The 56,747-nt window shown below is 65.6% G+C and carries 43 protein-coding genes and 1 pseudogene (1 of these 44 running past the window's edge); 26 read left to right on the forward strand and 18 right to left on the reverse strand.

The window, feature by feature from the left end; translation table 11 throughout:
* The 4 genes from ACV22W_RS06325 to ACV22W_RS06340 all read left to right on the forward strand — a co-directional run.
* Positions 1 to 582, forward strand: partial view of a sigma-54-dependent transcriptional regulator gene (locus ACV22W_RS06325; RefSeq protein ID WP_448018386.1) — the 3' portion only. It extends 804 nt beyond the left edge of the window; the window shows 582 of its 1,386 coding nt (coding positions 805-1,386); its start codon lies beyond the left edge, outside the window; the stop codon is at positions 580 to 582.
* Between the two features lie 333 nt (positions 583 to 915).
* Entirely contained in the window at positions 916 to 1,521 is a 606-nt protein-coding gene (locus ACV22W_RS06330) for a hypothetical protein (protein WP_448018387.1), read from the forward strand.
* Positions 1,522 to 1,561: 40 nt separating this feature from the next.
* Positions 1,562 to 2,107 (forward strand): hypothetical protein, encoded by a 546-nt coding sequence (locus ACV22W_RS06335; protein WP_448018388.1) that lies wholly within the window; start codon positions 1,562 to 1,564, stop codon positions 2,105 to 2,107.
* A 13-nt stretch (positions 2,108 to 2,120) separates the two neighbouring features.
* Positions 2,121 to 3,386: an MFS transporter gene (locus ACV22W_RS06340; protein WP_448018389.1), complete on the forward strand. Its 1,266-nt coding sequence runs from the start codon at positions 2,121 to 2,123 to the stop codon at positions 3,384 to 3,386.
* A 421-nt stretch (positions 3,387 to 3,807) separates the two neighbouring features.
* On the opposite strand, the gene ACV22W_RS06345 is transcribed toward ACV22W_RS06340, so the two are convergent.
* The 11 genes from ACV22W_RS06345 to ACV22W_RS06395 form a co-directional block, all read right to left on the reverse strand.
* Positions 3,808 to 4,665 (reverse strand): alpha/beta fold hydrolase, encoded by an 858-nt coding sequence (locus tag ACV22W_RS06345; RefSeq protein WP_448018390.1) that lies wholly within the window; start codon positions 4,663 to 4,665, stop codon positions 3,808 to 3,810.
* A gap of 54 nt (positions 4,666 to 4,719) precedes the next feature.
* A complete protein-coding gene (locus ACV22W_RS06350; RefSeq protein WP_448018391.1) occupies positions 4,720 to 5,742 on the reverse strand; it encodes a MerR family transcriptional regulator in 1,023 nt (340 codons plus the stop codon).
* A 266-nt stretch (positions 5,743 to 6,008) separates the two neighbouring features.
* On the reverse strand, positions 6,009 to 6,299 hold the full coding sequence (locus tag ACV22W_RS06355) for a hypothetical protein (protein WP_448018392.1): 291 nt from the start codon (positions 6,297 to 6,299) through the stop codon (positions 6,009 to 6,011).
* Positions 6,300 to 6,431: 132 nt separating this feature from the next.
* Complete coding sequence (locus ACV22W_RS06360) at positions 6,432 to 8,537, reverse strand: TonB-dependent siderophore receptor (RefSeq protein ID WP_448018393.1); 2,106 nt, start codon at positions 8,535 to 8,537, stop codon at positions 6,432 to 6,434.
* A gap of 364 nt (positions 8,538 to 8,901) precedes the next feature.
* Positions 8,902 to 10,860, reverse strand: coding sequence for a phosphatase PAP2 family protein (locus ACV22W_RS06365; RefSeq protein WP_448018394.1), 1,959 nt, complete (start codon positions 10,858 to 10,860; stop codon positions 8,902 to 8,904).
* 215 nt (positions 10,861 to 11,075) lie between these two features.
* Positions 11,076 to 12,596 carry a diguanylate cyclase gene (locus tag ACV22W_RS06370; protein ID WP_448018395.1) on the reverse strand — a complete coding sequence of 507 codons (1,521 nt, stop codon included), beginning with the start codon at positions 12,594 to 12,596 and terminating at the stop codon, positions 11,076 to 11,078.
* Between the two features lie 190 nt (positions 12,597 to 12,786).
* On the reverse strand, positions 12,787 to 14,259 hold the full coding sequence (locus tag ACV22W_RS06375; protein WP_448018396.1) for an NAD-dependent succinate-semialdehyde dehydrogenase: 1,473 nt from the start codon (positions 14,257 to 14,259) through the stop codon (positions 12,787 to 12,789).
* 106 nt (positions 14,260 to 14,365) lie between these two features.
* Positions 14,366 to 14,857, reverse strand: a complete 492-nt coding sequence (locus ACV22W_RS06380; RefSeq protein WP_448018397.1) for an Lrp/AsnC family transcriptional regulator — start codon at positions 14,855 to 14,857, stop codon at positions 14,366 to 14,368.
* A gap of 84 nt (positions 14,858 to 14,941) precedes the next feature.
* Complete coding sequence (locus ACV22W_RS06385; RefSeq protein ID WP_448018398.1) at positions 14,942 to 16,342, reverse strand: aminotransferase class III-fold pyridoxal phosphate-dependent enzyme; 1,401 nt, start codon at positions 16,340 to 16,342, stop codon at positions 14,942 to 14,944.
* Positions 16,343 to 16,502: 160 nt separating this feature from the next.
* The gene (locus ACV22W_RS06390; RefSeq protein ID WP_448018399.1) at positions 16,503 to 17,429 is read right to left on the reverse strand and encodes a 2-hydroxyacid dehydrogenase; all 927 of its coding nucleotides are present in this window, start codon (positions 17,427 to 17,429) and stop codon (positions 16,503 to 16,505) included.
* Positions 17,430 to 17,441: 12 nt separating this feature from the next.
* Positions 17,442 to 18,302, reverse strand: a complete 861-nt coding sequence (locus tag ACV22W_RS06395) for a GNAT family N-acetyltransferase (RefSeq protein ID WP_448018400.1) — start codon at positions 18,300 to 18,302, stop codon at positions 17,442 to 17,444.
* Between the two features lie 420 nt (positions 18,303 to 18,722).
* Between ACV22W_RS06395 and ACV22W_RS06400 the strand changes: the two genes are divergently transcribed.
* From ACV22W_RS06400 to ACV22W_RS06460, 13 genes are all read left to right on the forward strand, one after another.
* Positions 18,723 to 19,391: a haloacid dehalogenase type II gene (locus ACV22W_RS06400; RefSeq protein WP_448018401.1), complete on the forward strand. Its 669-nt coding sequence runs from the start codon at positions 18,723 to 18,725 to the stop codon at positions 19,389 to 19,391.
* Positions 19,392 to 19,595: 204 nt separating this feature from the next.
* Entirely contained in the window at positions 19,596 to 21,134 is a 1,539-nt protein-coding gene (locus ACV22W_RS06405) for a methyl-accepting chemotaxis protein (RefSeq protein ID WP_448018402.1), read from the forward strand.
* A 693-nt stretch (positions 21,135 to 21,827) separates the two neighbouring features.
* Positions 21,828 to 23,411 (forward strand): ABC transporter substrate-binding protein, encoded by a 1,584-nt coding sequence (locus ACV22W_RS06410; RefSeq protein WP_448018403.1) that lies wholly within the window; start codon positions 21,828 to 21,830, stop codon positions 23,409 to 23,411.
* A gap of 79 nt (positions 23,412 to 23,490) precedes the next feature.
* Entirely contained in the window at positions 23,491 to 24,444 is a 954-nt protein-coding gene (locus tag ACV22W_RS06415; RefSeq protein ID WP_448018404.1) for an ABC transporter permease, read from the forward strand.
* 30 nt (positions 24,445 to 24,474) lie between these two features.
* Positions 24,475 to 25,434: an ABC transporter permease gene (locus tag ACV22W_RS06420; protein WP_059536200.1), complete on the forward strand. Its 960-nt coding sequence runs from the start codon at positions 24,475 to 24,477 to the stop codon at positions 25,432 to 25,434.
* Positions 25,434 to 27,305, forward strand: coding sequence for an ABC transporter ATP-binding protein (locus tag ACV22W_RS06425; protein ID WP_448018405.1), 1,872 nt, complete (start codon positions 25,434 to 25,436; stop codon positions 27,303 to 27,305). The genes ACV22W_RS06420 and ACV22W_RS06425 overlap by 1 nt, the downstream gene beginning before the upstream one ends.
* A 167-nt stretch (positions 27,306 to 27,472) precedes the next feature.
* Positions 27,473 to 28,750, forward strand: a complete 1,278-nt coding sequence (locus ACV22W_RS06430; RefSeq protein WP_448018406.1) for an NAD(P)/FAD-dependent oxidoreductase — start codon at positions 27,473 to 27,475, stop codon at positions 28,748 to 28,750.
* Between the two features lie 25 nt (positions 28,751 to 28,775).
* Positions 28,776 to 28,922 (forward strand): hypothetical protein, encoded by a 147-nt coding sequence (locus ACV22W_RS06435; protein ID WP_448018407.1) that lies wholly within the window; start codon positions 28,776 to 28,778, stop codon positions 28,920 to 28,922.
* Positions 28,923 to 28,933: 11 nt separating this feature from the next.
* Complete coding sequence (locus ACV22W_RS06440) at positions 28,934 to 29,389, forward strand: helix-turn-helix domain-containing protein (RefSeq protein ID WP_448018408.1); 456 nt, start codon at positions 28,934 to 28,936, stop codon at positions 29,387 to 29,389.
* Positions 29,390 to 29,479: 90 nt separating this feature from the next.
* Positions 29,480 to 30,214, forward strand: a complete 735-nt coding sequence (locus ACV22W_RS06445) for a cupin domain-containing protein (protein WP_448018409.1) — start codon at positions 29,480 to 29,482, stop codon at positions 30,212 to 30,214.
* A 2-nt stretch (positions 30,215 to 30,216) separates the two neighbouring features.
* Entirely contained in the window at positions 30,217 to 31,542 is a 1,326-nt protein-coding gene (locus ACV22W_RS06450) for an NAD(P)/FAD-dependent oxidoreductase (RefSeq protein ID WP_448018410.1), read from the forward strand.
* Positions 31,543 to 31,603: 61 nt separating this feature from the next.
* Positions 31,604 to 33,073, forward strand: a complete 1,470-nt coding sequence (locus tag ACV22W_RS06455; RefSeq protein ID WP_448018411.1) for an aldehyde dehydrogenase family protein — start codon at positions 31,604 to 31,606, stop codon at positions 33,071 to 33,073.
* Between the two features lie 50 nt (positions 33,074 to 33,123).
* Positions 33,124 to 34,311, forward strand: a complete 1,188-nt coding sequence (locus ACV22W_RS06460; protein WP_448018412.1) for a M20 aminoacylase family protein — start codon at positions 33,124 to 33,126, stop codon at positions 34,309 to 34,311.
* A 76-nt stretch (positions 34,312 to 34,387) separates the two neighbouring features.
* Here ACV22W_RS06460 and ACV22W_RS06465 read toward each other — a convergent pair whose 3' ends face one another.
* Positions 34,388 to 36,601, reverse strand: coding sequence for a LamG-like jellyroll fold domain-containing protein (locus tag ACV22W_RS06465; RefSeq protein ID WP_448018413.1), 2,214 nt, complete (start codon positions 36,599 to 36,601; stop codon positions 34,388 to 34,390).
* Between the two features lie 459 nt (positions 36,602 to 37,060).
* Between ACV22W_RS06465 and ACV22W_RS06470 the strand changes: the two genes are divergently transcribed.
* Positions 37,061 to 39,250 carry a TonB-dependent siderophore receptor gene (locus ACV22W_RS06470; protein WP_448018414.1) on the forward strand — a complete coding sequence of 730 codons (2,190 nt, stop codon included), beginning with the start codon at positions 37,061 to 37,063 and terminating at the stop codon, positions 39,248 to 39,250.
* 48 nt (positions 39,251 to 39,298) lie between these two features.
* Here ACV22W_RS06470 and ACV22W_RS06475 read toward each other — a convergent pair whose 3' ends face one another.
* Positions 39,299 to 40,417 (reverse strand): helix-turn-helix transcriptional regulator, encoded by a 1,119-nt coding sequence (locus ACV22W_RS06475; RefSeq protein WP_448018415.1) that lies wholly within the window; start codon positions 40,415 to 40,417, stop codon positions 39,299 to 39,301.
* A 233-nt stretch (positions 40,418 to 40,650) separates the two neighbouring features.
* On the opposite strand from ACV22W_RS06475, the gene ACV22W_RS06480 reads away from it, so the two are divergent.
* The 3 genes from ACV22W_RS06480 to ACV22W_RS06490 all read left to right on the forward strand — a co-directional run bounded on the left by ACV22W_RS06480 (position 40,651) and on the right by ACV22W_RS06490 (position 46,813).
* Positions 40,651 to 42,732 carry a hypothetical protein gene (locus ACV22W_RS06480; RefSeq protein ID WP_448018416.1) on the forward strand — a complete coding sequence of 694 codons (2,082 nt, stop codon included), beginning with the start codon at positions 40,651 to 40,653 and terminating at the stop codon, positions 42,730 to 42,732.
* Positions 42,733 to 43,422: 690 nt separating this feature from the next.
* Entirely contained in the window at positions 43,423 to 45,540 is a 2,118-nt protein-coding gene (locus ACV22W_RS06485; RefSeq protein ID WP_448018417.1) for a hypothetical protein, read from the forward strand.
* A 34-nt stretch (positions 45,541 to 45,574) separates the two neighbouring features.
* Complete coding sequence (locus ACV22W_RS06490; protein WP_448018418.1) at positions 45,575 to 46,813, forward strand: S53 family peptidase; 1,239 nt, start codon at positions 45,575 to 45,577, stop codon at positions 46,811 to 46,813.
* A 102-nt stretch (positions 46,814 to 46,915) separates the two neighbouring features.
* On the opposite strand, the gene ACV22W_RS06495 is transcribed toward ACV22W_RS06490, so the two are convergent.
* The 3 genes from ACV22W_RS06495 to ACV22W_RS06505 all read right to left on the reverse strand — a co-directional run bounded on the left by ACV22W_RS06495 (position 46,916) and on the right by ACV22W_RS06505 (position 48,116).
* On the reverse strand, positions 46,916 to 47,068 hold the full coding sequence (locus ACV22W_RS06495) for a hypothetical protein (RefSeq protein ID WP_448018419.1): 153 nt from the start codon (positions 47,066 to 47,068) through the stop codon (positions 46,916 to 46,918).
* A gap of 685 nt (positions 47,069 to 47,753) precedes the next feature.
* Complete coding sequence (locus ACV22W_RS06500; RefSeq protein WP_081053095.1) at positions 47,754 to 47,900, reverse strand: DUF3096 domain-containing protein; 147 nt, start codon at positions 47,898 to 47,900, stop codon at positions 47,754 to 47,756.
* Positions 47,901 to 47,957: 57 nt separating this feature from the next.
* On the reverse strand, positions 47,958 to 48,116 hold the full coding sequence (locus tag ACV22W_RS06505) for a hypothetical protein (protein WP_448018420.1): 159 nt from the start codon (positions 48,114 to 48,116) through the stop codon (positions 47,958 to 47,960).
* 11 nt (positions 48,117 to 48,127) lie between these two features.
* Here ACV22W_RS06505 and ACV22W_RS06510 point away from each other — a divergent pair, with 11 nt between their 5' ends.
* Entirely contained in the window at positions 48,128 to 48,301 is a 174-nt protein-coding gene (locus tag ACV22W_RS06510; RefSeq protein WP_448018421.1) for a CsbD family protein, read from the forward strand.
* A 474-nt stretch (positions 48,302 to 48,775) separates the two neighbouring features.
* On the opposite strand, the gene ACV22W_RS06515 is transcribed toward ACV22W_RS06510, so the two are convergent.
* Positions 48,776 to 50,431: a hypothetical protein gene (locus ACV22W_RS06515; RefSeq protein ID WP_448018422.1), complete on the reverse strand. Its 1,656-nt coding sequence runs from the start codon at positions 50,429 to 50,431 to the stop codon at positions 48,776 to 48,778.
* A gap of 1,063 nt (positions 50,432 to 51,494) precedes the next feature.
* Here ACV22W_RS06515 and ACV22W_RS06520 point away from each other — a divergent pair.
* From ACV22W_RS06520 to ACV22W_RS06535, 4 genes are all read left to right on the forward strand, one after another.
* Positions 51,495 to 52,148 (forward strand): common pilus major fimbrillin subunit EcpA, encoded by a 654-nt coding sequence (locus ACV22W_RS06520; RefSeq protein ID WP_448018423.1) that lies wholly within the window; start codon positions 51,495 to 51,497, stop codon positions 52,146 to 52,148.
* A 112-nt stretch (positions 52,149 to 52,260) separates the two neighbouring features.
* The gene (locus ACV22W_RS06525; RefSeq protein ID WP_448018424.1) at positions 52,261 to 52,968 is read left to right on the forward strand and encodes an EcpB family pilus assembly chaperone; all 708 of its coding nucleotides are present in this window, start codon (positions 52,261 to 52,263) and stop codon (positions 52,966 to 52,968) included.
* Between the two features lie 52 nt (positions 52,969 to 53,020).
* Complete coding sequence (locus tag ACV22W_RS06530; RefSeq protein ID WP_448018425.1) at positions 53,021 to 55,696, forward strand: TcfC E-set like domain-containing protein; 2,676 nt, start codon at positions 53,021 to 53,023, stop codon at positions 55,694 to 55,696.
* 178 nt (positions 55,697 to 55,874) lie between these two features.
* On the forward strand, positions 55,875 to 56,510 hold the full coding sequence (locus ACV22W_RS06535) for a hypothetical protein (protein ID WP_448018441.1): 636 nt from the start codon (positions 55,875 to 55,877) through the stop codon (positions 56,508 to 56,510).
* Positions 56,511 to 56,567: 57 nt separating this feature from the next.
* On the opposite strand, the pseudogene ACV22W_RS06540 reads toward ACV22W_RS06535, so the two are convergent.
* Positions 56,568 to 56,747, reverse strand: a pseudogene (locus ACV22W_RS06540) (IS3 family transposase); the annotation flags it as partial.

Genomic DNA, 56,747 nt, shown 5'->3' on the forward strand with positions numbered 1-56,747 from the left:
ACGCCGCTCGGTGCGGATCGTCCGACGGCCATCGACATTCGCGTGGTGGCCGCGACGCACCGCGATCTCGGTGCGGCCGTCGCGAACGGGACGTTTCGCGAAGACCTGTTCTATCGCCTGAACGTGATTCCGTTGCACCTGCCGCCACTCGCGGACCGCGTGGCCGACATCCTTCCGCTGGCCGCTCATTTTCTGGCGTGTGCGGCCGGCGCGCGTCCGTTGCATCTGACGAACGATGCCCAGCGGGCATTGCTCGATCATCGCTGGCCCGGCAACGTGCGGGAACTGCGCAACGTGATGGAGCGGGCCGCCGCGCTGGCGCCCGGGCCGGCTGTCGCCGCGGCCGATCTCGGGCTCGGCGTCGTGCCGACGCACCATTCCGGCGGCGACGCGCTCGCGCTGCCGGCCGGCCTGCTCGACATGCCGTTGCCCGAGGCGCTGGCGGCGCTCGAGCGCGCCGCGATCCTGCGCGCGCTCGAGCGTGCGAACGGCAATCGCGCGGAGGCGGCGCGGCAGCTCGGCATCGGTCGTCAGTCGCTCTATTCGCGCATCGCGCATCTGGGTATCGAGCGCGACGACTAGCCGCGCCGCTGCAACTGTCGGGATTCCCGACAACGGCAGGCGAAAGGTGTCGGGAATTCCGACACCTTTCGCGCGGTGCGTCGTCCGATGCCCCGCCAGGCGGGCGCGCGCATGCTGGCACGCGGGTTGCAGATATCGGTGCATCGCAACCCTTCGCTGGAGCCCGTCATGATGTCGTTCCCTTCCGCCGCCCGATCGCGGCCGTCGCGCCGCGCGGTCATCCGACGCACCTTGCGCGGCCTCTGCGCCGTCGCATTCATCGCCGCGGCGACGGCGAGCGGGGCCCAGATGCCGCCACCGCCGCCCGCCGCCGTGCCGCCCGGAGTCGATGCCGTGCCGCCTCCGCGCCATTTGCCTGCCGGTCCCGGCAACGGCTTCGCCCCGGATGCGAATGCGCTCGTGTCCGGCCCGCTTTCGCGCCTGACGATCAACCCTGAAGGTGCGGTCGACGGCTTCGAGCTGACCGACGGGACGTTCGTCCGCCTGCCACCGCATCTCGGCACGCAATGGAACGCGTTCGCGCGGCAGGGCGAACGGGTGACGGTGGCCGGCGAACGTCGCTACGGCGACGAGATTCATGCGCACGTCGTGCGCAACGATCGCACCGGCGCATTGCTGTCCGACCCGCCGCCGGCGCTTGCCGCGCCGGTGCCGCCCATGTTGCGCGGCGTCAACCTCGCCAGGCTCAGCGTGTCCGGCGTCGTGCGACACGTCACGCGCGCGCCGCGCGGCGAGCCGGACGGCGTGATGCTCGACAACGGCGCAATCGTCAAGTTGACCGTGCCGGCCGCCCAGCAGTTCGGCCGGCTGCTCGTGCCCGGCGTGCGGGTTGCCGCGGTCGGGTACGGCACGCGCAACGCCTACGGCGAAGCGCTGCAGGCAACGGCGTTCGGCTCGCCGGACCAGGTCGTGGAGCTCTATGACGCCGTCGCGCGTTGATCTCGCAACGACTTTTCGCTATCCCGCAAGGAGCCCCGTCATGCACTGGATCGATCCCGCCTGCCTGCCCGAAACGCGTGGCCGCGTCACGCAGTTCCTGCTCAATCCGCGCGGAGAAATCGACGGCCTGATCCTGAACGGCGACCTGCAGGTTCACGTGCCGCCGCATCTCGGCCGCGACCTGGTCCGCCATGTCGAGGTAGGCGACCGCATCAGCGTGCGTGGTGTCAAATTGCGCGGCGTCACGATGATCGCGGCCGTGCAACTGACCGGACGTCACGGCGTCGACATCGTCGACGACGGGCCCGTGCACGGTGCGCCGAAGCCGCCGCATGGCGGCCGCAAGCTGATGGAGATGAGCGGCGAAGTCGCGTTCGCGCTGCACGGCCCGAAAGGCGAGCTGAACGGCGCGTTGCTGACGAGCGGTGTCACGTTGCGGCTGCCGCCGCATGCGGCAGCCGAACTGAGCGACTATCTGCGGCCCGGTGCCCATGTCATGGTGTGGGGGCATGGGGTCGTCACTCGATACGGCGCCGTGCTCGAGGTGAACGAGATCGGCGAACTTGTCGATGCGGACGACGAATGACCGCACGTCGACCATGAGACCGGCGCGCGCGCTCGAGGCGCTCAATTTCTTCCTGGCCGACGTGCAGGCCGGCATCGGCCCGTTCGTCGGCGTGATCCTGCTGTCGCGCGGCTGGAGCGCCGACGCGATCGGCTCGGTCATGACGCTGGCCGGGCTCGCCGCGATGGCCTCGACGCCGCCGGCCGGCGCGCTCGTCGATGCGCTGCGCGCGAAGCGCGCGCTGATCATTGTGGCCATCGCCGTGACGACGCTGGCCTCGCTGGCGTTGATGTTCGCCGACGGCTATCCGGCGGTGGCGGCGTCGCAGATACTGGCCGCCGTCGGCGGCGCGGCGCTGGCGCCGGCGGTCGCGGGCGTGACGCTCGGCATCGCGCGCCGGCAGGACTTCGACCGGCAATTCGGCCGCAATCAGATGGCGAACCATGCGGGCAACGTGGTGGGTGCGGCGCTCGCCGGATGGCTCGGCTGGCATGCTGGATTCGACGCGGTGTTCGCGCTCGTCGCCGTGTTCACGATCCTCGCGATCGCGAGTACGTTGGCGATTCCCGGGCGAGCCATCGACCACGCGTGCGCACGCGGTCTCGACACGGAGAATGCCGTGCCTCGAACGTCGGCCGCGCATGAAGAGGCGTTCGACGGAACACTGGCACCGCACGTCGGCGGCTTGCGCACGCTGGCCTCGAACCGGCCGCTGGTCCTGCTCGGCGCGTCGCTCGCGCTGTTCCATCTCGGCAACGCGGCGATGCTGCCGCTCTACGGGATGGGCGTGGTCGCCACGCATCGCAGCAACGCGAGCATGTTCACCGCGCAAACCATCGTCATCGCGCAGCTCGTGATGATCGCGGCGGCGTGGCTCGCGCCTCGGCTGATTCGTGCACACGGTTATTGGCGAGTGCTGCTGATTTCCTATCTCGCGTTGCCCGTGCGCGGTGCGCTTGCCGCCGTGCTGATGAGCGAGGCGGGCGTCTGGCCGGTGCAAGTGCTGGACGGCATCGGCGCAGGCCTGCAAAGCGTGGTGGTGCCTGCGCTCGTCGTGCGCCTGCTGCACGGTTCCGGCCGCGTGAACGTCGGGCAGGGCGCCGTCGCGACCGCGCAGGGTATCGGCGCGGCGCTTAGTCCCGTGCTCGGCGGCGTGCTCGTGCAGCACTTCGGTTATCCGACTGCGTTCTGCGTGCTGGGGGCCGTGTCGACGGGCGCGCTCGCGCTCTGGCTCGGCCATGCGCGAGCGCTGAGCGGCGTGTGCGGCAAGCAGGTCGAGCTGACGGTTGCATCGTCGTGAAAGCTCATTCCGTCTCCATGGCTGTCCCCGGTCTCTCGACGAACTCCATTTCATTCGTGATACGAAGTAATTGCATATGACGGCCTGTCGCCGCGTGTACGGTTCCCCGTCAGGACGATTTCATTCTTGCCCGCGAACAGCAATGGCACCGCCAGATCGAGGTGCAGTACCCCTGCCACGCGAGAGCGAATATTCGTTTCCTGAATTTTTGGTGGCTGAAAATGTCAGGATGGCGAGTGAGATGCAGCAGCGGAAAATTAGCGACATTGTTTCGACGAAACGGAAAGTTTGAGAGGCCGTTTCAGGAATCATATGAAGGGATAACGGATATTTGCGGATACGCCTGTCCACGAGGCAGTGGCATAGCCTCGCGGATATCACTGGATCGATCATGCGCAGGCGTATACGTCGGACGAGAAAATCAAGCTCGTGGGTCGAGCCAGTTCCGAACGAGTCGCGCAACCTGCTTCCGGCGCTCGATCATCACCATATGCCCTTCGCCGGGCAGCGCATGGTGGGTCACCGACGGCACCCACGCGGAAGTTTCGAGCGCGGCCTCGGCGAAAATCGGGTCGTCGGCGCCACCGACGATCAACGTATCTGCACGGATCCGCCGCGGCCACGGCGAATCGTCACGTGCGTCGTCCCGCAATGCGCGCAGGGTGCGGACAATGACGTGCCGCTCGTTGACCGACGACGCGACGTGGCGGCGTCGACTGAGCAACGCCGCGCGCAGGAGCATGTTGCGCCAGCTTGCGCGGAAGCATCCGGACATCGTTTCGAGCAGACGGACGAAATCGGAGCGGGTCGTATGAGCGATTTGCTGCTCGATGAGCCGGCAGCCGTCCGGGGAAAGGCGATGCGCACTCGAAACCAGCCCGAGTCGTGAGACGCGTTCCGGGTGGGCGGCCGCGAGGCGCGCCGCCACGACGCCGCCGAATGAGATGCCGATGAGCGTCGTGCACCGCCAATGCGTGGCGATGCCACGCGCGATATGCTCGACGATGTCGGTGATTCGGTATTGCATGCCGGGCTTGTCAGGATACCCGAGCAATACGAATGGTGTGTCGGGCGGCAAAATGCCGGCAACGCGGAGCAGGTCGCGCCGCAGCCGACGCGAGGTCGTCTTCGAGACGAATGCTTGTCCGCCGTTCAGTACGATGACCGCTGGCGGTTCGCGACCCACCTGTGCGGCCAGGATGCCGCCGTCGAGTTGCATCGTTCGAACGGGACGTGTACCGAGCCGGAACAGGTTCGATTCGTCCGGTGTGAGGTTCATGCGCCATCTCCTGATGAAAAGGTGCGAGCATGAACCCTGACGTCCACGTGAGGGTCAAGCGCCAGACTCATCGTTGTCGTCGTATGCGACGGCGGCTTCCTGACGTCGAAGCCATGTGAGTACGTCGGGGCTCATTGGATGGCCCGCTTGCAGAATCGGCTCGTCAAGCAGTGCCCGTAGCAGCTTGCCGCGTAACGCGACGTCGCCGTGCGTCGTTCGCTCGAGCAGCGAGTGCCAACGGCTCGCGAGCGCGGCGGAATCTCCATTGTCGGCCCCACAAGCGATTGCCAGTCTGACGTCCGCGCCGAGTGTGACCCACTCCGCCGACAGCGTCTTGTCGAGGCGCTGGATGTCGTCTTCCGTCAGATGGCGCCGCCAGGCCGCCACCTGCAGGCGGGCCGCCTGTTCGATGTAGTCGATCAGTGTACGGTCGAGCCCCGTATGGTCGGGGGCCGGCGCCGTTTCGTCATGCAGCTGCCGCCAGCGCCGCGTGATGGCGATGTCGCCCTCCATCCATTGCATCGCGATGGCGAGCCAGCGATACGCGAGCTTCTGCGCTTCGCCGGAGGCGGGCGGGACATGCCGATCCATTGCGTCGCGCACATCCGCAAACAATGTCGACAGGGCCGCTTCCATGTCCTTCCAGCGCGCGAGAATCTTCGCGATTTCGGCCGTGTTGAAATGCGCGCGATATCGCTCGAGCAACGCGAGTGTTTCCGGCCAGTCCGCATCAAGCCAGGTCATGCCGGAATCGGAGGCGGCTTGCAGCACTCCGAGCCGCTCGTTCAGCGTGTTCAATCTTGCGAGTTCAGCGTCGATTGCAAGCCGGCTCTCGGCAATCACTTCCGCCAAGGCGATCTGCCGGTTACGCAGCATCCGTGCGATCGCGTCCAGTGTCAGCCCCAGACCACGCAGTGCCTGGATCGTCTTGATCGTCGACACACTGGCTTCGTCGTACAGCCGGTAGCCCGAGGTGGAGCGGCCGATCGGCTTCAGCAGGCCTGTTTGATCGTAGTAGTGCAATGCGCGGACGGTGATGCCGCAACGCCGGGCGAGCATGCCAACCGTTAATGGCATATAAGACTCCGTCGACAATACGAAACATGGCGGATATCCGTCGTACACGACGGCGAGGATGGATTATCCCATCGGACAATCGGCCGTCAAATTCCTGCAAGGGGTGCCATCGTCAGCGACCGGCCTCGCAGTATTCGGCACCCTGCATCGACAACCGCGAGAAGCCCCTTGCCACCCTGAAACAGAAAACGCCCGATGCGGCGAATCGGGCGTTCTGGTTTCTGGCGACTGTCAGGCTATTCCAGGGCTGGGCAACGGACTATTGGTCAAAGGCCACGCTTCAAGCGCCCGGCATAATCGCTGGCTGCTTCATCTAGTGAACGGCTGGTGTTCGCTGTCGCGATCAGTTCCTCCACGAACCATGGAAGGACGAGCGTCGTTTCCGCGCTCGACAAACTGACTTTCACGCGCTGCGAAATGGAATCCGGTCGAGGCGGCGTCACTGGCAGGGCGCCATTGGATTGTGGTGTGTCAGCAGCAATGGCGTGCGCGTTCGAAAGCTGTGCGCATATCAAAAGAGCAAATGCCATGGTTGCATGTCGGATGGGTTTCTTCATTTTTCACCATTCGTTGCGAAAATATGAATCGGAAAAGCAGGGCAACAATGCTAACGAATGAGTTGCGCGAAGAGTGTGGGAAATTTGTCAATATCTGTGCGAAAGCGCATGCCAACGGGATACCGAATCAGGCTAGAACGCGTAGGCGAGCGACGCAAACAGGCTGCGCGGTGCGCCCGGCGTGACCCACAGGCTGTTGTAGGAGCTGACGTAGGTGGTGCGATTGAACAGGTTGTTCAGCACGACCGACGCACGCAGGTGCTTGTTGACCTGCACGTAGCCGTTGAGTTGTACGGTCGCGTAGGCCGGCAGTTCGAAACCGTCCTGTGTGTTCGCGGTGTTGCCGGCCCTGCGCCCGACATAGATCACACCCGCGCCGGCCCCGGCCTTGTCCGCGAACGGGACCGCGGTTTCGTACATGAGCAGTGCGCTGCCGCTCAGGCATGGAATGTCGACGAGGCGCGCGCCGGGTGTCAGCACGGCGTCGCGCGTGACCTGCGCATCGACATAAGCAAGGTTGACGAGGCCGCGCACGCCATGGCCCAGGTCGCCGTTCCATTCGAATTCGACGCCACGGCTGCGCACTTCGCCGGCCGCGCGCGAGAAGCCCGCATTGGCCGGGTCGGCGGTCAGCACGTTGCGCTTGTTGACGTGAAACGCCGCGACGGTCGCGAGCCAGCGTGCGCCGGCCCATTTCGCGCCGACCTCAGAGCCATGCCCCTTCTCCGGATCGAACGCGCGGCCGTTGACGTCGGCGCCGTTGTTCGGCCGGAACGAATACGCGGTGTTCGCATACACGGAAAACGCTGGGCTCATCTCATACACGATGCCGATGCGCGGACTCAATGCAGTCTGCAACTGGCTGCTCGTCGTGCCCTTCAGGCGATTCTCGATCGACTGGTGAAAGCGATCCCAGCGCAGTCCCGCGAGGATTTTCCAGTGCGGCCCGAACGCGAGCGTGTCCTGCGCATAGAGCCCCTGACCGTCGTCGCGCTCGAGCAGATTGGTCGCGGTGCGCGGCACGGGTGCCGGCTGACCGTAGACGGGGTCGAAGATGTCGATTGCATACGGCGCGGCGGCAGTCGGCGTCGAGCGCGCGACGAACTGGTCGTAGTTGAAGCGGTACGCATCGACGCCCACCACGAGCGTGTGGCCGATGCCGCCGGTGCGGAACGCGCCGGTCGTCTCGACGCGGCCTTGCAGATCGTTCGAATGAAACGCGACTTGACGGTAGCGGCGCCACAGCGTGCGGCCGTCGGGCTGCAGCGCGAACGCCTCGGACGATCGTCCGGACAAGTCGGTGGTGCGCTGCGCGAAACCGGCGTTGATCGACCAGCTGGCATCGATGCGATGCTCGAGCGTGAACTGGTGGCCCGCGTTGCGCACGTCGTAGTCGCCGTCGCGGGGCTCGCCGAGAAAGCGCGAAGCCGGAATCGCGCCGAGCTGCCCGCCCACCGCGACCACGCCGCGATCGAGCGGTGCGCGCTGTCGTGCACTCTCGAATTCGTAGTGGAGCGTCGTGTCCGCGTCGATGTCCCACGTGAACGACGGCGCGAACAGGTAGCGTTTGCTCGACACCGTATCGCGGAAGCTGCCGTTGTTCTCGTTCATCGCGACGAAGCGGTACGCGAGCGACTTCGTGACGGGCCCGGTTGAATCAAGCGTCTCGCGCAACGCGCCGTAGCTGCCGGCCGACACGCCGACGGTGTTCGAGCGCGTGAACTGCGGCTGCCTGGTCGTATAGCTGATGAGCCCGCCCGGATCGCCGCGGCCGTATAGCGCAGACGCGGGCCCCTTGAGCACTTCCATGCGCTCGAGGTTGACCGTGTCGCGCGGGACGCTGATCCCGCGGTTCCACGAGAAGCCGTTGACGAGGTAGTCGGTGCCGGACGTGTTGCCGTCTCCGGCGAAGCCGCGCACCGCGTAGTTGTCCCACAGGCCGCCGAAGTTGTTCTGCCGCGAGACACCCGCGACCCAGTCGTACAGGTCCTCGCCGCGTGTCGCGGCGACGGTTTGCACGAGTTTCGCATCGACGCTGCTGACCGCAAACGGAATCTCCATCACGTCTGCCTCGCTGCGCGTCGCGCTCGTCGATTCGCGCGTGCGAAACGGCGCGCTCGCGCGCTGCCCCGAGATCTCGATGGTGGGCAGCGTTGCTTCCTGCGCGTCGGCGGTGCTCAGGCCGGCCGCGCCGACGACGATGGCCATTGGTGCGGCCGCCCAGTTCTTCCTGCTCATTCCCCGTCCCTTGATGTGGATTGCATTCGGGCACGGTGGATGGGCCTTGCGCCGACGGCTATGTTCCAGACAGTACATTCGCGCCGAAATTTAATGCAAATGAGAGGCATTTGCAATCTCAATTTCATGCGCTCGGGGATGATGTGATGCGGGCTGCAAGCGGCGCGTCACGCGGGACGCGTCACGGAAGGTGGGATGTGAGCAGGCGCCGGCGTCAGGTCGTGGCGTGGCGGCCGGCGAACGACTCGACGACGAAACGGGCGCGCCCCCGATTCGTCGCCCGCGTGTCCATCGGGCGGGCGGCGGCGCCACGCGCCTTCAACTGCCTGAAGCCGCCCGCAGGCGGCGCCGTGGCAAGGGGCGGTTACGCCGCCGACAACCTGACCGACACGCCCGTCGCCGTATAAAGCGGCGTCGCCTTGAACCCGTCGACCGTCACCGCCGAGAACTTCGCGGAAGCCGCTGCGCCGTCGATCAGCGCGATGGTGTCGCCGGCCTTGGGCGCATAACCGTTTACGAACTTTACGTGCAGCGTGCCGCCCGCGACGGTGAGCGGGCCGCCGACGCGCAGGCGGCCGCCCCCGTTGCCGTCGATGTCGAGTTCGAGCGTCGTGTTGTCGAGCTGCGTATAGCGCGTCGCGATGACCACCGGCGCGCTGGCGGCAATCCTCACGCTGCCGCCCGAGCCGACATACACGTCGCCATTGCCGAACGCGCTCGCCGATGCCGCGGCGAGCATGCCGCCGCTCACCTGCGTGCCGCCCGCATAGCTGTTGTTGCCCGCCAGCGTCAGCGTGCCGCTGCCTTGCAGCGTCAGCTTGCCCGCGCCGGCGATGTCGTTGCGCCACAGGTCGGCGGTATTGAACCCGCCCCGCGAAGCGTCCATCGACACGATCACGTTGCCGTTGAACGCACCGTAACCGTCGGCCGCGCTGAACAGGTTGAGGCGGCCCCAGCCTTCGGCATCGTCCATGACCGGATAGCCGGACGGCAGTTCGGTGGTCTTCAGCACGACGCGGCGCTGGTCCGCGCTCAGATAGGGGAAGCGCGTCTGCAGCAGGATCTCCGCGCCCTTCGGCACGACGGGCGGCGCGTCGGTCGACTCGATCGCGCCGAAGCCGAACGTCAGGCGGCGCGCGAAAGCCGCCTTGTTCGTCGCGTAATCGGCGAAGCGGTCGGTGGCCGTCGTGCCCGAGTGCGCGAAGGCGGCGAACGTCATGTCGGTCGTCCCCGTGAGCTGCTGCAGCGCCTGGTGGGCCTGACCGTACGCCGCCTGCGCATCGCTCGCATACGCGGTCAGGTTCGCGGTGCTGACGGCCAGCGCGAGCATGCGGCCGCCGATCACGTCGAGCGGCGAGTGCATGCCGGCGAGGATCCGGTTCTCGCCCAGTTCGAGGCCGCGTCCGACCATCTCCTGGAAGCGCTCCGGAACGAGCCACGCCATCGTCATCGCATCGCGCATCGCCTCGGCCTCATGGCCGCTGATGAAGCCGCCGTCGGTCGCGGGCGTCGTGCTTTCCGCCGGCACGAGCGAGGGCGCGACGACGACGCTCGCGCTCCAGCGATACGGCCGCGCGTACTTGTAGAAACGCTTCGACGGTTCGGTCGACGCGTTGTTGCCCATTTCGTTGAGCAGATCGACGACCTTGCCGAAGCTCGCGTTCGTGCTGCTGCCGACACCGACGTTGTTGCCGGAATCGTTGTACAGCACCGTCGTCGCATCGGCGGGCACGCTGGTGATGCTGGTCGTCTGCTGCGCCGCCGCGCGCCACGCGCCGGTGAGCGGACCCATGCCGTCGGTCACGCTGTAGCCTTTGCCGCGCCGGTCGTCGAAGTACGCGGCGTCGGCCTGTTGCTGCGTGCGTGCGGTCGTCGCGCTGACCACGTATTGAACGTTGGCGGCCAGGACCGTGTCATTCAGGATCGTGCCGCACGGCGAGCCGCTGCCGGGCAGGCCCGAGCAGGTCGATGGCGAGATCGCCGGGAACGCGCCGTTGGCCGGCGCGCTCACGCCGGCGTCGACGAGCATCGTCGCCGGCTGCCACAGGTCGAGGAAGCGGCTCACCACGCGCACGGCCGCGTTGGTCGACAGCGTGGCATAGCGCGCGTCGCCGCGCTGGTTGGTCGCGATGTTGTCGACGAAGGCCGGCACGCTCGGCACGGGCGCGCTGTCGACGAAGCCGGGGTCGGCCGGCGGTGCCGGCATGGCCGCGCTGGTCGTGGTGGTCGATGCGACATCGTCGCCGCCGCCGCACGCGGCGAGAACGATCGCACTCGACAATGCTGCGACGTGCAGCGGAAAACGGCTTCGTGACGCAAACATGCAAGGCTCCATCGTGAGTGTCGAAGATGGCGGATTGTCATGGGCGATCGTGACGCAGCCGTTACGGATTTGTTTCGGGTCGCGGTCGATTCGCCCGAATTCTCACTATTTGGTGAATTCGTGATGCTGAACGTATCGGCGGGGGCGATCGGGCCGTCGGCGATGTCCGGTCCGGCCAGCGCGTGCGTTCGAAAAGACGATCGGATCCTGCGCGCTCACGCCGGTTGGGCGACCCATTCCGCGTCGGCGCGGCACACGCGGTTTCTGCCCTGACGCTTCGCCGCATAGAGGGCGAGGTCGGCCTGATGCGACAACGCGTGCACGGACCGCGGATGCGCACGGTGCCCGGTCGCGCAGCCGATGCTGACCGTGAAAGGCGGAATCGTCGCGTCGAACCCGTCGAGCCGGTTGTGCTCCACGGCGCGGCGAATCGCTTCGGCGACTTTCGCGGCGCCGCTTTCATCCGTATCGGGTAACACGACGACGAATTCCTCGCCGCCGTAGCGCGCGGCAAGATCGCCGCGCCGCCGCGTATGCGTGCGAATGCACTCGGCGAGAAAGCGCAGCGCGGTGTCGCCTTGAGCATGACCGAAGCGGTCGTTGTATTGCTTGAAGTGATCGGCGTCGATGAACAGCACCGACAGGCTGCCGTCGCTGCCGCGCTGCAGCCGTTCCCATTCGTCGGCGAGTGCGGCATCGAGCGCGCGACGGTTGTGCAGGCCCGTGAGCGGATCGGTGCGCGTCAGGTCGGTGAGCAGCGTCTGCTTGCGCAGGTTGTCCCGCAGCGCGAACGCGAGCAGCCACACCACCGCGCAGAACAGCGCACCGATGACGGACGCGGACACGCCGACCGTCCACATCAAATGCGTGGTGCCGGCCAGCACGTCGTGCTCGGCCGGTGCGACGACCGCGATCAACGGCGTGCCGGGCACCCGCTGGAACGTATAAAGCCGCACGACGCCGTCGATGCTCGAGCGCGCCGCATAGAAGCCCGATTCGCGGCTCACCATGCGTTCGAACGACTTCGAGCGGCGCAGGCGGACCATCTGGTGATCGCTCAACGGCGGGTTTCTCGCGAGGATCGTGCCGTCGGCGCGCAGGATCGCGCTGACGCCGTGCGGCCCGACGTTCAGGCGGGACAGAAGCCGATCGAAGTACGCGAGGTCGATGGCGACCACCGCGATTCCGTCGAACGTATGATCCGCCCGCTCGATGCGCCGCGACAGCGCGATCGACTCCGTGTTGCCGCGCGAACGCGCGCGATACGCCTCGGACACGTAGAGGCCGACGTTGTCCGCATCGCGATGGACCTTGAAGTAGTCGCGATCGCTGAAATCCCAGTTGTGGGTCGAGCTGCAACAGCCGTCGATCAAACGCCCGAAGCGGTCCGTCACGCCCATGCCGGTCACGTATTGCGCGGCCGTGCGCTCGAACAGCACGTCATGACGCAGCCCGGCGTCCATGCGCGCGACGGCGGGATTGCCGAGATCGGTGGCGAGCGCGACGAGCGCGTTGTTGGACGTCTCGACGGTGCGCGCGATCTCGCTGACCAGGACGGCCGCGACGTTGCGCGACGTCTCGTGCGCATGGCCGACGACCTCGCTACGTGCGGCCCACAGCGTCGCCGCGCTGATGCCGAGCGCGGCGAGCGACATCAGCGTGCCCAGCACGCCGACGATCAGGTGGTGGCGGCCGGCCCAGTCGGCAACTTTCTCGATCGGAATGGATGCAGGCATTGCTTGCGCTCGTGCGGGAAGCCGGCTGCGACCGCAGCGGCGCTGGTCAAATCCGGGTTAACGGCAGGGATGCCCGGAAATCGAGGCCGGCATGCGACGCAATGACTGCACGGGTGCCGCAAACGTGTGCGTCCGGGGTGCGCCGCGCAACGAGCACGCGACAGCGGCGAATCCCGGCGGTCGCGCAGGCTCAGTCGAGCCCGCCCTGGCACAGGTACTTGATCGACAGGTAGTCGTCGAGGCCGTAGCGCGAACCTTCGCGGCCATAGCCCGATTCCTTCACGCCGCCGAACGGCGCTGCTTCGCTCGCGAGCGCACCTTCGTTGATACCGACGATGCCGGTTTCGAGCCGCGCCGACACGCGCGCGATTCGGCGCACGTCCTGCGTGTAGAAATACGCGGCGAGCCCGAACGGCGTGTCGTTCGCGGCCGCGACGGCTTCGTCCTCGGTGTCGAACCGGAACAGCGCAGCGACGGGGCCGAAGGTTTCCTCGCAGGTCAGCTGCATGTCGGCGGTGGCGTCGGCGAGCACCGTCGGCGCGTAATAGTTCGGGCCGAGCTCGCGCAGGCGCTCGCCGCCGGCGATCACGCGCGCACCGCGCTCGATGGCATCGCCGACGTGGCGCGCGATCTTGTCGACTGCGCGCGCGTTGATCATCGGCCCGATCTGCGCGGCCGGGTCGGTCGCGGGCGCGACCTTCAGCGCGGCAACGCGCGCGGCGAGCTTCGCGGCGAACGCATCGTAGACGCCGGCCTGGACGTACACGCGATTCGGCGACACGCAGGTCTGGCCGCCGTTGCGGAATTTGGCGGCCATCAGCCCGTCGATCGCGGCGTCGAGTTCCGCATCGTCGAACACGATGAACGGCGCGTTGCCGCCCAGTTCGAGCGACAGCTTCTTCAGCGTCGCCGCTGATTCGCGCGCGAGCAGCTTGCCGACAGGCGTCGATCCGGTGAAGGTGATCTTGCGCACGCGGCCGTCGGCGAGCCAGTCGGCCACCGCGTCGATGCCGCGTTCGCGCGATGCGGCGATCAGGTTCAGCACGCCGGGCGGCACGCCGGCCTCCTGCGCGAGGAAGGCCAGCGCGAGTGCGGTGAGCGGCGTGTCCTCGGCCGGCTTCGCGACGACCGTGCAACCGGCGGCGAGTGCCGGGGCGATCTTGCGCGCGATCATCGCGAGCGGGAAGTTCCACGGCGTGATCGCGGCGACGATGCCGATCGGCTCCTTGACCGCGCTCAGCCGCTTGCCGCGCTGCTGCTGCGGAATCAGGTCGCCGTAGGTGCGCGTCGCTTCCTCGGCGAACCACAGCACGTACGACGCGCCGTATGCGACTTCGCCGCGCGCTTCGGCGAGTGGCTTGCCCTGTTCGCGCGACATCAGCTTCGCGAGATCGTCGGTGTGCGCGACGATCGCCGCATGCCATGCGCGCAGGATCGCAGCCCGTTCGCGAGCCGGCGTCGCGCGCCATGCGGGCAGCGCGCGTGCGGCCGCATCGGTCGCGGCGCGTGCGTCGGCCGCGCCGCTGTCGGGTGCGTGGGCAACGGTCTCGAGCGTCGCCGGATCGGCGACGTCGAAGCGGCGGCCGTCGAGCGCGTCGCGCCAGGCGCCGTCGATCAGGTTGGCGGTGCGAACGAGTTCGGTTCGGGACAGGGTAAGCGGCATGACAGGTCCTTGGATGGAGCGATTCGGTGACGACGGCTGCGGCGCGTGCGCGACTTCCCCGCGCGGACGGCGGGCCGCCGCGTTCGCGGATGCCGCACGCTGCCCGTCAGTGACGTTCGCCGAACAGCGATTCGAGCGGGTAGTGCCGTTTGACGAACGGCGACTTGATGATCACGTAACTGAAATACTTCTCGATGCCGATGTTCTGCTCGAGCAGCCCTTCGACGATCGTCTGGTAATGGCTCACGCTGCGCGTGATGAACTTCAGCAGATAGTCGTAGCCGCCGCTCGCGAGGTGGCACTCGACGATCTCGTCGACGTTGCGGATCGCCGCGACGAAACGGTCGAAGTCCTCGCGGCGGTGATCGGCCAGCGTGACCTCGGTAAACACGACCTGCACGTCGCCGAGTTTCTCGAGCTGGATGTGCGCGCCGTAGCCGCCGATATAGCCGGCCTTCTCGAGCCGCTTCACGCGGATCAGGCAAGGACTGGGCGACAGCCCGACCGCATCGGCCAGTTCGACGTTGGTTATGCGGCCGCGCTTTTGCAACTGGGAGAGGATGCGCAGGTCGATGCGATCCAGCTTGCTGTCCGTCATGTTCGCGTGAGAGGGAAAAATGGAATGTCCGGTTACTTTAGAGTCGAACGATTGCCGCCACAAGCCCGGCTTTCCCTTGACCGGTCAAGCCGGCTGCGCGTGCGCGGCGTCGAGCGCGCGCTGCACGCCCGCATCGGCCAGCACGTCGTCCAGCGTCTTGCGCACGCGCTCGAACATCAGGTCGAATTCGCCCGCAGTGAAGCTCAGCGCCGGCGCGAAACCGAGCACGCCGTCGCCGAATGCGCGAAACACCACGCCGTTCGCATACGCGGCGGCGGCGATCCTGTCGGGCACGTTCAGCGCAGGGTCGAAGCGCGTCTTGCGCGTTTTGTCGGCCACCAGTTCGAGGGCGCCGAGCAGGCCGGCCGAACGAGCGTCGCCGACGAGCGGATGCGCGCGCAGCGCATCGAGCCCCGCGGCGAAACGCGGCGCCATCGCACAGCCGTTCGCGAGCAGCCCGCCCTCGTGATAGAGCTTCAGCACTTCGAGGCCGATCGCCGCGCTGACCGGATGTGCGGAATACGTATGGCCGTGGCCGACCGCGGGCGAATCGGCGCGGTTGCCCGCGATCCCTTCGTAGATTTCATCGGACATCAGCACGGCACCCATCGGTGCATAGCCGGCGGTCAGCCCCTTTGCGACGGTCATCAGGTCCGGGTCGACCTGCTCGGTCTCGCACGCGAACAGCGGGCCCGTGCGGCCGAAACCGGTGATCACCTCGTCGGCGACGAACAGGATGCCGAGGCGCCGACATGCGTCGCGCATCGCCTTCAGCCAGCCGGCCGGTGGGACGATCACGCCGCCGGAGCCCTGCACGGGCTCGCAGAAGAATGCCGCGACGTTGTCCGCGCCGAGTTCGGCGACTTTCGCTTCGAGCGCGACGACCGACGCGGCGATCAGCGCCTGCGGATCGTCGCCGAGCGGATGGCGATACGGGTAGGGTGACGGGATGTGATGCTGGTCCGCGCGCGGCAGGTCGAAGTGACGATGGAACGCGGGCAGCGCGGTGAGTCCGGCGCCGATCGACGACGAGCCGTGATAGCCGCGTTCGAGCGCGATCATGTGCTTTTTCGTCGGGCGACCGGTCGCGTTGAAATAGTGCGTGATGAAACGCACCGCGGAGTCGACCGCATCCGAGCCGCCGAGCGTGAAGTACACGCGATTCAGCGAGGGCGGCGCGAGGGCTGCAAGCCGTTCTGCCAGCTCGATCGCGGGTTGCGAGCCGAAATGGAAATAACCGGTGGCGTAGGGCAGCTTCGCCATCTGCTCGGCGGCGGCCTTCACGATGCTGTCGCGGCCGTAGCCGACGTTCACGCACCACAGGCCCGAGAACGCATCGAGCAGCGTGTGGCCGTCGGCGTCGCGCAGGAACACGCCTTCGGCGGATTCGAGCACGGTGACGCCGCGCGCCTCGTGCGCACGATAGTTGACGACAGGGTGGATCAGGTGTTGACGATCGGCTTCGATCAGCGCGGCTTGGTTCATGGCAGTGCGGGACTCTCGTCGGGTGTCAGCGTGAGGTCATGCTACCGGGCGAGAAATCCGTACGCGCTTTCAATTTGCGGCCTGAAAAGTACGAAAGCGGTGTTTGCACGGGGCGCTTCGGCATTTTCTGCTGCGCGCCCCGCCGGGCCGGGCGCGCGCGTCAGTAGCCGCGTGCGCGGTCGACGACGCCGATCATCGGTTGCCCCGCGCGATGGCGTGCGAGGTTCGCGAGCACGGCGTCGACCGCGGTGTCCGGCCGCGTCGCGCTGGCGATGTGCGGCGTGATGCGAATGCGCGGATGCGTCCAGAACGGGTGACCGGCCGGCAACGGCTCCGGGTCGGTCACGTCGAGGATCGCGCTGTCGAGGCGGCCACCGTCGAGGGCGGCGAGCAGCGCGGTCGAATCGAGCTGCGGGCCGCGCCCGACCTGCACGAGCGATGCGCCCGCCGGCAGCGCGTCGAACACGCGCGTGCCGAGCAGGCCGCGCGTGTCGTCGGTGAGCGGCAGCAGGCAGATCAGGATGTCGGTGCGGGCGAGGAACGCGTCGAGCGCCGCGTCGCCCGCATGGCACTCGATGCCGTCGAGCGCGCGCGGCGTGCGACTCCAGCCGGCGCACGGGAAACCGAAGCGCCGCAGCGTGTCGAGCACGGCCTGCCCGAGCGTGCCGAGCCCGAGCACGCCGACCCGGCGCGATGCGGCCGCGCGCACCGGCTTCTCGCGCCACACGTGCGCGCGCTGCTGCGCCGCATAGTCGAACAGGTCGCGATGGATCGTCAGCACGGCCTGCGTCACGTATTCGACCATCCCTCCGACGATGCCCGGCTCGATCATCCGCACGACCGGGATGTGCGCGGGCACGCGCGACAGGTCGAACTGATCGATGCCGGCGCCGACCGAAAACACGATCTCCAGATTCGGCAGCAGCGCGGTCGGGTCGTCGGGCGGCTGCCACGCGGCGAGATAGCGCACGGCTTCAGGATCGCCGACGTCCGGCCAGATCCGGAACGCGAGATCGGGTGCCTGCTGCGCGAAGCGCTGCGCCCATTGCGCGCCGCGCACGGGGTCGGCCTTGTAGAGGAAACTCATCGCGCGCGCCGCTCAGCCGAGCGCTTGATTGACGATCGCGAACGCGCGCAGTGCCGGATCGCGGGCCGGCGCCGCGCCGCGCGCCATCGCGACGACGGTATCGACGCGCGGCAGGCCGAGCCCCTGCAGCCAGTCCGACAGGCCGCTATCGCCCGGCACGTCGAGGCGCACGAACATGCCTTCGTGCAGCGCGAGCCAGTGGCTGATCAGTGCCTGCGCGCGCAGCGCGTCCGGTGCGACCACCGGGCCGATCACGTGCCCGCGGCCGAAACGGCGGAACAGCGCGAAGCCGAGCAGTTCGCCGTCGCGGTCGAGTGCGATGCCGTTGGCGACGCCGAGCAGCGCATCGATCACTGCGTCGCGCGGGTAGCCGGCCGCGCGCGATGCGAGCGCGGCGAGACGCGGGCCGTCGTTGGTGCCGAGCGGGCGCAGGCGCTCGCCCGGCGGCAGCGAGATCAGCGGCGGCTGGAACGCGGCGCCCTGGTGCTGGTCGATCGTGCCGATCGCCTCGAAGCCGAACTTCACGTAGAGCGGTTCGCCGGACGGTGTCGCGTGCAGGAAGATCGTGCGCGCGCCGAGGCTGTCGACGACGCGCGTGAGCAGTTCGCGGCCGATGCCGCGGCTTTGGCGCTCGGGCGACACGATCACCATGCCGAGCGATGCGTGCGACTCGCCGAAGCGCCAGCCGAGCGCGGTGCCGACGATGCCGGCTTCGTCTTCTGCGACGAAGCCGCTGCCGAGCTGGAATGCGAAGCGCCAGTCGTCGAGCCGGTGCGGCCACTTGACTGCCTCCGACAGCCGGTGCGCGGCGGGCAGGTCGGTTTCGGCGAACGGGCGATAGGTAAGCGTGCTGGAAGAATTGAGGTCGGCCACGCCGGACTCCGGATGGGTAGGAATGACATATCGACTCTGCCAGCGCCACCACGGCGCGGATAGGACGATTCGCCTGTTTTCCGGCGTCGGCGGGCGGTCGTGCGAGATCGACGCAATCCGGCTCGATCGGCCCGGGCGAACGCGCGCTGCATGCCGAAGCGACCCGTCATTGCGACAGCTTCTGCTGTGGGAATGCCGCTACGATGAAAACGTGGCCGCGCATGACGGGTCGTGAAGTTTACCGGCCGGTGCCGCGTACGATCACGCCGCAGATCGTGCTGCCCGCAGCCTGCAACACGCGGCGAATCTGCGTTTCGAGCCGCGTCGAACGATGCGCGACGGATTTTTTGTCCTGATTCAATCTCGTTGAACCCAGCCCGTCCCCGGCCCTGCCGGGGCTTCACACCGACAGGACGTCACATGATCCAATTTGAACCGAAGTACATCACGTTCGACTGCTACGGCACGCTGACCCGCTTCCGGATGGCCGACATGGCGCGCGAGGTCTACGCGGACCGGCTGTCGCCGGTCGCGCTCGAGGAATTCGTGCGCGCGTTCGCCGCGTATCGGCTCGACGAAGTGCTCGGTGCGTGGAAACCGTACCGCGAGGTCGTCGTCAATGCGATCCGGCGCACCTGCGCGCGGATCGGCGTGAAGTTCGACGAGGCGGAGGCCGAGCGCTTCTATCTGGCGGTGCCGACGTGGGGCCCGCATCCGGACGTGCCGGCCGGGCTTTCGCGGCTTGCCACGAAGTACAAGCTGGTGATCCTGTCGAACGCGTCGGACGACCAGATCATGAGCAACGTCGACAAGCTCGGCGCGCCGTTCCATGCGGTGTTCACCGCGCAGCAGGCGCAGTCGTACAAGCCGCGGATGCAGGGCTTCGAATACATGTTCGACAAGCTCGGCTGCAAGCCGGAGGATGTGCTGCACGTGTCGTCGAGCCTGCGCTACGACCTGATGACGGCCGAGGATCTCGGCATCCGGCACAAGGCATTCGTCAATCGCGGCCATGAGCCGGGCACGCCGTTCTACAACTACTACGAGGTGTCGGACATCGGCCATCTCGCGACGCAGCTCGGGCTGTAAGCGACGCCGCGCCGGCGTGGGGCGAGGTGCCCCGCGCGCGGCCGTGCCCGTCGCGATCGACGGGGGGGGGGGCGCGCCGGTCGTTCCGCTTTACGCGTGCGATCACCGCACGAATCGAGGGTAATTACCGATACGGAGCCATTCAAGGCAGGGCCAACCGGGCCGATATATGTACCGAACGGTTAATATCGCGAGGCCCTCCGCATGAAGTTGTCCACGAAACTGCTGATGCTCGTCGCCGCGGCGCTGCTCGGCGTTGCATTGCTTGCCGCGATGTCGCTGCACACGCTGCGCGACGCGCTGGTCGACAGCCGTCGTGAAGAGATCGTCATTCTTCTGACCAAAGCCGAGCATCTGGTCGACGCGTATCGCGCGATGCAGGCGAACGGCACGCTCACGCGGGAACAGGCCCAGCAGCAGGCCAAGGCCGCGTTGTCCGCGCTCAATGCGAACTCGAAAAGCTACTACTGGGTGACGACGTCCGACGGCGTCAACCTCGTGCATCCGAACGCGAAGTTCATCGGCACCCGCGCCAAGGGCAACCGCACGACCGGCGGCATGACCGACAGCGAGGCGTACCGCGCCGGAATGGCCCAGGCGCATTTCGCGCTCGTCGACGTGCTGATCAAGCGCAGCCCGGACGCGGACGTGGAGCCGAAACTCCAGGGCGTGGTCGCCATTCCGGAGTGGGACTGGTGGATCGGCACGGGATTCTTCTACGACGATATCAACGCCGCGTTTACGCGGCTTGCGCAGCTGCTCGGCGCCATCACGCTCGTCATTGCCGCGGCGCTCGCAGCGATCGCGTGGGGCGTGTTGCGCAGCGTGCGGCGGACGCTGGGCGGCGAGCCCGCGCACGCGACCGAGATCGCGGCCCGCATCGCCGCCGGCGAACTGGGCGTGCAGTTCGATACGGCGCACGCCGCGCCGGGCAGCCTGATCGTCGCGCTCGCCGACATGAAGGCGCGACTGACCGAGACCATCGCCGAAATCCAGACCACGACCCACTCGATTGCCGTCGGCACCGGCGAGATCGCGCAAGGCAATCTGGACTTGTCGCAGCGCACGGAGGAACAGGCCGCGTCGCTGCAGCAAACGGCCGCGAGCATGGAGCAGATCACGTCGACGGTCAAACAGAACGCCGACAATGCACGTCAGGCGAATGCGCTCGTGACCCACGCGAAGGAGGCGACCGAACTCGGCGGCGCGGCCGTGCGCGAAGTCGTCGAAACGATGCGGCAGATTTCGGACGGATCGGTGCGGATCGCCGACATTACCGTCGTGATCGAAAGCATCGCGTTCCAGACGAACATTCTCGCGCTCAACGCCGCGGTCGAGGCCGCGCGGGCCGGCGAGGAAGGGCGCGGGTTCGCGGTCGTGGCCTCGGAGGTGCGCTCGCTCGCGCAGCGCAGCGCGGCGGCCGCGAAGGACATCAAGGGATTGATCGAGGCGTCGGTCGAGCGGGTCGGCAGCGGCAGCCGGCTCGTCGAGACGGCGGGTGCGCGGATGACGGAGATCGTCCGGTCGATCGACCGGGTGGCCGACATCATGGGCGAGATCTCGGCGGCATCCGCCGAGCAAAGCACGGGCATCGAGCAGGTCGGCCTCGCGGTCGCGCAAATGGACGAAGTGACCCAGCAGAATGCCGCGCTGGTGGAGCAGGCGGCCGCGGCCGCGTCCTCGCTGGATGAACAGGCAGCACGGTTGCGGGCCGCCGTCTCGGTGTTCAGGCTGGCTGCCTGACGGCCGCGTGCCGGCATCTGCCGGCAACGACGTCATCTCGTCTCCCTCTCGCCGCGCCGGCATGTGTCCGGCGTGCGCGCCGACGCGCCGACATTGACGGCATCGGTCGCATCACGGCCGGGAATCGCGGCCTGGCGCCGCGCCACGGGTTCGTGCCCGCATCGGGCAATCCGGCCGTATTCCGGTCGTCTCGCAAAGCCGCTTCAACGTCGCGGCAATCTCCCGATCTTTCAGGGTGCGGGCGTCGTCGCGGCCGGCCCCCGCCGTCGCATGCGCACGCGAGCGTTCCGGTCGTTTCGGGCACGGACGGCCGCGAGTGCGCATTCCACGCAAACATGCGGTTTGCGTGAGCCGAACGCGCTTCGGATGCCGAATCGCCAATTTTGTCGGCGCAATCTGCCGCGTCCATCGCTTTACGATTTCCTTCGTCGCGCACGTGCTGCGCAGCCGTCGCGACGCGGCATCGAGCAAACGGCGGCACGCGTGGCCGCGCAGCAAATCATGCTGCGCAGGTGGTCCAAAACGGTCGAATCGTATCGTGCAGCCGCCCCGAATTGCGACAACCCGCATTTTGGCGATGCTTAAATGAACTCAATGCGCATGACGTCGCGCCCGCTACCAGCAGGCGGCGCGACGGATTTCTCGAACCACGCTGGACCCCAGACCCACTTTCCACAGTCAGGAGCAGTTCGGATGAGCGACGATATCGACAACGGCGGCAAGGGCGGCTTCACGCGCCGCGACATGATGCGGGTCATGGCGGCGAGCGGCATGATGGCCGTCGGCGGCGGCGGGCTGCTGATGGACGTGCAATCGGCGTTCGCCGCGCCGGCGCCCAAGCGCGGCGGCAAGATCCGGGTCGCGAACGAATCGAGTTCGACGGCCGACACGCTCGACCCGGCCAAGGGCTCGACGGGCGCCGACTACATTCGTTTCTTCATGTTCTACAGCGGCCTCACGCAGCTCGATGCGAGCCTGACGCCGCAGATGAATCTCGCGCAGTCGTTGCAGACGACCGACGCGAAGACGTGGATCATCAAGCTGCGCAAGGGCGTCACGTTCCACGACGGGAAACCGGTCGGGCCGGCCGACGTGGTGTTCTCGCTGATGCGCCACAAGAACGCGGCCACGGCCTCGAAGGTCAAGCCGCTCGCGGATCAGTTCGCCGATGCGAAAGCGAGCGGCCCGGACGAGGTCACGCTCACGCTCGCCAGCGCGAACGCCGATCTGCCGGTGATCCTCGCGACGCCGCAGCTCGTGATCGTCAAGGACGGCACGACCGACTTCAGCACCGGCATCGGTTGCGGCCCGTACAAGCTGAAATCGTTCAAGCCGGGCGTGTCGACCGTCGGTGTGCGCAACGACAGCTACTTCAAGCCGGGGATGCCGTACCTCGACGAGATCGAGCTGATCGGCATCAGCGACAGCGCCGCGCGCCTGAACGCGCTGCTGTCGGGCGACGTGCACCTGATCAACGCGATCGATCCGCGCTCGACGCAGCGGGTCGCGTCGACGCCGGGCTATGCGCTGCAGGAAACCAAGTCCGGGCTCTACACCGACCTGATCGTGCGCAGCGACAACCCGATCACCGCGAACCCGGATTTCGTCGAAGGGATGAAGTACCTGTTCGATCGCGAGCAGATCCGCTCGGCGGTGTTCCGCGGCTACGCGGTGATCGGCAACGACCAGCCGATCCCGCCGGGGCATCGCTACTTCAACGCATCGCTGCCGCAGCGGCCGCACGATCCGGACAAGGCGAAGTTCCTGTTCCAGAAGGCGGGCGCGCTGGGCGCCACGCTGCCGCCGATCTATGCGACGTCCGACGCGAACGGGTCGATCGAAATGGCCGTGCTGCTGCAGCAGGCCGGCCAGAAGATCGGGCTGAACCTGCAGGTGAACCGCGTGTCGCCCGACGGTTACTGGTCGAACCACTGGATGAAGCATCCGCTCGGCTTCGGCAACATCAACCCGCGCTCGAGCGCCGACGTGGTGTTCACGCAGTTCTTCAAGTCGGATGCGCCGTGGAACGAGTCGGGCTGGAAGAACGCGAAGTTCGACCAGTTGCTGCTCGCCGCGCGATCCGAAACCGACGACGCGAAGCGCAAGCAGATGTATGGCGACATGCAGGTGCTCGTCGCGCAGCAGTGCCGGGTCGGCATTCCGGCCTTCATCAGCTTCCTCGACGGCTACGACAAGCGGCTCGCGGGCCTCGGCTCGATTCCGACCGGCGGAATGATGGGCTTCATGTTCGCCGAGCACGTGTGGTGGAACGCCTGAGCTCGACGCGTGCCGCCGCCGCGCGACCGGTGCGGGCCACCGCCCCGGTCGCGCGCGACCTTTTCCGGAGTGCCGCTTCATGAATCGAATCCTGCTCGGGCTGATCGGCCGGCGCATCGCGGTCACCGCGCTGACGCTGCTGATCGTGTCCGCGATCATCTTCACGATCACGAACCTGCTGCCGGGTGACGCCGCGCAGGCCGCGCTCGGCCAGTCCGCGACGCCGGAGACGGTCGCCGCGCTGCGTCAGCAGTTCGGCCTCGACATGCCGGCCCACGTGCGCTACCTGCACTGGCTCGCCGGGCTGCTGCACGGCGATTTCGGCCGCTCGCTGTCCGGCGACATGCCGGTGTCGCAGATGATCGGCGGACGCCTGCCGAAATCGCTCGCGCTCGCGGCGATCACGACCGCCGTGTCGGTGCCGATCGCGCTGCTGCTCGGGATCCTCGCGGCGGTCAAGCGCGAATCGGCGGTCGATCGCGTGATCAGCCTCGGCACGCTGTCGCTCGTCGCGACGCCGGAATTCCTGATCGCGACGGTCGCCGTGCTCGTGCTGGCCGTGAAGCTGCACTGGCTGTCCGCGCTGTCGTACAGCGGCCCGATCGAAAGCCTGCACGATTTCTTGCGCGCGTATGCGATGCCGGTGCTGACGCTGTGCGCGGTCGTGATCGCGCAGATGGCACGGATGACGCGCGCCGCGGTGATCGAGCAGCTGAGCGCGTCGTACGTCGAGATGGCCGTGCTCAAGGGCGCGAGCCCCGCGCGTGTCGTGCTGCGCCATGCGCTGCCGAACGCGATCGGCCCGATCGCCAATGCGGTCGCGTTGAGCCTGTCGTATCTGCTCGGCGGCGTGATCGTCGTCGAGACGATCTTCAACTATCCGGGCCTCGCGAGCCTGATGGTCGACGCCGTCGGCAACCGCGATTTCCCGTTGGTCCAGGCGTGCACGCTGATCTTCTGCGTCGCCTATTTGACGCTCGTGCTGTTCGCCGACCTGTGCTCGATCGTGTCGAACCCGAGACTGCGGACCTGAGCGTCCCGTCCTTCTTCCGAGATGCCGCCCATGCACCCGACCGAACCCGTTCAACGCAGCAGCGCGCTGCCGCCGTCCGGCGATCCACCTCCGCCGTGGAGCGGCGCGACGCCGCCCGCCGCGCCCGCCCCCGACCAGCCGCGCAAGCGCCGCGCCGCGCGCGTGAAACTGACGACCGGCGGCCGCGTCGGCCTGTCGATGGTCGGCCTGATGCTGTTCATCGCGGCATTCGCGCCGCTGCTCGCGCCGCACGACGTCGGCGCGATCGTCACGCCGGACGTGTTCGCGCCGTTCAGCGCGAAGCTGCCGTTCGGCTCCGACTTTCTCGGCCGCGACATGCTGAGCCGGATCCTGTACGGCACGCGCCTGACCGTGCTGCTCGCGCTCGCGGCGGTGCTGCTCGCCGCGCTGACCGGCACGACGCTCGGGCTGCTCGCGACGGTGTCGGGCCGCGCGGTCGACGAGACGATGAGCCGGCTGCTCGATGCGCTCACGTCGATTCCTTCGAAGATGTTCGCGTTGATGTTCGTCGCCGCGTTCGGCTCATCGCTGCCGCTCCTGGTCCTGACCGCGGCGGTCAGCTACATGCCGGGCTCGTACCGGATCGCGCGGGCGCTGGCGGTCAACATCAGCACGCTCGAATTCGTGCAGGTTGCACGCGCCCGAGGCGAAAGCGCGCTGTACATCGCGTGCGTCGAGATGCTGCCGAACATGATCCACCCGATGCTCGCCGATACGGGGCTGCGCTTCACGTTCGTCGTGCTGCTGCTGAGCGGCCTGAGCTTTCTCGGGCTCGGCGTGCAGCCGCCATACGCGGACCTCGGCTCGCTCGTACGCGAGAACATCGCGAGCCTCGGCGACGGCTCGGCCGTCGCGATCATGCCCGCGGTCGCGATCGCGATCCTGACGGTGGGCGTCAACCTGTTGATCGACGGCCTGCCGCATCGCGGCCGCCGCAAGGGCGCGGCCGCTGCCGCCGGAGAACACTGATGCGACACGATTCGACTCCGCTCGTCGAGGTGCGCGGGCTGCGCGTGGTCGGCGGCCGGCCGGGCGGCGAGGAAACGACGATCGTCCACGGCGTCGATTTCGATATCGGGCGTGGCGAGGTGCTCGCACTGATCGGCGAATCGGGCTCCGGCAAGACCACGATCGCGCTGTCGCTGATGGGCCATGCGCGTGCCGGCTGCCGGATCGCGGGCGGCTCGGTGAAGCTCGGCGGCACCGATGTCTGCACGCTACCCGCACCGGCGCTGGCCGCGCTGCGCGGCCGCAAGGTCGCGTACATCGCGCAGAGCGCGGCCGCCGCGTTCAACCCGTCGCGCACGATTCTCGACCAGGTGATCGAGAGCGCGCTGATCCACAAGACGCTGTCGAAGCGCGACGCGCAGGCGAAGGCGGTCGAGCTGTTCCGCGCGCTCGCGCTGCCCGAGCCCGAGACGATCGGCAAACGCTATCCGCATCAGGTGTCGGGCGGCCAGCTGCAGCGGCTAATGGCCGCGATGGCGCTGATCACCGATCCGGAGCTGGTGATCCTCGACGAGCCGACCACCGCGCTCGACGTGACCACGCAGATCGACGTGCTGCAGGCCTTCAAGAGCGTGATCCGGCGCTGCGGGATGAGCGCCGTCTACGTGTCGCACGACCTGGCCGTGGTCGCGCAGATGGCCGACCGGATCGTCGTGCTGAGCGACGGTGTGATCCGCGAAGCGGGCGATACCGAACAGATCCTGCATGCGCCTGCGCATCCGTATACGCAGAGCCTGATCGCGGCGGTGACGCCGAGCGATGCCGAACGCGATGCGAAAGCGGCGAGCGCCGCGCCGGCACCGCTGCTCGACGTGCGCGGCGCGGTCGCCGGCTACGGCGGCCGTACCGCGAAAGGCTGGCCCGCGAAGGTGATCCTGCACGAAGTGGACCTGCGCATCGGGCGCGGGCAGACGGTCGGCGTGATCGGCGAATCGGGCTCGGGCAAGACGACGCTCGCGAAGGTGATCGCGGGCCTCGTGCCGGCGACGGCCGGGCAGATTCTGCTCGACGGCGAGCCGCTCGCGCTCGATATCGGCAAACGCACCAAGGAGCAGCACCGTCGCGTGCAGATCGTGTTCCAGAACGCCGATACCGCGCTCAACCCGGTGCATACCGTCGAGCGCACGCTCGCGCGGCCGCTCGCGTTCTATCACGGAATCAAGGGCGCGCGTGCGCGGCAGCGGGTCGCGGAGCTGCTCGAACTCGTGCGGCTGCCGCTGGCGGTGGCCGCGCGGCGCACCGGCGAGCTGTCCGGCGGACAGAAGCAGCGCGTGAACCTCGCGCGCGCGCTGGCGGCCGAGCCCGACCTGATTCTGTGCGATGAGGTCACGTCGGCACTCGACACCGTGGTCGGCGCCGCGATCATCGATTTGCTGCGCGACCTGCAGGCGAAGCTCGGCGTGTCGTACGTGTTCATCACGCACGACATCGCGAAAGTGCGCGCGGTCAGCGACGACATCGTCGTGCTGTACGCGGGCCGCCGCGTCGAAACGGGTAGCCGCGACGCGCTCTGTGCGCCGCCGTACCACCCGTATTCGCATCTGCTCGTGTCGTCGGCACCGGAGTTGCGCGCTGGCTGGCTCGACGATGCGGCCGAGCGCTGCCACCGGCCGCTCGTGCCGATCGGCGCGAGCGCCGACGACACCGAGCTGTGTCCGTTCCTGTCGCGCTGCGTGATGCGGGTGGACGGCGTGTGCAACCGGACCGCGCCCGCGATGCGCACGCTCGAGAACGGCGCGCAGGTGTTGTGCCATCGCAGCGAGGAAGATCTCGCGCGCTTCCAGGCCGAGCCGGCGGAGGGTGCCGCGCCGGTGCAGCCGGTGCGTTTGTAGGGGCGCCGCGCGGCGATCCGCATAGTCTGCTGCTGCGGTCGTGCAAAACGGTGGATCGTGCGTGCGCCGTGCGTGAATACGCGGCAACCGCGCTTTTTGACGGTGATTAAATGGCTTTCAACGGGCGATCACCGATCGCTGTCGACGGAATGCTCGAGAAGGATCCGATGAAATTCGAATCGTACTGGCTGGATACGCGCCCCGCGTTTCGTGCAGGCTGCGAAGGGCCCGTCGAAGGGCGCGCCGACGTCGCCGTGATCGGCGGCGGCTTCACCGGCCTGTCGGCGGCGCTCGCGCTGGCGCAGCGCGGCGTATCGGTGGTCGTGCTCGAAGCCGCACAGATCGCGGGCGAAGCATCCGGCCGCAACGGGGGCCAGTGCAATACCGGTGTCGCGCAGGACTACGCATCGCTGGCCGCGCGGATCGGCGCCGAACCCGCCAGGCGGTTCTATCGCGCCTACGAAAGCGCGGTGAAGAGCGTCGAGGCGATCGTCGACGAACATGCGATCGACTGCGATTTCCGGCGTGCCGGCAAGCTGAAGCTCGCCGCGAAGCCGCAGCATTTCGCGGGACTGGCGAAGACGTTCGACGTGCTGCGGCGTGACGTGGATCCCGACATCGAGCTGATCGAGCCGTCGCGGATTCGCGATGAAGTCGCGTCGGACGGCTTCTACGGCGGGCTGTTGCAGCGTAACGGCGTGCAGATGCACATGGGCAAGTTCGGCGTCGGCCTCGCGCAGGCAGCCGTGCGGGCGGGCGCGCGCATCTACGAGCAGGCGGCCGTCACGCGGCTCGAACGGATCGAGGGCGAGCGCCACGCGATCACCTGCACGCGCGGCACGCTCGTCGCCGATCGCGTGCTGGTCGCGACCGGCACGTCGCAGCACGGCCCGTTCGCGTGGTTCCGGCGGCGCATCGCGCCGGTCGGCAGTTTCATCGTCGTGACCGAGCCGCTGCCCGACGCGCAACTGAACCGGCTGTTCCCGCATCGCCGTGCGTACGTCACGTCGCGCCAGATCGGCAACTACTTCCGCGTGACGCCCGACAACCGCCTGCTGTTCGGCGGCCGCGCGCGCTTCGCGATGTCGAGCCCGCGGTCGGATGCGAAAAGCGGCGAGATCCTGCGCGCCGGCATGGCCGGCTATTTCCCGGAACTGGCGAACGTGCGGCTCGATTATTGCTGGGGCGGGCTGGTCGACATCACCGCCGACCGGCTGCCGCGCGCGGGCCAGCACGAGGGGCTCTATTACTCGATGGGCTACAGCGGCCACGGCGTGCAGATGTCCGTGCACATGGGCCGCGTGATGGCCGACGTGCTGTACGGCGCGGCCGCGTCGAATCCGTGGCGCGAACTCGACTGGCCGGCGATGCCTGGCCATTTCGGGCAAGCGTGGTTCCTGCCGTTCGTCGGCGCGTATTACCGGATGCAGGATTTCCTGCATTGAAGCGGCTGCTCCGGGAGGATTCGATATGACTGCAGGATTCGTTTGCCTGATTGCCTTGGATGACCGCCGCCGCGACGGGACGGACGTCGGTGACACGATGGCCGAGTCGATCGAGCCGTGCTCGATCGCGCATTTCGCCGCACAAGGCGCTGCCGTGAAGACGATCGCATGAGGACGGCGAGCATGGTCACCCCGTTCCGCGATTCGCTTGATGGCGCGATACCGCGCGCATCGCGTGTTCCGCAGCCCGTCTCGCCGGCGATCGACGACGTGCTGCGCACGATCGATGCGTCGTTCGCGCAGCCGCTGAATCTCGACACGCTCGCGGCGGTGGCCGGATTGAGCGTGTCGCGTTTCACCGCGCGCTTTCGCGGCGAAGTCGGCGTGTCGCCGCACCGGTATCTGTGTCTGGTGCGTGTGCGGCGTGCGCAGGACTTGCTGCGCGCCGGTCTGGCGCCGTCGGTCGTCGCGACCGAGGTCGGCTTCTTCGATCAGAGCCATCTGTGCCGGCATTTCCGGCGGGTGCTCGGGATCACGCCGCGCGATTACGTGATCGCCCGGCCGGGTGACGCGCCGGCGCGAACGTCGTCGACGCGCCCACGCGTCGAACGCAGCGAAGCGTCGTGTCACGTTGCATAGGCGCGCCGCGGGTGACGTCCGCGAACAACGATTTCCGATACCGCGCGACGGGCTCTCGACAACATCGTCGCGCACTGGGCAGGAGCAGAAATGACCGCAGTTTTCGTGTTGCATCGTGCCGACGGCATGGCCAATACAACCGCCTTTCGCAAGCAGGCATTCGGGCAGCGCGATCCTTTCGCGCGCCATCGGGAGATCGCGTGGGAGGGGGCCGACGCGATGGCCGCGGGGCGTATCCGTTTCGTTGGCGAGCTTGACGTCTCGAGTTATCCGCACATCGAGACCATCGTCGTCGTCGAAGGCGAGCTGACGCTCGAAGCGGCGGGCGCCGCACCGTTGGTGCTGGGGCCGGGGGAGGGGGCGGTCATCGGCGGCGGCACGGCGCTACGCGTGACCGCGGAATCGCACGTGCTCGTCATGTTCTGCGCGGCTGCATGCACGGAACCGACGAAGCGCGGCGTGTTCCCGCTGCGTTCCGACGCCGACTTCAAGCCGTCCGCATCGCTGCCGGCCGAGGTGCTGCTCGGCCCGGCGCCGCAATGCCGCAGCGACAACGTGTTCATCGACGACGGCGCCGAATACTGCGCGGGCACGTGGGATTCCACGCCCTATCACCGGATCGTTCGCCCGCATCGCGTGAACGAGTTCATGCTCCTGCTCGCCGGCAGCGTACGGTTTGCCGCGCCGGATGGCAGCGTGCTGTCGCTCGGCGCCGGCGACGCGCTCTTCGTGCCGCGCGGCGCATCGATCGGATGGGAAAGCAGCGAACGCGTGGCGAAATTCTACGTCGTGCAGAACGTCAACGTATCAACTGAACGAGACTGAACATGTCCCCTCCGTTGCGCCAAATCGAAACGCCGTCCACGCCGCCGGCTTCGGCCGATGTCGTGGTGATCGGCGGCGGCATCATCGGCGTCTTCACCGCCTACTACCTGGCCCGGCGCGGCGTGTCGGTCGCGCTTGTCGAGAAGGGCCGAATCGGGGCCGAGCAGTCGAGCCGCAACTGGGGCTGGTGCCGGCAGCAGAACCGCGACGAACGCGAATTGCCGATGGCAAGCAAGAGCATCGATCTGTGGGAACGATTCGCCGCCGAATCCGGCGAAGACACGGGCTTTCATCGCTGCGGGCTGCTGTATCTGAGCAACGACGAGGCCGAGCTGTCGCGCTGGGCCAGCTGGGGCGATTTCGCGAAGACCGCGGGCGTGACGACGTACATGCTCGACAGCAAGCAGGCCGCCGAGCGCGGGAACGCGACCGGGCGGCCGTGGAAAGGCGGCGTGTTCTCGCCGAGCGACGGCACGGCCGACCCGGGGAAGGCCGCGCCGGCCGTGGCGGCCGCGTTCATGAAGCTCGGCGGCAGCGTCAACCAGCACTGCGCGGCGCGCGGCATCGAGCTGGAGGGCGGGCGCGTCAGCGGCGTCGTCACGGAAGCCGGCGTGATCAGGACCAGGACGGTCGTGCTCGCCGGCGGCGCGTGGGCGTCGTCGTTTTGCCGTCAGCTCGGTATCCGGTTTCCGCAGGCGTCGATCCGCCAGTCGATTCTGAGCGTGTCGCCCGTCGAACAGCGCTTGCCGGATGCGCTGTACACCTCCGGCGTGTCCGTGACGCGTCGCGGCGACGGACGCTACGCATTGGCCATCAGCGGCCGCGCACGCGTGGACGTGACGCCGCAATTCCTGCGATTCGCGCCGCAGTTCGTGCCGATGTTCGCGAAGCGCTGGCGCAATCTTCTGCCGGGCGGCCTCGAAGGGATGCGCGGCGGCCACGAAACGCTGAAGCGGTGGCGCCTCGATGCGCCGACGCCGATGGAGGCGGTGCGCATCCTGGATCCGAAGCCCGATATGCCGACGGTCGCCGAAACGTATCGACGTGCCGTCGAACTGCTCCCGGAACTTCGCGAATCGACGATCACGCACGCATGGGCCGGGTTCGTCGACAGCACGCCGGACGGCGTGCCGGGCATCGGCGAAGTGCCGGGCGTGCCGGGATTGATCCTGGCGGCAGGCTTTTCCGGTCACGGCTTCGGCATCGGCCCCGGCGCCGGTCACCTGATCGCGGATCTCGCCACGGGGGCGCAACCGATCGTGGACCCGGTACCGTATCGGCCGGGCCGGTTCGGCGATTCCGCGTGGGGCAAGGTTGCCGATTTCTAGTCGGCAGACCGCGGCTTCGGCCGTTCGTGGGCCCATGCCATCGACTCAAGGACACCCTGTAATGACTTCACCCATCGCTTCACCGGTTCGCCACCTGATGGAAGCCGGCAGGCTCGATCGCTTCTTCATCGACGGCGACTGGGTCTTGCCTGACGGCGGCGACCGGTTTGCGGTCGTCTGCCCATCCACCGAAGACGTGCTCTGCGACATCCCGCTCGGCAACGCGCGCGACACCGACCGTGCGGTGCGGGCCGCGCGCAATGCGTTCGAACGCTGGTCCGCGACGTCGCCGCAAGAACGCGCCGCGCTGCTCGATCGCATTCACGCATTGATCCTGGAGCGTGCCGAACGGTTCGCCATGGCGCTCGCGCTGGAAATGGGCGCGCCGATCGGCTATGCACGCAGCGCTCACGTGCCGCTCGCGGCCGAACATATCCGGGTCGCGCGCGACAATCTGGCCAGCTATCCGTTCCGGACCCTGCGCGGGACGACCGCGATCGTGCGCGAGCCGATCGGCGTATGCGCGCTGATCACGCCGTGGAACTGGCCGATCTATCAGATCACGGCGAAGGTCGGCCCGGCGCTCGCGGCGGGCTGCACGGTGGTGCTGAAACCCAGCGAGCTGTCGCCGCTCAGCGCGTTGCTGTTCGCGGAAGTGATCGCCGATGCGGGCGTGCCCGCGGGCGTGTTCAACCTGGTGAGCGGCAGCGGCACGGAAGTGGGCGCGTCGCTCGCGTCGCACCCGGAGGTCGACATGGTGTCGATCACCGGCTCGACGCGCGCAGGCGTGCTGGTTGCGCAGGCGGCGGCGCCGACCGTCAAGCGCGTCGCGCAGGAGCTGGGCGGCAAGTCGCCGAACATCGTGTTGCCCGATGCGGACCTGTCGCGCGCCATCGCGCCGGGCGTTGCCGCCGCGTTCCGGAACATGGGCCAGTCGTGCAGCGCGCCGACCCGGCTGATCGTGCCGCGCGGCGTGCTGGGCAGCGTCGAGGCGCTGGCCGTCGCGGCAATGGAACGCATGGTCGTCGGCGATCCGTTCGCCGAGGCGACGACGCATGGCCCGCTGGCCAATCGCGCGCAGTTCGGTCGGGTCGCGCAAATGATCGATGCGGGCATCGACGAACGGGCGAAGCTGATCGCAGGCGGCCCCGGGCGGCCGGCGGGATTCGATCGCGGTTTCTATGCGCGGCCCACGATCTTTTCCGACGTGCGCACCGACATGGCGATCGCGCAGCAGGAGATCTTCGGCCCGGTCCTCGCGATCCTGCCTTACGACACAATCGACGAAGCCGTCGCCATCGCGAACGACACGGTCTACGGACTCGGCGCACACGTGCAGGGCACGGACAAGGAGCGCGTACGGGAGGTGGCCGCGCGCATCCGCTCGGGGCAGGTGCACGTGAACTACCCGGCGTGGGACCCTCAGGCGCCGTTCGGCGGATACAAGCAGTCGGGCAATGGCCGCGAATACGGGATCGAAGGGATGGAAGAGTACATGGAGGTCAAGTCGATCCTCGGGTTTCATGATTGACGCGGCCGCAGTCCCGACTTGAACCGGTTTGCCTTGCAAGGGTGTCGAAATTGGAAAACGCCAGCATCCCCGAGACGTCGTTGGAAGCGTATCACGCGCACTGGGCGACCTTGCGTCGCGACCTGCATGCGCATCCCGAATTGCGATTCGAGGAACACAGGACGGCCGACGTCGTCGCGCGCGAGCTCGAAGAGCTCGGCTATGCGGTGACGCGCGGGCTGGGCGGCACGGGTGTCGTCGCGAGCCTGCCTGGTGCGGACCCGCGCCGCGGAATCGTGCTCCGAGCGGACCTGGATGCTTTGCCGATCCAGGAAGCCAATGATTTCGCGCACGCATCCGGCGCGCAGGGAATCATGCATGCGTGCGGGCATGACGGGCATACCGTCATGTTGCTCGGCGCCGCGCGCGTGCTGAAGGACCTGCCGCAGTTGCCGGGCACGGTTCATTTCGTGTTTCAGCCCGGCGAAGAGGGCGGCGCGGGCGCGCGGAAGATGATCGACGACGGGCTGTTCGAGCGATGTCCGACGGAAGCGGTATTCGGCATGCACAACTGGCCCGGTTTGCCGGCCGGGCATTTCGGGTTGCGCACGGGGCCGATCATGGCCGCGGGCTGCCGGTTCAGGATCACGGTGACCGGCAAGGGTGCGCATGCGGCGCAGCCGCACCTGGGCATCGATCCCGTCCCGCTCGCCTGTTCGATGGTGCTGCAGTGTCAGACCATCGCCGCGCGGCACAAGGATCCCGTGGATCCGGCCGTCATTTCCGTCTGCATGTTCCATGCGGGAACGACGGACAACGTCATTCCGGACAGCGCCGAGCTGCGCGGGACGATTCGCACGCTGTCGTCCGCATTGCAGCAACAGTTGCAGCGCGACGTCCGGCTCATGTGCGAGGCGCTCGCGCACGCTCATGGCGCGCAAGTCGACGTCGAGTTCTTTCAGTACTACCCGGCGACGGTCAACACGCCGGCCGAAACCGCGCTCTGCGAAGCGGTGATTCGCGACACCTTCGGTAACGCACACCTTTACGCCGACGTTGCGCCGAACATGACGTCCGAAGACTTCGGCTTCATGCTCGAGGAGCGCCCCGGCGCTTATGTGCTGATCGGCAACGCGCCGGCAGGAACGGCCGCGCCGGCGCTGCATCACCCGAAATACGATTTCAACGACGACATCATTCCGGCCGGGGTCCGGTATTGGGTCGCGTTGGCGCAGCATTACTTCCGGCGATCGCCGTGAGTGCGTGCGCGACGTCGCAGCGGCGGGCAGCGGAGGCGCCGCCCGCCGCGACGCACATTCGGAACCTGGGCACGCGTCAAGCGCCCTGAGCGAGTGCCTTCACCTGCGCGGCCGACATCGCACCGCGATGGATGCGGAATTCGTCGATCGCGCCGTTGAAGAATGGGTCGCCCGGATACTGCGAGCGTCCGATCCAGTTCTGCGCAGTTTTGCCGATGCGCCACGGCGCGAAGATGACGTCGCTCGCCGAGCCGATCGCATTGCCGTTCAGGTAGAGCGTCGCGGTCGTGGCCGAAAGCGTGACCGCGACGTGCGCCCATTGCCCGGCCGGCAGTGCGGCGTTGCCGTCGATCACGCGCTCGCCATGCCCGCCATTGGTCGTGATCGCGAAGCGCATCGTCCCGTGTGTGCTTTTCGGCGTGACGAACAGATAGCGTCCGGTGCCCGAACCGAAATCGAAGATGCGCGACCACGTCTGCCCGCCGCGCCAGTTGACCCACGTCGCGATCGTGAAGTCCGACACGTCGGCGACGATGTCGTTCGGCAGCGCGACGTAGCCGCTGGAGCCGTCGAGCGACACCGCGTTGCCGCGCTTTCCCGCGACGTGCGATGTGCCGCCGGCGAGTGTGGCCGCATGGCCGTTGCCGCTTGCATCCGCCGAAATCGTGCCGCCTGTCTCGTCGAAGGTCAGCAGCGTATGCAGTTGCAGCGCCGTCGATGCGACGACTTCCGGCGAATTCGCGGACTCGACCGCCGCGGTCCGCGCGCTGACCACGTAGTACCAGACGCCTTCCGCGGGCGTGTCCGTGTACGTCAGCGGATCGACGATGCCGCTGGCAACGGTCGTGTACGGTCCGCCGGCGACGGACGCACGCTTCACGTCGTAGCTCGCTGCGTTCGCGACGCCCCACCACGACAGCACGACCCGCTCGGCGGCCGGCCACGCGGTGAGCCCGCTCGGTGCGGTTGCGGGCGCAGCGGGGTCGCGCGTGCACGTCAGCGTGCCGTAGCCGAGCTGATCGTATCCGCCGCTCGCTTCGCCGTAGTTGCCGCCGCCGCCCTCGGGCTGGATCGCGCGAGCGAACTTCGCGGACCACGGCGCGGACAGCCCCTTGCGGTTCACGTAATGGTTGTAGACGAGCGCCCAGCACGGGCGGATCACTCCCTGGCCGGCGGTCGAGAATTGCGCCTGCGTGACATCGACGTTCGCATACGGCGCGTACGGCACCGGAAGGAACGTGCCGTCCGGCTGCACGAGGTTCGCCTTCGCGACGTATTCGGCACCCGCGAGGAAACGGTTGTTGTCGTGCCCGTACAGGTCGACGCCCTGGTTCCACGCCATTTCGCAGATCGCACCGCCGAGCGCGATGCCGAGCGTGTTGTGCCCCTGGTCGCGGCCCGACTCCTGCCATTGGCCGAGATGGCCGGGATGCAGGTAGTAGACGGCCTGCGCGATCGCGCCATTGCCGGGCCCGTCGATGAAGTAGTTGACGGCTTCGTCGAACTTCGCGTGGTCGTCGCACAGCACGCCGATCGCCATGATCGACGCGATGTTGCACAGATCCCAGTTCGCCCAGTAGTGCGTGATGTCGGTGTTGTTGTGGCGGTTCAGGAAATCGGCGTTGATCGGGTAGAACCTGGCGGCCATCATCGTCTGGAACGCGGCGAAGTCGGCGGCGGCCCAGCCGCGGTAAGTGCGCATGATCTCGCCGGCGTTCGCGAATTCATAGCCGTAGATGCCGGCCGCCAGATCGACGTTCGAGTCGCCGGCGAGATTCTGCAGCGTCGACGACCACGCATTCATGATCTGCACGGCCTTGTCCGCATATGCGGTGTCGCCCGAGATCTTCCAGCGCAGCGCACACGCATACGCGGCCGCGATGTCCCTGTACAGCACTGCGTAGTTCTGCGAGCCGGTGCCGCCGCGCGTGACGACGGCCTGCGGGCGCGGCGACCACGACAACTGCGCATGCCCGTTCGCGATCAACGTGTTCCAGCCTTCGCGCCATGGCGATGCGGCGGCCGCCACTTTCTGCGCGATCCGTTCGAAATCGGCTTGGGTGTGCAGCAGGCCGGGATGCGCGAACGCGTCGGTCATGGCGATGGCCGGGGTGCCCGTGGCCACGCGCGCGAGCGCACGGTTGGCGGACGCGGCGGCCGTGGTGCCGCTGACGCTTTCGCTCGCGCCCGTGCCGCCGCAAGCGGAAAGTGCGAGCGCGCCGATGCTGTAAAGGAAAGTGCGCCGGGAAATGCGCGCGCCGGATTCAAGCCGAAGCTGCGAGTCGTTCATGTTGTGTGCGTCCTTCCTTGACGGGACTCAGCTGAAAAGAGGCAACGCCATCTGAAATCAGTCATCGCATGACGACGCGGATTTTACCGGAAGCATTGGTGTTTTCGACCACGAACTGACGCGGTGCGCGACATATTTTCGGGAGGCCAATTGTGATCGATTGGGTGATTAACATGCTAATAATATGAAAATAAATGGCGATTGAAACGTTTGCGAGATATGATCGTCGCCGGCCGGCGAGCGGCAAGCTTCTCAGGTGTCCAAAGCGATAGATTCCCACTATTTCATTATGTTGTCGCACAACATACGACATCGTTTGGGTCTCAGATCGTTTTCGGGCCGACAGGCTGCGGCAAGCGTTCGCAAACGACGCGATCGATCGACGCGCATCGATTCGCGCGCGGCAGACAACACACGCGGCGGCGGGGCCGCGACGGCACGACGGAGAGTATCGAAACGATGGGAACGGCGACAGGTTCGGTGCGACGCGCAATCGCGATCGCGGCCGGGGGAACGTTGTGCGCGGCGGCCGCGGGCGGCGTACACGCGCAGGCATCGGGCACGGCGACGGCGCCGCCAGCCGACGCGGCGACGCTGCTGCCGAAGATCGACGTGAACGGCGAGGCCGACCGTGCGTCGCTCGGGCTGGTCGGGTTGCGCACGGCCACCGCGACCAGGACCGACACGCCCGTCGCCGAGATCCCGCAGACGACCAACCTCGTGACCGCGCAGCAGATCGAGATGACGGGCGCGACCGATCTGAACCAGGCATTGCGTTACGTGCCGGGCTTCGCGACGTTCGGCGCCGACAGCCGGACCGACTGGTATTCGGCACTGCGCGGCTTCACGCCGACGCTGTATGTTGACGGCATGCCTGCGCCGAACACGGCGGTCATCGCAAACTGGCGAGTCGATCCTTACACGATCGACTCGATCGCCGTGCTGCGCGGGCCGACGTCGGTGCTGTACGGCGCGGGCGAGCCCGGCGCGATCGCCGATGCGCACACCAAGCTCGCCGACGGCGAGCGCATTCGCGAAGCCGGCGTGCAGATCGGCAACGATGCGCGCAAGGAGAGCATGCTCGACGTCGGCGACACGCTCGATCCGGACGGCAAGTATGCGTACCGCTTCGTCGGCGTCGCGCGCGACGGCAACGCGGCGACCGGCCCGAACGCCGACCGGCGCGTCGCGGTGGCGCCGTCGTTTCGCTGGCGCTCGACGCCCGACACGTCGCTGACGGTATCCGCATCGTTCCTGCAGGATCATGGCGACATCTCGTCGAACTTCCTGCCGGCGTCGGGCACGGTGCTGCCGAACCCGAACGGGCGCCTGTCGCAGGATATCTACATGGGCGACCCGGCGTTCAACGACTATCGGAAGAAACAATGGTCGCTCGGCTACGCGCTCGAGCATCGCGTCGATTCGATATGGACGCTGCAACAGGATGTGCGCTGGTCGCGGCTGTCGCTCGACGACGCGACGGTGTTCGGCAACGGGCTCGTACCCGGCAGCACGACCAACATGTTGCGCACCGCGGGGTTGTTCCAGTTGAACTACAGCCGGCTGGACATCGACAACCGCGCGCGGGCGCGCTTCGCCACCGGCCCGCTCGAACACACGCTGCTGCTCGGCCTGCAGTTCGACCGGCAGACGACGACCAACAGCGTGTGGCTCGCGCTGGCGCCGTCGCTGAACCTGTATCACCCGGTCTATCGTCCGGTGACGGCCTCGATTTTCTCCGGCCGGACGTCGCTCGGGCGTTTCGATCAGTACACGGCGATGAACACGCTCGGCGCGTACGCGCAGGACCAGATCCGCTGGAATCGCTGGACGCTCACGCTCGGTGGTCGCGAGGATCGCGTGAACGCGCGTTTCGACGACCGGGCGGCCGGTACGGGCACGCAACAGGACGTCAATGCATTTTCCGGGCGCATCGGGCTCACGTGGCAGGGCGACGCGGGGCTGGCGCCCTACGTCAGCTACTCGACGTCGTTCGATCCGGTGATCGGCGTGCGCATGTACGGCGGCGGCTTGCCGAAACCGACGCGCGGCAAGCAGACCGAGGCCGGGCTGCACTGGCAGCCGCCCGGCCGGAACCTGATGCTCACGGCGGCTGTTTATCGGATTGATCAGACCAACGTCGTGACGCCGGCGCCGCCGAGTCTCGATCCCACCGGCACGTCGTCCGTGCAGACCGGCAAGGTGCGTTCGCGCGGTGTCGAGCTGAGCGCGGTCGGGAAGGTGACGCGCGAATTGTCGATCGTCGCGTCGTACGCCTACCAGGACGTCAAGAACGTGCAGGCGAACGATGCGTCGCTGAACAACTGGCCGGTGTCGGTGCCGCTGCCGCGGCAGATGGCGTCGCTGTGGGCGGACTGGACCTGGCACGGCGGCGCGCTGGCGGGCGTCGGGATCGGTGCCGGCGTGCGCTACCAGAGCGCGTTGGCCGGTGCGCCGGACAATTCGCTGACGGTGCCGAGCACCACGCTGTACGACCTGGCGATGCACTACGACCTGCGCCACTGGCGGCTCGCGTTGAATGTCGCGAACCTGTTCGACCGGCGCTACGTCAGCGGCTGCCAGTCGTACGCGGTATGCGTGTTCGGCAACGAGCGAACGGTGCTGGCGAGCGCGAAATACAACTGGTAGTCGCGACCCCCGCTTTTCGATACGTCGGTGGCTCGCGGTTTCGCGCGATCACCCGTCGCGCACGTGCTGCGGTAGTACCCACAGCATCCGCCCGACCGCCTCGGCCTGATTTCGGGAATGCGTCTTCTCGTAGATCGCGCGCAACTGGGTGCGAACGGTCGAGAGCGACACGCCGGCGATGGCCGTGCATTCCTCCGGCGTCTTGCCGCCGATCAATGCTTCGGCAACGGCGGCTTCCGCGCTCGTCAAGCCGAATGCCTGCCGCAGTTGCTGGGCGACGACGAGCGGAGCGGCGCTGCGACGTCTGGCGGTGACCAGTATCGCCGCGTCGCCGAGTGCGCCGTGGCGTGCTTGTCCGGACAGCGAAGCGATGCCGAGAAAGATTTCGTGCGCGGCGCTCACGGTGCCGGACAACGCAAGGTTCTCGCTTTTGCGGGTCTGCGCGACACGTGCGACGGCCGCCTTGAGTGCATCGTTCTGCGGCGCGCTCGTCGCGCTCAGATGCCCATGTTCGAGCTTGAGGCAAGTGGTGGCGCGCAACATCGATTCTGCCGCCCGGTTGACGAATACGACGCGCGAATGCCGGTCGAGCGCGAAGATGGACAAACCCAGTTCCTCCATCAGTTCGTTGCCGAGCGCAGCGTCCCGACGCAGCACGTTTGCGTCCTGCCAGAGGTTGATCGCGCGTTGCAGATGCCCGGCCATGCTCGTCAGGTTCGCGCGTTCCTCAGACGAATACGGCGGTCGACCGTGCGCTCTCAGCAAGCCGAGCAGGATGTCGTCGCTGCCCGGGCGCGCGAAGCGCATCCCCATCAGGTAGCGAATGCCCGACGGAATCTGATAGTCCTGAAAGAATTCGCTGCGCTCGACATCGCGCTCGGTCAGATGATCCTGGCAGCAAACGAATTCGCCGAGCGGGGCGTTCTCGACGAAACGTCGGCGCGGATCGAGTGCGCCGTAATACTGGTCGTAGAGAGCGACGATCGAGTCGAGTTCCGTACGCGGCGAATAGATCGAGAATTTCGGTGCATTGCGCGCGACGTCCCAGCTGAACATGTGAAAGATGTTTGCGCCGAGCGATTCGGATACCCGATGGAAGACTTCGAGAAATCCGTCCGGGCACAGGGCGGCCTCGTAGAGGTCCCCGATGAGCTGGTCCCGTTGCATGTTGCCCCCGCCGCGTAATGATTTTGTATGTATGTTTTATCTGACGAATATTGATTCGAATACCGAATTTGTTTCAGGCCAACACAGGTTATTTTCCTTCAGTACCGCATTGTTTCCGGATTTTCATTCACCTGAATGATGATTGCAAAAATCGCCTTTGCGAGAATTCCGATCAGCGTGCATGCGCGTCGCGTATCGCACCTGATAACCAGAAGAATCACAGGGGAAAAACAATGACACTCAAACCTGTCGTGTGGGGTATTGCCGCGCTGGTGCTGTCCGCTTGCGGGGGCGGCGGCAGTTCATCTTCGTCATCATCAGAACCCGCCGCGCAGACGGTCAGCGGCGTCGCGGCCGCCGGCGCGGCCATGCAGGCCGCGACGGTCAAACTCATGGATGCGACCGGCAAATCGGTCGACTGTCCGGCCGACGCCACGACCGGCGCGTTTCATTGCACCGTGACCGGGCTGACCGCGCCTTTCGCGTTGTCCGCTTACGGCAACGTCGCGGATTCTCAAGCCACGTTGATCGCACTCAGTGCCACGGCCGGCACGCAGACGATCAACATCACGCCGATCACGAATGCGATCGCCGCCACGATCATCGGCGACAACCCGACCAAGCTGCTGGCCGACACCGGGTTGCTGCAGAGCAAGGTCACCGCACAGGCGGTCGCCACCACGGTGCAGGCCTATGCGTCGGCGCTGGTCGACCTGCTGACCGCAACCGGCAATACGGGTGTCGACCTGATTTCCGGCCCGCTGATCGCTGGCGGGCCGGGGCTCGACCGGCTGCTCGACCAGGTGAAGATCAACGTGTTGCCGGATGGCGGCGTACAGATCAGCTCGGTGGCGGGCGCGTCCAGCGATACGCCGGTGCAGCTTCAGCTCGCCCCCGGTGTCGCGCCGCAACCGACCGACAAGGCCAGCCTGCCCGCCGCCGCGACCATCAACGGCACGGTGGTGTCGAACCTGCCGAGCGCGAGCGACCTGGCGGGATTGCAGAGTGCGCTCAATCGGTGTTTCGCCGGTTCGACCGGCGCGGCGCGCGTCGGGGGCAACGTATCGGCGTGCGGCCTGATCTTCGTCGACGGCGTAGCGTCGGGCGCACGGAACGCAGGCGTGCCCGCTGCCTATCTCAACAATGGCATGTCGGCCGACCAGGAGTTCGGCGCGCATGCCGGCGGCGCGCCGGGCATCGTGGCCGACGATGCGATGAACGATGCCAGCTTCAGCTTGCCGGAAGTCATCCGCGTCGTCGCCAGCGACACGATGTGGGTCAAGCTCGCGTGGACGCGCGCCGACGGTATTCGCGACGGCATGCAGCAGCATGTCCAACTCGCGGTGCAGGCGAGCGGCCTCGCGAGCGGCGACACCGGCTGGCGCGTGGTCGGCAATCAGCGCGCGGTGCTGAGCAAGGTGAACGCGAACGCGCAGAAATGGGACTGGCTGAATCCGGCCAATCCGTCGACGGGGACCAACGCGTTCGTCGATTCGCTCAACCTGCAGGTGGGCACCGTCGATGCGTCGGGCAGCGCGGTGGATTTCGCGATCGTCAATGGCCCGGGATTGCGCAACGGCGTGTTCCTCCAGCCGTCGAGCGGCACGTGCGACACGCTGAACATCCGCGCGCAGATCGCGAGCGGGCAGACGCCGGCCCAGCTCGCCGCGCTGACGAAGAATGCGCAGTGCCGCAACAATTTCCGCCTGGCCGGCGTCGCGCAGGACCCGGCCGGCCAGAGCCAGTTCACGTGGCCCGGCGATGCGCCGCGCAACAACACAGCATGGGCGAAGCCGCAATTGAGCGCCGCCGAGCTGGCCGACATCAGGCAGTTCAGCGCGTATACGATCGACGTCTACCAGAACGGCGACACGTCGGCGCCGGCCAGGCGCTTTACGGTCCGGCTGCGTACGCCGTCGCCGTTGCCCGACGCGCTGCGCCAGTATGCGTGGCACGATCTGGCGCAGTCCACGCGCGATAGCCTGACACCGGGCACCGCCAGCACGTTCGCGGGCGGCGCGACGTTCCCGCTGAGCTGGACGTCGAAGGTGGGGCTGCCGTTCGTCAAGCGCGGCAACGTGCAGATTCGCGCGACCGCGTCGGGGCAGACGGTACCGACGTTCGTCAACGGTTCGGCACCGGCGTCGCCGGTCCTGCCGGGAGCGGCGGAAACACTCAACGTGCCGGGCGACCAGGGCGTCGCGTTTCCGTCGGTGGCCGGCTGGACGGGCGGAACCGACTTCTCGTTCGTTAACCTGAGCTGGTCCGACACGGTCGATACGCTCTTTACCGAGGCCTTCGAGTACGACCGGTGACCGGGGGCGGGGAGATAGGTCCGGTAAGAACGGGGCTGGCGGGGTGATGTTCGATCCCGCCAGCCCCTTTTGCGTCATGGCGTGGCGAGACGGTGGGCGCCACCTCATGAACGGCCCTCGAGCGTGAATATCTTTCTTGCCACTTCATCAGGCATGACGGGGGAGACGGCCACGCAGCCCACACGCGTGCAGCGCCGGTGTTACTCGGACGAATCATTTTCCGTTGATTTCGGGCGCATGCCGATGCCCAACAAAGGGCGATCGCAATGGCGAGTCCCACGCGACGCCGCGCCAGATAGCCTCACATCGTCCATCGCGACGCTTCCCGTCGGCTTCTCACGCTGCGCCACCACGTACGCCGTATCGACGCTGTAACGTTTTCGGCTCGATTTTCCCGTGCCGGGCGCTTTCCATGGCCGGTGGCCGTTGCGGCAGCGTGGTTGCGAGACTGGCACGTTGCTAGCTTCACGGGTTGTGGTGGAAACGATAGTTGCCGCGCGTTCGTGATCGTCCGACGAATCGATGTACTTGCGTAGCCGGGCGTGTCCGAAACGGGGAAACGTTCGCTCTCCCCCTCAGCCGATGGCACCACACGGCCCGGCCGCCGGCCGCTCGATCACGATGGGCGGAATGCGTCGGCAGTGACGTGTCGGGCATCGGCAGTCATCCCACCTCCGTCGGGAGAGCATAATGTTGGCCAAGTCAATTCGGACCCTGCGAGCCTTTCTGATCGTCCTTTCCGTTTGCCTGATGACGTTCGCAGCCGGGCCGGCGAACGCATTGTCGAACCAGTTGCTGTTGCTGCTGCCGGACAACTTTACGCTGCCGGACCCGCGTGTGTCCGCGTGGCTCGATTCCGCGGCTGAGGAGGGGGTGCAGATCTCGCTCATCAGCGACACACAATTCAAGCAGGGCGGCACGTCGCTGCAGCAGTATCAGGGGCTCATCCTGCCGGACCAGGTGCATACGGTCGCCGACGATACGCTCGTGACCGCTATCCAGAACTACGCGCTGAACGGCGGGCGCGTGATGCTCGTCTATGATTTCGGTGTGCTGAACGCGACGGGCTTTTATCCGGCCGGACAATCGCGATTCAGCTCGATGGCCGGCGTGAACTACGTGCTCTACGATACGCTCGGCGGGAGCATGATCGGCCTCGGCCCCGTGACCGGGATGGGCAGCACATTGCGCGCGCTGCAGATTCCGCCCGGAAAGTCCATGGCATGGTCCGGCTCGACGACGACCGCGGCGGCGTTGGCCGCAACCACGTCGACTTCCTCGACCGGCTCGACGACGAATCAGCTGCTTTTCCTGCAGCCGAGCACGTCGAACCCGGGCGGACTTGCCGGGTACAACCATCAGGCGTACTTCACGTACAAGATGGATAACGGGCGCATGACCAGCGTGCCGCTGAATCTTGGGCGCGTGTCGACGGGTGGCAAGGTCAAAACCGGATCGTATTCGCCGACATCGACGAAGCTTTCGTCGGTATCGACCGCGGTGAGTGGCGCGGCGTCGCCGTCGGTGACGACGGACGTGCTCGAAGGCATTTCCGGCTACGTTTACGGCTTCCTCACATATCCGAGCTACGTCACACAGGGCACGTATACCGGCACGACGCTGCTGACGTCGCCGAACTTCGGTCTCGTCGCAGGCTACCAGGCGTATGGAAACGGCGGCGTGATGTTCGTCAACCTGCCGCTCGCGTATCTCGATGGACAAACCGACAGCATGCCGATCCACGGCTTCTTGCGCTACTTCACGACAAACATCCTGTCGATGCCTCACCTGTCGCTGCAGCCGCGGGCCCAGGCCGGGATGGTTCTGAACTGGCACTTCTGCGCGGAAGACCAGATCCAGCCGGCACAGTACCTGAAGAACTACGGTGTGTGGAACAGCGGCCCGTACTCGATCGTGATGACGGCCGGCCCGGACGACGTGACAATCGGCGACGGTCTCGGGATCAACCTGACGAACAATACGCAGGCGAAGCAACTGGTCGCGTTCCTGCTCAAGCGCGGGCACAAAATCGGCAGCCACGGCGGCTGGGCGCACGACTACTGGGGGGCGAACGCCAGCGAAACGAACGCGAGCACGTTCACGCAATATCTGGTGCTGAACCACAATGCCGTCCAGTCGGTGACGGGCAAGCCGGATGTCGAATGGGCGGCGCCGGAAGGCAACACACCGACGTGGGCGGTGAACTGGCTCGAGTCGAACGGCTACTCCGGTTACTACTTCACCGGCCATACCGGCAATGCACAAACGCGGGCGTATCGCAACGGTTCACTGCTGAATCCGGGCATCTGGGCGTTTCCGGTCATGCCGTTCGGCAAGTATGCGACGTTCGAGGAGTTCCAGGAGTTCGCGGTGCCGACGACGGATGTCCAGAACTGGTATCTGTCGCTGATGGACTTCGTCGTCGCGAACCGCACGAGCCGGCTGATCTACATGCACCCGCTGGGCGCGTCATGGTATCCGAACGTCGTGACGACGTTTCTCAGCTACGCGGCGTCGCTCGCCACGACGGGCCAGTTCAAGTGGTTCACGATGGACCAGCTCACGCAGTTCGACCGGCGCCGTCTGCTGGTGAACTGGACGGCGACCGATACGGGCACCAGCTGGACATTCAGCGCGACGCAGCCGACGAGCCTGCAGGACATGACCTGGCTGCTGCCGAAGAGCACATATCAGTTACCGAGCGTGAAAAGCGGGAGCGCGACGATCGTCACCACCGATCCGAACAACTGGCTGGTCATCGCGGGCACCGGCAAATCGCTGTCGTTCACGAGCGCGAAGGTGCACTGACGCACGTCGGTTCGTCTGCCATCGGGGGAGCATCATGAAGCCAGCTTCGTTCACGCGTGTGCTGCGCACGCTCGTCGTCGTATCGGCGAGCGTCGCGGTCACGCTCGGCGCGTCGTTCGCTCAATCTTCGTCGCGCGCGCCGCATGGATTTGCACGGCCGCCGCTTCATCTGCACGGATCCGCAAGACGGAATCCGGTCGGCTTGTCGCCCCAGCAGATCCGCCATTTCTACGGGTTTGATCAATTGCCGGCGCGCGGCTACGGTGGCGACGATCAGGTCATCGCGATCGTCGATGCATACGACAACCCGAACGTCGAGGCAGATCTGCGATTGTTCAGTAGCACCTTCGGCTTGTCGCCATGCGCGTCCCCGCGCTGTTTCACGAAGGTGTACGCGACGCCGGACAAGCGTCCGCCGCCGCCCGATGCGCTGTGGGCGCTCGAGAGTTCGTTGGACGTACAGTGGGCGCACGCGATCGCGCCGAATGCGCGGATCGTGCTCGTCGAAGCCGCATCGAGTTCGCTGGATGACCTGATGAGCGCGATCGCGCTCGCGACGAGTCCGGCACCGGGCGGGGTCGGCGCGAAGGTCGTGTCGATCAGTTGGGGGGCCTCCGAATTTCTGGCCGAGACTCAATACGACGGGCAACTCGCCAGCGCGAACGGCGTGTCGTTCGTCGCTGCGTCCGGCGACGGCGGCAACGGTGTCGACTATCCGGCCGCATCGCCGTATGTGCTGAGCGTCGGCGGCACGTCGATCGCGACCGATGCAACTGGCGCCTACGCCGGCGAAACGGCATGGGCCGGCAGCGGCGGCGGACAAAGTGCCGTCGAGCCGGAGCCGACGTATCAATCGAACTTCGGGACGCCATCGGACAGCCTCGGGCTGCGCGGCGTGCCCGACGTCGCTTACGACGGCGACCCGGCGTCCGGCTTCGCGGTCTACGATTCGTACGGCTATGCGGGGCAGCGCGGCTGGTTCGTCGTCGGCGGGACGAGCGCCGGCGCACCGCAATGGTCCGCCTTGGTCGCGATCGCAAACAGCTTGCGCGTCGCGAGCGGCAAGACGACGCTGAACGCGGTGAGCTCCATCCAGAGCGTGCTGTACGGTCTCGCGTCCAGCGCGTACGCGGCGAACTTCCGCGACATCGTCAGCGGATCCAACGGGACATGCGGCACGCTTTGTACTACGGCGGTCGGATACGACTACGTCACCGGACTCGGGCGCCCGATCGCCGCGAATCTGATCCAGGCGCTTATGGCTGCGCCTTGACGTATATATGTCTGTGATCCGAATAAATCATGCCGGCCCGTGCGCCACGTACGAGACTGTTCAACAGGAGCGATTTTCCTGGTATCTCGCGGCGGGTCTGCACTATTCACGATAGTCGTGTTCGTGCATGCGCCCGCGCTCGTGCTCCCGCCACGGGTCATGTTCACGCGGATGACGATGCATCCATGCGTCGTGCTCCCAGTAGCGATGGCCGTCCCAGTAGCGGTCGCCGTGCATGCCGATTGTGATCGACACACCCGGCGCCGGGGCGGGTTCTTCGTACCTCGGTGGCGGTTCAACGTAGACTTGCGCGAAGGCCGCGCTGGCCGCGACGAGTGCGCTGCCTGCCACGAGTGTCGCCAGAATTCGGCGGTTTGAAATTGTCATGGGCTTCATCGTGCTGTCCTCCATTCAGTGCCTGACTACGAGCACGATTCGTTCCCTTACGGAGCGGCGGACGCTTCGCTCGCTATTTCGACCATGCGATCCGCGTCTCTTGTCAGCAATGCCGATCAGATGGCCGAACGCACGATGTCATCATCGCTGCACGGAACGACATGCCGAATAATATGAAGGAATGCAGATCATGATGGAGAAAGGTGGAAATGAAAACGGAGCGAGAGAGTGAAAATCACCCATTCCCGCCGTGCCGATGTCGGGTCGAATACCGCTGCGCATCCGAAGGGAAAGCCTCTGCGCCGCATTGCGAGAAGATGTGACTGGCGGTATCACGGGGCCCGCATCATGCGGCCGGCGCAGGGGCGATTCATCTCATCAAGGAAGACGCGCGATGTCGTTGATCGATCATTCACTCAACCGCATGCAGCCGGTATATGTATTGCTCATTGCACTGGCGGTGTTCACCACCGCCGGACCCACGCATGGCACCACGACGTAACTCATGCACGTTCGTAACCGGCTATCTCGTGGTCATATCACTTCAATGGAGACGTCCTCCGAACAGACCGAGCAGCCCGATGACGATCAGGTAGAGCGCAACAATGTAATTCAGGAGGCGGGGCACCACGAGGATGAGAATGCCGGCGATCAGTGAAACCAGCGGGCCGGCGCTAGTGAGCGTGTTCATGCTTCCTCCGCAAGATTGAAAGCGAGTGGCCGCAGCCTGCTTTGCCTCCGGCACCCGTTACAGAGACGCGAGCCTGGCGAGCATCGAGCCTTCGGCCGTCAACTCGCTGTCCACAAGCGCGAACGCTTCGAGCAGCGCAATCGCCGTGCCTGGACCGACTTCATTGCGGTTCCGCTTGGCGTGCCGGACCGCAGCTCGAGCATTCGTCGGTTTCAAGGAGCAGTGTCATGAACAAGGATCAGGTAAAAGGTCGCATCACGGAAATAAAGGGAAAACTGAAGGAGATGGTTGGCAAGGTCGTGGGAGATCGAACAGGCAGATTGACGGGCAAGGCGGAACAGATCGTCGGCAAGACACAAGCATCGTTCGGCGATGCAAAGGAGCGATTCAAGAAGCGGTAGTGGAACCTGACGAAGAAGACATCGAACTGGCGGCCGCGCGCGTCGACGTTCAGACTGCGTGGGGAAATCCGCGGGTGAGCGAACTTGTTCAGATTGCGCCAGGCGTTGTGTTGTGTAATCGCTAGGCACTTCTTGATCGAGGGCCTGCCTACTTCCACGCGCGGACGGCGCGCTTTTCCCGGAGCTTCTGCGCGTTGATCCTGTCGCCGTACCTGCTCGTGGTTTCGGCTTTGACCTAAATAAAAAATTTGACCTACGCAGAATCCAAATTGCGAGGTGCTCCCGACGGCGATCGGGCGTCACGACCGGCAGCCGGTCATGCGGCTGCAGCACCGCATATCGATCGCCGTTGGGAGCCTGAGACAAACGCAGACGAAACCGTCTCTTACCATGCTTGCGAAGCGGTGTGCGATCGGAGGATTTGTTCGCGGAATGTCTAATGTTTGCGCGGAGCGGTGCCAGGGCTTCAGTCGCTCAGAGCCAATCAGCACGTACACGCACCTCGCCGCTGGCCGAAACGGTACCAAACCAGGGCGCGCCGGCTGTGTCGGTAGCCAGTTGCTTTGGATCGAGCTGGAAGCGCAAGTCCATATCGAGGGCTCCCTCGTACGCGAATGCGCCGCCGAGGGTCTCGCGCCACTTCAGCGTCGCGACGTCATACACGGTGCCGGCGCAATTGTCCGGGCGGTCGTCGAGCCCGGTGCCGTCATAAAAGCGGACGATTGACGGCACAGCAACCATCGTTGCCCCGCTTTTGTCGACGAACTTGCAACGTGGCCCATCGGCGGTTTGAACACTGGGCGCGAGCACGTCTACCGACACCTTTGTCGCCTTCGACGCGCCATACTGCCGGATCGCGAGCGGCACGACGATCTCCGGATCCTGGCCGATCGCCCCGGAATATTTGCCCATCGCAGCGGGATTGCGTTCGTCGATCGCGACGCCGAATGTAAGACGTTTCAGTTCCACATCTTCGAAAAAGGACACTCGCATGTCGACGGCCGTTCCACCGGTAGTTTGCACGATCGCGCCGAGGGCGTCGTCGAGCGGCTTCGCTTCGGCGTCGCCCAGCAGCGAATCCAGCAGATTCGGCGAGACCACCAATTTCGATGTGCCCAAGGCAGTCGCAGTGACCTTTGACACCTTCTGCCCGCCGGCCGTCTTGAACCATACGTCGGACTGCTGAGAAGGCGGAACGATGAACGATATGTTATCCATCGTGGCCGCGGCGTTAGTGGATATCGGGCATTCCATGTTTCCGTCCGTGATACGGCAGACCGGCGGAACCGATACGAGCATTTTGCCGTTCGACACGCTGATGGTGCCGCTGATCGGCGACAGCTTGAACGTATTGGTGGCGCTCGGCGTCACTGTCGTTCTGTAAATGAACTCGCTGGAGTACCCACAGAGGTTCGTGAAATCTCCTTGTACCCACCAATCTGCAAGCCGTTGACCCCGGTCCCCACTGAGAATAGAACTGTAGAACATATGCGCGCCGAACATCATCGGTAACTGATTCAGGAATGCGTCCGCCACCATTTTTTTGACGATCGGATCTTGCACTTGAGTACCCGGCCCGCGAACGAGCTGCCCCAACGAGTTGCTGGTTTGCTGCGTAAATCCATAAATTGAGGCGATTTGCATGCCGTTGACGGTGTAGTCGGCGCCGAGACGATTCAGTGCCTCCTTGTTGGAATAGGGAAGGTTGGGGAAGCGCACATCCCGGCTGTTCGGAACAGCGATCGAGCGTGATGCGCCGCCCGCCGACAGCCACGGGCCGACGGCGACGTCCGGAAAATAGTCCCAACTGGTCACTTCCTTGAAGATGATTGCCAACTGCGTCAGTTGGGGATTCGACTTGTGGATGCGCCCGACGAGTGCACCTGTCGTGCCAGCGGGAATGTCAGGCAAATAAAGAAAGTTGCCCAACTCAATCACTATCGGCGCATAAGAATGGATGGAAATCTTGGGCGAACCACTGCACTGAACACCGAACGGGTCATCGGCCGCGGCATGGGCAGAGACAGCGTGGCCGAACGCCAGCATGCCGCTCAAGAAGAGGCGAATCGACGCGCGCAGAAAAAGTGGTTTGAGATTTGACATTTCAATGGTGAGGAGAGGAATAGACACATTCGGCGGAGTGCGTATGACCTTGCGACTGCTATTCCGGATTCAGGTCGACGGGCAACGCACGTTCGACCATGGGCGGTGGAGGAAGGGGGCTGCGATGAGGACCGGGTAACCGAGTCGTCCCGTTGATCACACGAAAAATGGCTTTCGTATGCTAATGAGGGTTCTGCGATCAGAATATGAGAACGGTCCTAAATGCATCCCGCAGGTATCCGGACAATTCCCGCCCGGCCTGCCGGTGGAAGCTCAGAGGGTCGCTGCGATTGCTGACGACTCCTTGACAGAGAATGCACGAGGCGTATGCCACCGGGGTCGCGCTACGGGAGCGCCTGTCACGATGTATTAGTTGGCGATTGAGCGCGCGGCCAGTGTGGAAGTGCTCGCACGGCCTGCCGTGTCGCGTTCGTTCGCGCCCGGGGCCGTGCAGGCCGGCCATTGTTTCATGCCCCGTGCCGGCGATGGTCGGCGATGGGCATCTCTTCTCGCTTAGCGATCTGCCGCGACCACGGACGCGGCGCGGCCTCACGTTGCGTGAATGGCATCTTGTCTGCGCTCGGGCCACTCACGTGTGGACTGACCAAGGCGTATCGAACCAATCGCCGTGTCGCCCATTATGCGCGGGTGAAAGCACAAGCAGACATGTTCGGGCAGTGCGCCGCAGGTGCGCCGCGAAACGCGCCGACAATCGCGGTCGTGATGCGGGTTGTGTTCAGTTCCGGCGCACCCGCCGGACTTGCACGGCCGAATCATCTCATCTCCGGCAAACGTTGTTCTGCCGACCTTCTGCTTGCCAGAGAGCGATGCGCTGGGGCGCGACTGTCATCAATCAGCACGGGCGCTCTGCCGCGTGAACGCGTGCCGTTCGAAGCGGATCGAGGATCTTTTAGGCCTATTCTCATATTTCATTTTCATTTCACTTGAAATAATTCATTTCGCCGCCGTGAACTGGCAAATCCATTGAATCGGCGGTTGGTAGGACGGATGGTCCAGAAGCGTATCCCCGGATATGGGACTGTCGTCCGACCATTTCAAGTCAATTTATGAATCCCTTTGAGAGATCGATATGAAGAAAACTGCAATCCGCCTCGCAGTGGCATCCGCACTCGCAGTCGCGTTCGCGGTTCCGGCTATCGCCGCAACCGTGGGCCCGGAAGAAGCCCGGGTGAAGTGGACGGCATCCGTTGTCAAGAAGTCCGACGTGACGCTGAGCGTCTTCGCGGAAGGTAATACGACGCTCGATTTCGAGTGGAACCCGACGAACGAAGCATTCTCGACGCAGGACCGCACGCTGACCGTTCTCGCGGCGGGTTACGAAGGCGGCACGGGCTACAAGATTCAGGCGCAGGTCACGCAGAACACGTTGAATGCCGTTGCAGGTGGCGTGAAGGATTCGTTGAAGGTCGGTGTCGATCTCGGTGGCATCGAGCTGAGTCAAAACCTCACCGACATCCTGTCGGGCACAGCCGGTGACGCTGCGCCGTCGATCGCGGCGAATGGCCTGCAGAACATGAATCTGGCGAAGGTTGGCCCGAACAAGACGCCGAACGGTTCGTACCACCAGGCGAATGGCGTGCCGGTGAAATTCAAGATCGCACAAGGCACTGACAAGGACGGCAACCCTCTGACTGGCGCAGGTCTGTCGGGCGTTTCCGATGGCCGATACAACGGCGACGTCGAAGTGCGTTTCGTCGCGAGCTGGGAAAAGCCGAGCGCGTAAGTTTCGCCGAATACCTGCACAGATTCGGTCGAAGCAGGTTTGACTCCGGCAATGCCGGATCTCGGGGTCCAGGGGTCCGGCATTTTCTTTTTATTTTCTTTCGGAGGACACGATGAAGCCACTGAAATTTTTGGCGCTCGCGGTCGCGCTGATGGGAGCGCAGCACGCATCGGCGATCGGCATCGGATCGTTGACGACCGAAATGCAGGAAAACGAGTTCTATGTCGTCAAGCAGATCAAGAACGACGACTCGATAGCCAAATTCGTGTCGACGGAAGTCCGGGAGATCACCAATCCGCGGCAATTGACGGTGCTGCATGAGCAGAAAAAGGATGTACTCATCTCGCCTGCGACGGTGTTTCTGCCGCCGAATCGAACGGCGGACGTCAAAATCTATTACCAGGGCAAGCGGGACGACAAGGAGCGCTACTACCAGTTGTCGTTCGTTGAACAGGCCGTGTCGTCGCAATCTAACATCGGTGATGGCGTCACCTTGTCCGCGAAGCAGCGGATTCGATTGAGTTCGATCCTCGTCGTGCGTCCACGCACCATCTACTTCAAATTCGAAAACAACGGCAATGGGCGCGTGAAGAACATCGGAAATACCTTCGTCCATGTCACGGCCACGGGGAAGTGCGATGAAAAGGGAGCGACTGAACCGAGGGCATGCAGCCGATCCACTTTCCTGCTCCCGGGCGAGTCGGGAGATATGCGCAAGGAAAAGGGCCTGGTATCCATTCAAGGCATTGGCGTCTGGAAAGGCAGCGACTACCAGTATTTTCCGATGAATTCTGCGCCATCGAAGGTCGTGGTGAAGTAAGCGAATCACGGTTTTGTGACTTGACTCAACAGAGATTCAATTTGGATTGCGAATGAAAAAGTCGACAATGACATCGCTTAACGTCGCCATATCTCTAGCGGGAGGATGGGTGCCGTCGGCTGTGCTTGCGGCGGATCATTCGGTGATCTTCGATCGGGGCGCGCGGGAAGCCGAGAGGCCCGACGCTGACCGGCGTCGCTACGCGTCTGTACACGCCGTCGAGGTCGACGCCAGCACGGCCCCGGAATACGCATCGGCGTCCTTGCCAGAGTCGGACACGGGGCCAGATAACAACGCTAGCTCGTTGCTTTCGGAAAATGCCGATCACGCGTCCGATCGTGCGGATGGTACACATGCCGATGGCACATTGGCTGCCGGTCAGTATGTTTTTCCTGACAATCTGCTCGGTGCACTGGAGCAGGGTGTCGAAGTGCCCGTGCGGCTCAAAACAGACAGCGGTTCGGAGGAAGCGGGCCGGGCAACCGTCAAGTACGATGGTCGCACCCTGACCCTGGTCGACTTCGGCCTCGCGAAGATCGCCATCACGGATGCCGCGAAGCAGAGGGTTGCGGACCGGTATGGTAAGCCGCTGCGCGTGGTCGCGGAAACGTCGAGCGCACGCGATGACGCATCGGACGTTGAGCTGGAGTTCAATCTGCGGACGTTCGAACTGGTTGCTGAATTGCCGAGGGACGCCTATGCAAGCGAAGGCGCGCCGCGCCTGCATATGCTGCCCGACAGTACCGAGAAGCATCCGAGCGGTGTGCTGAACTACGACATGTCGGTCGTGAAGAACGCCAGTGCCGATGCGAACGGCTACCTCCACGTGCAGTCGGTCAGTGCTATTGGTGTCAATCATGCGTATGTTGAAGGCGACATTCGCAGCGGCGACGATTTCAACCTGTATGAAGCGCGGCTGGAACGTGACTACCGCGGTGTAGCGATCACGGCCGGCTATCTGAGTACCTGGTCGATGAATGCGCTGGGGCAGACGACGTTCCTTCCGGGCGGGCGGTTTCTTGGCGTCAGCGCCGGCACCGCGAGCCGCTCGGAGTTGAACGACGGCTCGCTGGCGCGCACGCCGATCTTTGCGTTCATGCCAGCATCGGGCGAAGTGCAGATCCACCGCGACGGCAAGCTGATCAACGTTCAGCATCTTCCCCTCGGCAACCAGGAAATCGATACGCGTCAATTGCCCGTCGGGAGTTATCCGATTCGCGTGGACGTCGTTGTCAACGGTCGCGTGGTGTCGTCGCGGAATGAGCAGGTTTACAAGCCGAGTAACGGCGGTACGGGTGCGGACGCCCAGTATCAGTTCTATGTCGGCCAGTATGTTGCGAACAACGTCGGGGGACGTGGTTCGATCAGCCGACAGCTTGTCGGTGCGAGCGGCAAGATGGCGACTCGGTTCGGTACGTTTCACGGCAGTGCTTATTATTTTGACGGCCTGGCCGCCGCCGAACTTCGTTATCAGCGGAGTTTCAAGTACGGTAACGTCGGCATCGACACGGGAGCGACGAGCGACGGCGGATTACGCCTGAATGCGAATGGTGCGGCGAACATCGGGCCGGTCGGTGCATGGGCGAACTACATGCTGACGACGGGCAGCACCGCGAAGAACGGCGTATACAATCAGCGCACACTGAGCTTCGGCTCAAATGTTAGCGTTTCGCGAATGTTCGGCTGGGCCAACAACGCGACGCTCAACGTGAGCGGCAGCGTATACAACGGCGGCGGCCAGGACTACCGCATCGACTGGAGCCAGGACATTTATGCGAACAAATCGATGCGCGTGATGCTCAATGGTGGACAGATGTTCAGCCGGAATGCTGGCGGCATGGGCCGTAAATGGAACAAGGCGTTCTACGTCGGCCTGAATGCGACGTTCTCGTTCGGCGACGCCGGCATCGACTATTCGCGTTCGCTCGATACCGAGCAGATCGGTGCGCATGTCGGCTGGCGGCCGGAGCGTATCGCGGGTGTCGACTATCTGTCGGCGGGGGTCAACCGCTCGCGTTCGCTGTCGAGCGATTATGGCAACCCGACGAGCACACAGGCGAACCTCGGCGCGCAGGGCCACAACCGCTGGTTCGGCTGGCAGGGCAACGTGAACATCGACGATACGGGCGACGCCAGCGGCACGGCTGCGATGCAGGGTAGTGTCGGGTGGAACACGCGCGGCATCGGGTTCAACAGCAGGAAGGGCGAAAGCGGTGTGATCGTCGGCGTGGACAAGTCGGCGCGCGGCAATCTCGAGATGGTGTCCACGAACGGGGCGTTGGCGCTCGATTCGCGTTCCACGTTCGTTCCACTGACGGGATACCGTGAACACCGCGTGACGATTCGCACGCGTCGTGACACGCCGGAAAACTTCGATATTCAGGAAGGCGACGCTAAGCTCGTTCTGTATCCGGGCAATGTCGCGTCGATGATGCCGAAGGTCCGCCGGCTGGTAACGGTGTTCGGCGTGCTGACCGAGAACGGCTTGGTGAAGCCGAACACCGAAATTCGCAACCACATCGGCAAGGCTACGACCGCGGCCGACGGCGGTTTCGTGATCGACGTCGACACCGCCTATCCGGTCATTCAATACGAGACCGACGCCGGCGGAATGTGCGAGATCGACTTTGACCTCAGCAAGGCGCAAGGCGCGCTCTGGGTCGATCAGATCGAATGCAAGCCAAAGAGCGTGGCCGATGCGGGTCCGGTTCGGCGCCGCGAAGGCTGATACCGAAGCAGAAGGCGGAGGCATGTCCATGTGCGTGGCCGACGTAATCGGTCGCGCGTCCATTTTTGTCGGGTAACGCATGATGCCGGGCCGGCTGGCTGAATTGAAGCGGGTGAGATGCGCATGCGCGGACCAGTAACCAGTGAGGAATCGATTGAGGCAATTCGCAGCGTTCGTTATGTTGATCTGGTCCTGCACCGCGCAGGCATTGTCCGTCGGCGACATGACCTATTTCATGGGGTCCGGGAAAGACTATCTCGTTCGCGAGGTCGTAAACGACAGCGACCAGACGCGCGTATACGGCGTGTCGGTAGAGGAAAGCGCTCCACCGTATGGAGACGTCGCGACCTGGAAGCCGAAAGGCGGCGACTTGATGTATGCACCGAAGCAGCTCGTGTTACGCCCGAACATGAGTGGCTGGTTGCGTCTCTATTTCAAAGGCATCAGTGACGACTCGCCGCGTTATTTTCGCGTGACGTTCCGGGAGGAGCGCGCGGTTTCGATCGATACAAATGCGGTCAAGGTGAAACCGCGTCTGGAACTGCAGACAATCCTGGTCGTGCAGCCTAGGTCGGCAAGGCAGGCTTATCGGGTCGATGGGACGCATTTCGTTAATACAGGAAACACGGTCATGCTAGCAACCGCGCATGGCGAATGTCCGCTTTCGACCGTCTGCATGCGAGACCGCTATTTGTCGCCTGGCGAATCGCTCGATTTGGGCGGGCTGAATCCCGTTGGCAGCCCGGTGAGGGTCGTCTTGGCAAACGGGACCCACACGCATGAAGTGAAAGTGATGCCGGTGAATCAGTTTTGACCGTGCCGTCTCATTTGCAAATTGGCCTTCCCCCGTTCTCCTGGACGGGTTCACTAGTCCTGCAATGCCGTGCTCGAACAGAACTAGGCGAAGAAAGTTCAGCGTTGAGCGCCGGAGGTACGGATTGTAGATACGCTCGATGTAGTCGAACACATCGGCATGCACTTCGTCACGGGTGCGATGGACGCGCCTGTTCACGTGCTCGATCATCAAGGTACGAACGAAGCTTTTCATTAC

The organism is Burkholderia sp. AW49-1 (genome assembly GCF_053427845.1).

Bases quoted from the DNA above. Each gene is read 5' to 3' on its own strand.
- ACV22W_RS06335 (WP_448018388.1), top strand. From the start codon at position 1,562: ATGCACTGGATCGATCCCGCCTGCCTGCCCGAAACGCGTGGCCGCGTC.
- ACV22W_RS06340 (WP_448018389.1), top strand. From the start codon at position 2,121: ATGAGACCGGCGCGCGCGCTCGAGGCGCTCAATTTCTTCCTGGCCGAC.
- ACV22W_RS06345 (WP_448018390.1), bottom strand. From the start codon at position 4,665: ATGAACCTCACACCGGACGAATCGAACCTGTTCCGGCTCGGTACACGT.
- ACV22W_RS06350 (WP_448018391.1), bottom strand. From the start codon at position 5,742: ATGCCATTAACGGTTGGCATGCTCGCCCGGCGTTGCGGCATCACCGTC.
- ACV22W_RS06355 (WP_448018392.1), bottom strand. From the start codon at position 6,299: ATGAAGAAACCCATCCGACATGCAACCATGGCATTTGCTCTTTTGATA.
- ACV22W_RS06360 (WP_448018393.1), bottom strand. From the start codon at position 8,537: ATGAGCAGGAAGAACTGGGCGGCCGCACCAATGGCCATCGTCGTCGGC.
- ACV22W_RS06365 (WP_448018394.1), bottom strand. From the start codon at position 10,860: ATGTTTGCGTCACGAAGCCGTTTTCCGCTGCACGTCGCAGCATTGTCG.
- ACV22W_RS06370 (WP_448018395.1), bottom strand. From the start codon at position 12,596: ATGCCTGCATCCATTCCGATCGAGAAAGTTGCCGACTGGGCCGGCCGC.
- ACV22W_RS06375 (WP_448018396.1), bottom strand. From the start codon at position 14,259: ATGCCGCTTACCCTGTCCCGAACCGAACTCGTTCGCACCGCCAACCTG.
- ACV22W_RS06380 (WP_448018397.1), bottom strand. From the start codon at position 14,857: ATGACGGACAGCAAGCTGGATCGCATCGACCTGCGCATCCTCTCCCAG.
- ACV22W_RS06385 (WP_448018398.1), bottom strand. From the start codon at position 16,342: ATGAACCAAGCCGCGCTGATCGAAGCCGATCGTCAACACCTGATCCAC.
- ACV22W_RS06390 (WP_448018399.1), bottom strand. From the start codon at position 17,429: ATGAGTTTCCTCTACAAGGCCGACCCCGTGCGCGGCGCGCAATGGGCG.
- ACV22W_RS06400 (WP_448018401.1), top strand. From the start codon at position 18,723: ATGATCCAATTTGAACCGAAGTACATCACGTTCGACTGCTACGGCACG.
- ACV22W_RS06405 (WP_448018402.1), top strand. From the start codon at position 19,596: ATGAAGTTGTCCACGAAACTGCTGATGCTCGTCGCCGCGGCGCTGCTC.
- ACV22W_RS06410 (WP_448018403.1), top strand. From the start codon at position 21,828: ATGAGCGACGATATCGACAACGGCGGCAAGGGCGGCTTCACGCGCCGC.
- ACV22W_RS06415 (WP_448018404.1), top strand. From the start codon at position 23,491: ATGAATCGAATCCTGCTCGGGCTGATCGGCCGGCGCATCGCGGTCACC.
- ACV22W_RS06420 (WP_059536200.1), top strand. From the start codon at position 24,475: ATGCACCCGACCGAACCCGTTCAACGCAGCAGCGCGCTGCCGCCGTCC.
- ACV22W_RS06425 (WP_448018405.1), top strand. From the start codon at position 25,434: ATGCGACACGATTCGACTCCGCTCGTCGAGGTGCGCGGGCTGCGCGTG.
- ACV22W_RS06430 (WP_448018406.1), top strand. From the start codon at position 27,473: ATGAAATTCGAATCGTACTGGCTGGATACGCGCCCCGCGTTTCGTGCA.
- ACV22W_RS06435 (WP_448018407.1), top strand. From the start codon at position 28,776: ATGACTGCAGGATTCGTTTGCCTGATTGCCTTGGATGACCGCCGCCGC.
- ACV22W_RS06440 (WP_448018408.1), top strand. From the start codon at position 28,934: ATGGTCACCCCGTTCCGCGATTCGCTTGATGGCGCGATACCGCGCGCA.
- ACV22W_RS06445 (WP_448018409.1), top strand. From the start codon at position 29,480: ATGACCGCAGTTTTCGTGTTGCATCGTGCCGACGGCATGGCCAATACA.
- ACV22W_RS06450 (WP_448018410.1), top strand. From the start codon at position 30,217: ATGTCCCCTCCGTTGCGCCAAATCGAAACGCCGTCCACGCCGCCGGCT.
- ACV22W_RS06455 (WP_448018411.1), top strand. From the start codon at position 31,604: ATGACTTCACCCATCGCTTCACCGGTTCGCCACCTGATGGAAGCCGGC.
- ACV22W_RS06465 (WP_448018413.1), bottom strand. From the start codon at position 36,601: ATGAACGACTCGCAGCTTCGGCTTGAATCCGGCGCGCGCATTTCCCGG.
- ACV22W_RS06470 (WP_448018414.1), top strand. From the start codon at position 37,061: ATGGGAACGGCGACAGGTTCGGTGCGACGCGCAATCGCGATCGCGGCC.
- ACV22W_RS06475 (WP_448018415.1), bottom strand. From the start codon at position 40,417: ATGCAACGGGACCAGCTCATCGGGGACCTCTACGAGGCCGCCCTGTGC.
- ACV22W_RS06480 (WP_448018416.1), top strand. From the start codon at position 40,651: ATGACACTCAAACCTGTCGTGTGGGGTATTGCCGCGCTGGTGCTGTCC.
- ACV22W_RS06485 (WP_448018417.1), top strand. From the start codon at position 43,423: ATGTTGGCCAAGTCAATTCGGACCCTGCGAGCCTTTCTGATCGTCCTT.
- ACV22W_RS06490 (WP_448018418.1), top strand. From the start codon at position 45,575: ATGAAGCCAGCTTCGTTCACGCGTGTGCTGCGCACGCTCGTCGTCGTA.
- ACV22W_RS06500 (WP_081053095.1), bottom strand. From the start codon at position 47,900: ATGAACACGCTCACTAGCGCCGGCCCGCTGGTTTCACTGATCGCCGGC.
- ACV22W_RS06510 (WP_448018421.1), top strand. From the start codon at position 48,128: ATGAACAAGGATCAGGTAAAAGGTCGCATCACGGAAATAAAGGGAAAA.
- ACV22W_RS06520 (WP_448018423.1), top strand. From the start codon at position 51,495: ATGAAGAAAACTGCAATCCGCCTCGCAGTGGCATCCGCACTCGCAGTC.
- ACV22W_RS06525 (WP_448018424.1), top strand. From the start codon at position 52,261: ATGAAGCCACTGAAATTTTTGGCGCTCGCGGTCGCGCTGATGGGAGCG.
- ACV22W_RS06530 (WP_448018425.1), top strand. From the start codon at position 53,021: ATGAAAAAGTCGACAATGACATCGCTTAACGTCGCCATATCTCTAGCG.
- ACV22W_RS06535 (WP_448018441.1), top strand. From the start codon at position 55,875: ATGTTGATCTGGTCCTGCACCGCGCAGGCATTGTCCGTCGGCGACATG.